Source organism: Haloarcula sp. CGMCC 1.2071, from assembly GCF_037078445.1.
Lineage (GTDB): Archaea > Halobacteriota > Halobacteria > Halobacteriales > Haloarculaceae > Haloarcula > Haloarcula amylolytica.
The window spans coordinates 1-56,215 of sequence record NZ_JAYMGY010000008.1 but is presented as its reverse complement, the minus strand read 5'-3'; the positions used below and the strand labels follow the sequence as shown (position 1 = coordinate 56,215).

General features: G+C 64.1%; 56 protein-coding genes (1 of these 56 cut by a window edge). 24 read left to right on the top strand and 32 right to left on the bottom strand.

Going from position 1 to position 56,215, the window contains the following annotated elements:
- Positions 1–52 carry the end of a DNA starvation/stationary phase protection protein DpsA gene (dpsA, locus tag VI234_RS14665; RefSeq protein ID WP_008309164.1) on the top strand. It extends 482 nt beyond the left edge of the window, so the window shows 52 of its 534 coding nt (coding positions 483–534); its start codon lies beyond the left edge, outside the window; its stop codon occupies positions 50–52.
- 140 nt (positions 53–192) lie between these two features.
- Here dpsA and VI234_RS14660 read toward each other — a convergent pair whose 3' ends face one another.
- Complete coding sequence (locus VI234_RS14660) at positions 193–342, bottom strand: hypothetical protein (RefSeq protein ID WP_008309163.1); 150 nt, start codon at positions 340–342, stop codon at positions 193–195.
- Between the two features lie 148 nt (positions 343–490).
- Between VI234_RS14660 and VI234_RS14655 the strand changes: the two genes are divergently transcribed.
- Complete coding sequence (locus VI234_RS14655; RefSeq protein ID WP_336330432.1) at positions 491–1,075, top strand: DUF7547 family protein; 585 nt, start codon at positions 491–493, stop codon at positions 1,073–1,075.
- Positions 1,076–1,154: 79 nt separating this feature from the next.
- Positions 1,155–1,634: an HTH domain-containing protein gene (locus tag VI234_RS14650; RefSeq protein ID WP_336330431.1), complete on the top strand. Its 480-nt coding sequence runs from the start codon at positions 1,155–1,157 to the stop codon at positions 1,632–1,634.
- Between the two features lie 197 nt (positions 1,635–1,831).
- On the opposite strand, the gene VI234_RS14645 is transcribed toward VI234_RS14650, so the two are convergent.
- The 4 genes from VI234_RS14645 to VI234_RS14630 form a co-directional block, all read right to left on the bottom strand.
- Positions 1,832–2,212: a Zn-ribbon domain-containing OB-fold protein gene (locus VI234_RS14645; protein WP_336330430.1), complete on the bottom strand. Its 381-nt coding sequence runs from the start codon at positions 2,210–2,212 to the stop codon at positions 1,832–1,834.
- Positions 2,209–3,360 (bottom strand): thiolase C-terminal domain-containing protein, encoded by a 1,152-nt coding sequence (locus VI234_RS14640; protein ID WP_008309159.1) that lies wholly within the window; start codon positions 3,358–3,360, stop codon positions 2,209–2,211. The genes VI234_RS14645 and VI234_RS14640 overlap by 4 nt, the downstream gene beginning before the upstream one ends.
- Before the next feature lie 64 nt (positions 3,361–3,424).
- The gene (locus VI234_RS14635; RefSeq protein WP_336330429.1) at positions 3,425–4,252 is read right to left on the bottom strand and encodes a DUF7551 domain-containing protein; all 828 of its coding nucleotides are present in this window, start codon (positions 4,250–4,252) and stop codon (positions 3,425–3,427) included.
- 6 nt (positions 4,253–4,258) lie between these two features.
- A complete protein-coding gene (locus tag VI234_RS14630) occupies positions 4,259–5,413 on the bottom strand; it encodes an ABC transporter substrate-binding protein (protein ID WP_336330428.1) in 1,155 nt (384 codons plus the stop codon).
- Between the two features lie 143 nt (positions 5,414–5,556).
- On the opposite strand from VI234_RS14630, the gene VI234_RS14625 reads away from it, so the two are divergent.
- Positions 5,557–5,742 (top strand): DUF7836 family putative zinc-binding protein, encoded by a 186-nt coding sequence (locus VI234_RS14625; protein WP_008309156.1) that lies wholly within the window; start codon positions 5,557–5,559, stop codon positions 5,740–5,742.
- Here the strand turns inward: VI234_RS14625 and VI234_RS14620 are convergent.
- Genes VI234_RS14620 through VI234_RS14610 form a run of 3 tightly spaced genes read right to left on the bottom strand, consistent with a single transcriptional unit; the run spans position 5,739 to position 8,377 of the window.
- Positions 5,739–6,050, bottom strand: coding sequence for a hypothetical protein (locus VI234_RS14620; protein WP_336330427.1), 312 nt, complete (start codon positions 6,048–6,050; stop codon positions 5,739–5,741). The genes VI234_RS14625 and VI234_RS14620 overlap by 4 nt on opposite strands.
- Position 6,051: 1 nt before the next feature.
- The gene (locus VI234_RS14615) at positions 6,052–7,632 is read right to left on the bottom strand and encodes an acyl-CoA carboxylase subunit beta (RefSeq protein ID WP_336330426.1); all 1,581 of its coding nucleotides are present in this window, start codon (positions 7,630–7,632) and stop codon (positions 6,052–6,054) included.
- A gap of 1 nt (position 7,633) precedes the next feature.
- A complete protein-coding gene (locus VI234_RS14610) occupies positions 7,634–8,377 on the bottom strand; it encodes a beta-ketoacyl-ACP reductase (RefSeq protein ID WP_336330425.1) in 744 nt (247 codons plus the stop codon).
- 218 nt (positions 8,378–8,595) lie between these two features.
- Between VI234_RS14610 and VI234_RS14605 the strand changes: the two genes are divergently transcribed.
- From VI234_RS14605 to VI234_RS14580, 6 genes are read left to right on the top strand one after another with little or no spacing between them, the layout of a single operon-like run.
- Entirely contained in the window at positions 8,596–9,759 is a 1,164-nt protein-coding gene (locus VI234_RS14605; RefSeq protein ID WP_336330424.1) for an alpha-1 4-glucan-protein synthase, read from the top strand.
- A gap of 37 nt (positions 9,760–9,796) precedes the next feature.
- Positions 9,797–10,999 carry an extracellular solute-binding protein gene (locus VI234_RS14600; protein ID WP_049942885.1) on the top strand — a complete coding sequence of 401 codons (1,203 nt, stop codon included), beginning with the start codon at positions 9,797–9,799 and terminating at the stop codon, positions 10,997–10,999.
- Position 11,000: 1 nt separating this feature from the next.
- Entirely contained in the window at positions 11,001–12,623 is a 1,623-nt protein-coding gene (locus tag VI234_RS14595) for an ABC transporter permease (protein WP_008309145.1), read from the top strand.
- Positions 12,623–13,753: an ABC transporter ATP-binding protein gene (locus VI234_RS14590; protein ID WP_008309144.1), complete on the top strand. Its 1,131-nt coding sequence runs from the start codon at positions 12,623–12,625 to the stop codon at positions 13,751–13,753. Before VI234_RS14595 ends, VI234_RS14590 begins: the two co-directional genes overlap by 1 nt.
- Complete coding sequence (locus VI234_RS14585; protein ID WP_008309142.1) at positions 13,750–15,756, top strand: ArnT family glycosyltransferase; 2,007 nt, start codon at positions 13,750–13,752, stop codon at positions 15,754–15,756. The genes VI234_RS14590 and VI234_RS14585 overlap by 4 nt, the downstream gene beginning before the upstream one ends.
- Before the next feature lie 9 nt (positions 15,757–15,765).
- On the top strand, positions 15,766–16,350 hold the full coding sequence (locus VI234_RS14580; RefSeq protein WP_336330423.1) for a gluconate 2-dehydrogenase subunit 3 family protein: 585 nt from the start codon (positions 15,766–15,768) through the stop codon (positions 16,348–16,350).
- Between the two features lie 32 nt (positions 16,351–16,382).
- Here the strand turns inward: VI234_RS14580 and VI234_RS14575 are convergent, their stop codons facing one another.
- The 13 genes from VI234_RS14575 to VI234_RS14515 form a co-directional block, all read right to left on the bottom strand.
- Positions 16,383–17,096, bottom strand: coding sequence for a dolichyl-phosphate hexose transferase (locus tag VI234_RS14575; RefSeq protein WP_336330422.1), 714 nt, complete (start codon positions 17,094–17,096; stop codon positions 16,383–16,385).
- 49 nt (positions 17,097–17,145) lie between these two features.
- Positions 17,146–17,922: a helix-turn-helix transcriptional regulator gene (locus VI234_RS14570; protein ID WP_336330421.1), complete on the bottom strand. Its 777-nt coding sequence runs from the start codon at positions 17,920–17,922 to the stop codon at positions 17,146–17,148.
- Between the two features lie 427 nt (positions 17,923–18,349).
- A complete protein-coding gene (trmB, locus tag VI234_RS14565; RefSeq protein WP_008309133.1) occupies positions 18,350–19,402 on the bottom strand; it encodes an HTH-type sugar sensing transcriptional regulator TrmB in 1,053 nt (350 codons plus the stop codon).
- A 179-nt stretch (positions 19,403–19,581) separates the two neighbouring features.
- The gene (locus tag VI234_RS14560; protein ID WP_336330420.1) at positions 19,582–20,958 is read right to left on the bottom strand and encodes an ABC transporter substrate-binding protein; all 1,377 of its coding nucleotides are present in this window, start codon (positions 20,956–20,958) and stop codon (positions 19,582–19,584) included.
- 275 nt (positions 20,959–21,233) lie between these two features.
- Positions 21,234–22,298, bottom strand: a complete 1,065-nt coding sequence (locus VI234_RS14555) for a glucose 1-dehydrogenase (protein ID WP_008309129.1) — start codon at positions 22,296–22,298, stop codon at positions 21,234–21,236.
- A 40-nt stretch (positions 22,299–22,338) separates the two neighbouring features.
- Positions 22,339–23,415, bottom strand: a complete 1,077-nt coding sequence (locus VI234_RS14550; protein ID WP_336330419.1) for a Gfo/Idh/MocA family protein — start codon at positions 23,413–23,415, stop codon at positions 22,339–22,341.
- 29 nt (positions 23,416–23,444) lie between these two features.
- Positions 23,445–23,648 (bottom strand): hypothetical protein, encoded by a 204-nt coding sequence (locus tag VI234_RS14545; protein WP_049942883.1) that lies wholly within the window; start codon positions 23,646–23,648, stop codon positions 23,445–23,447.
- Between the two features lies 1 nt (position 23,649).
- Positions 23,650–24,846, bottom strand: a complete 1,197-nt coding sequence (locus VI234_RS14540; protein ID WP_008309126.1) for an ABC transporter ATP-binding protein — start codon at positions 24,844–24,846, stop codon at positions 23,650–23,652.
- 4 nt (positions 24,847–24,850) lie between these two features.
- Complete coding sequence (locus tag VI234_RS14535) at positions 24,851–25,852, bottom strand: carbohydrate ABC transporter permease (RefSeq protein WP_008309125.1); 1,002 nt, start codon at positions 25,850–25,852, stop codon at positions 24,851–24,853.
- Position 25,853: 1 nt separating this feature from the next.
- Positions 25,854–26,834: a carbohydrate ABC transporter permease gene (locus VI234_RS14530; protein WP_008309124.1), complete on the bottom strand. Its 981-nt coding sequence runs from the start codon at positions 26,832–26,834 to the stop codon at positions 25,854–25,856.
- A gap of 78 nt (positions 26,835–26,912) precedes the next feature.
- Entirely contained in the window at positions 26,913–28,436 is a 1,524-nt protein-coding gene (locus VI234_RS14525) for an extracellular solute-binding protein (protein WP_336330418.1), read from the bottom strand.
- A 231-nt stretch (positions 28,437–28,667) separates the two neighbouring features.
- The gene (locus VI234_RS14520) at positions 28,668–29,744 is read right to left on the bottom strand and encodes a TrmB family transcriptional regulator (RefSeq protein ID WP_008309120.1); all 1,077 of its coding nucleotides are present in this window, start codon (positions 29,742–29,744) and stop codon (positions 28,668–28,670) included.
- 61 nt (positions 29,745–29,805) lie between these two features.
- Positions 29,806–30,795, bottom strand: coding sequence for an aldo/keto reductase (locus VI234_RS14515; RefSeq protein WP_336330417.1), 990 nt, complete (start codon positions 30,793–30,795; stop codon positions 29,806–29,808).
- A 59-nt stretch (positions 30,796–30,854) separates the two neighbouring features.
- Between VI234_RS14515 and VI234_RS14510 the strand changes: the two genes are divergently transcribed.
- From VI234_RS14510 to VI234_RS14490, 5 genes are all read left to right on the top strand, one after another.
- Positions 30,855–31,730, top strand: a complete 876-nt coding sequence (locus VI234_RS14510) for a hypothetical protein (RefSeq protein ID WP_336330416.1) — start codon at positions 30,855–30,857, stop codon at positions 31,728–31,730.
- 334 nt (positions 31,731–32,064) lie between these two features.
- Entirely contained in the window at positions 32,065–32,703 is a 639-nt protein-coding gene (gfcR, locus tag VI234_RS14505) for a transcriptional regulator GfcR (protein ID WP_008309114.1), read from the top strand.
- 115 nt (positions 32,704–32,818) lie between these two features.
- Entirely contained in the window at positions 32,819–33,016 is a 198-nt protein-coding gene (locus VI234_RS14500) for a DUF5800 family protein (RefSeq protein ID WP_008309112.1), read from the top strand.
- 156 nt (positions 33,017–33,172) lie between these two features.
- Positions 33,173–34,339, top strand: a complete 1,167-nt coding sequence (locus tag VI234_RS14495; protein WP_336330415.1) for a thiolase domain-containing protein — start codon at positions 33,173–33,175, stop codon at positions 34,337–34,339.
- Positions 34,336–34,722 (top strand): Zn-ribbon domain-containing OB-fold protein, encoded by a 387-nt coding sequence (locus VI234_RS14490; RefSeq protein ID WP_008309108.1) that lies wholly within the window; start codon positions 34,336–34,338, stop codon positions 34,720–34,722. The genes VI234_RS14495 and VI234_RS14490 overlap by 4 nt, the downstream gene beginning before the upstream one ends.
- 3 nt (positions 34,723–34,725) lie before the next feature.
- Here the strand turns inward: VI234_RS14490 and VI234_RS14485 are convergent, their stop codons facing one another.
- The 3 genes from VI234_RS14485 to VI234_RS14475 form a co-directional block, all read right to left on the bottom strand.
- On the bottom strand, positions 34,726–35,667 hold the full coding sequence (locus VI234_RS14485) for an alpha/beta fold hydrolase (RefSeq protein WP_336330414.1): 942 nt from the start codon (positions 35,665–35,667) through the stop codon (positions 34,726–34,728).
- A 107-nt stretch (positions 35,668–35,774) separates the two neighbouring features.
- Positions 35,775–36,833 carry a methylmalonyl Co-A mutase-associated GTPase MeaB gene (gene meaB / locus VI234_RS14480; protein ID WP_336330413.1) on the bottom strand — a complete coding sequence of 353 codons (1,059 nt, stop codon included), beginning with the start codon at positions 36,831–36,833 and terminating at the stop codon, positions 35,775–35,777.
- Positions 36,830–37,252: a cobalamin B12-binding domain-containing protein gene (locus VI234_RS14475; protein WP_004592670.1), complete on the bottom strand. Its 423-nt coding sequence runs from the start codon at positions 37,250–37,252 to the stop codon at positions 36,830–36,832. The genes meaB and VI234_RS14475 overlap by 4 nt, the downstream gene beginning before the upstream one ends.
- Before the next feature lie 178 nt (positions 37,253–37,430).
- On the opposite strand from VI234_RS14475, the gene VI234_RS14470 reads away from it, so the two are divergent.
- From VI234_RS14470 to VI234_RS14455, 4 genes are read left to right on the top strand one after another with little or no spacing between them, the layout of a single operon-like run.
- Positions 37,431–38,105 (top strand): glycosyltransferase family 2 protein, encoded by a 675-nt coding sequence (locus VI234_RS14470; protein WP_008309102.1) that lies wholly within the window; start codon positions 37,431–37,433, stop codon positions 38,103–38,105.
- Positions 38,106–38,107: 2 nt separating this feature from the next.
- Entirely contained in the window at positions 38,108–38,494 is a 387-nt protein-coding gene (locus VI234_RS14465) for a DUF2304 domain-containing protein (RefSeq protein ID WP_008309101.1), read from the top strand.
- Positions 38,487–39,344 (top strand): polysaccharide deacetylase family protein, encoded by an 858-nt coding sequence (locus VI234_RS14460; protein ID WP_336330412.1) that lies wholly within the window; start codon positions 38,487–38,489, stop codon positions 39,342–39,344. Before VI234_RS14465 ends, VI234_RS14460 begins: the two co-directional genes overlap by 8 nt.
- Complete coding sequence (locus tag VI234_RS14455; protein ID WP_008309098.1) at positions 39,341–40,363, top strand: lysylphosphatidylglycerol synthase transmembrane domain-containing protein; 1,023 nt, start codon at positions 39,341–39,343, stop codon at positions 40,361–40,363. Before VI234_RS14460 ends, VI234_RS14455 begins: the two co-directional genes overlap by 4 nt.
- 36 nt (positions 40,364–40,399) lie before the next feature.
- On the opposite strand, the gene VI234_RS14450 is transcribed toward VI234_RS14455, so the two are convergent.
- From VI234_RS14450 to VI234_RS14440, 3 genes are all read right to left on the bottom strand, one after another.
- A complete protein-coding gene (locus VI234_RS14450; RefSeq protein ID WP_336330411.1) occupies positions 40,400–42,187 on the bottom strand; it encodes an ArnT family glycosyltransferase in 1,788 nt (595 codons plus the stop codon).
- A gap of 42 nt (positions 42,188–42,229) precedes the next feature.
- Positions 42,230–42,916: a glycosyltransferase gene (locus VI234_RS14445; protein ID WP_336330410.1), complete on the bottom strand. Its 687-nt coding sequence runs from the start codon at positions 42,914–42,916 to the stop codon at positions 42,230–42,232.
- A gap of 69 nt (positions 42,917–42,985) precedes the next feature.
- Positions 42,986–44,335: an MFS transporter gene (locus VI234_RS14440; protein ID WP_336330409.1), complete on the bottom strand. Its 1,350-nt coding sequence runs from the start codon at positions 44,333–44,335 to the stop codon at positions 42,986–42,988.
- Positions 44,336–44,409: 74 nt separating this feature from the next.
- Here VI234_RS14440 and VI234_RS14435 point away from each other — a divergent pair, with 74 nt between their 5' ends.
- The gene (locus tag VI234_RS14435; RefSeq protein WP_004518043.1) at positions 44,410–44,637 is read left to right on the top strand and encodes a ribbon-helix-helix domain-containing protein; all 228 of its coding nucleotides are present in this window, start codon (positions 44,410–44,412) and stop codon (positions 44,635–44,637) included.
- On the opposite strand, the gene VI234_RS14430 is transcribed toward VI234_RS14435, so the two are convergent.
- A complete protein-coding gene (locus VI234_RS14430; protein WP_008309086.1) occupies positions 44,634–44,969 on the bottom strand; it encodes a hypothetical protein in 336 nt (111 codons plus the stop codon). The genes VI234_RS14435 and VI234_RS14430 overlap by 4 nt on opposite strands.
- Before the next feature lie 40 nt (positions 44,970–45,009).
- The gene (locus tag VI234_RS14425) at positions 45,010–45,555 is read right to left on the bottom strand and encodes a hypothetical protein (RefSeq protein ID WP_336330408.1); all 546 of its coding nucleotides are present in this window, start codon (positions 45,553–45,555) and stop codon (positions 45,010–45,012) included.
- 163 nt (positions 45,556–45,718) lie between these two features.
- On the opposite strand from VI234_RS14425, the gene VI234_RS14420 reads away from it, so the two are divergent.
- On the top strand, positions 45,719–46,108 hold the full coding sequence (locus VI234_RS14420; RefSeq protein WP_336330407.1) for a DUF2237 family protein: 390 nt from the start codon (positions 45,719–45,721) through the stop codon (positions 46,106–46,108).
- 69 nt (positions 46,109–46,177) lie between these two features.
- The gene (locus VI234_RS14415) at positions 46,178–48,970 is read left to right on the top strand and encodes an AAA domain-containing protein (protein ID WP_336330406.1); all 2,793 of its coding nucleotides are present in this window, start codon (positions 46,178–46,180) and stop codon (positions 48,968–48,970) included.
- Here VI234_RS14415 and VI234_RS14410 read toward each other — a convergent pair whose 3' ends face one another.
- Together VI234_RS14410 and VI234_RS14405 are read right to left on the bottom strand one after the other, a co-directional pair.
- Positions 48,971–50,656: a PH domain-containing protein gene (locus VI234_RS14410; protein WP_336330405.1), complete on the bottom strand. Its 1,686-nt coding sequence runs from the start codon at positions 50,654–50,656 to the stop codon at positions 48,971–48,973. It abuts the gene before it with no gap.
- On the bottom strand, positions 50,653–51,114 hold the full coding sequence (locus tag VI234_RS14405; protein ID WP_008309078.1) for a PH domain-containing protein: 462 nt from the start codon (positions 51,112–51,114) through the stop codon (positions 50,653–50,655). Before VI234_RS14405 ends, VI234_RS14410 begins: the two co-directional genes overlap by 4 nt.
- A 149-nt stretch (positions 51,115–51,263) precedes the next feature.
- Between VI234_RS14405 and VI234_RS14400 the strand changes: the two genes are divergently transcribed.
- Positions 51,264–52,331: a hypothetical protein gene (locus VI234_RS14400; RefSeq protein WP_008309077.1), complete on the top strand. Its 1,068-nt coding sequence runs from the start codon at positions 51,264–51,266 to the stop codon at positions 52,329–52,331.
- 22 nt (positions 52,332–52,353) lie between these two features.
- On the opposite strand, the gene VI234_RS14395 is transcribed toward VI234_RS14400, so the two are convergent.
- A complete protein-coding gene (locus VI234_RS14395; protein ID WP_336330404.1) occupies positions 52,354–55,104 on the bottom strand; it encodes an ATP-dependent helicase in 2,751 nt (916 codons plus the stop codon).
- A 97-nt stretch (positions 55,105–55,201) separates the two neighbouring features.
- Between VI234_RS14395 and VI234_RS14390 the strand changes: the two genes are divergently transcribed.
- A complete protein-coding gene (locus tag VI234_RS14390; RefSeq protein ID WP_008309075.1) occupies positions 55,202–56,074 on the top strand; it encodes a dihydrodipicolinate synthase family protein in 873 nt (290 codons plus the stop codon).
- The last annotated feature ends 141 nt before the right edge of the window (positions 56,075–56,215 follow it).

Below are 56,215 nucleotides of genomic sequence, written 5' to 3'. Positions count from 1 at the left end.
CGCCCACCACATCGAGCACTACCTCGAAGACGACACGCTCGTCTTGGACTAACGTCGGCCCACCGCCTTCTCCCGAATTTTCTGGTACTGGTAGCGTCGCTACCCAGTTCATATCGTGGAGAGACCCGCCTGTGAAGAAAGTAACTCAGGAGTCAGAGGAAAGAGAAACGCGGCGCGGGGCGGACGAACGGACTACCGTCGGAGCTCGACGGTGACGTCGGTCGAAATCCAGCCGTCTCGGTTCCCGTCTTCGGTAAACACGGTTCTGTCAGCACCGCTGTCCAGTGCTGCTACGTCCGGGCGGTCCTCGGAGGCCTCGACATCGTCCGTCTGTGATGGCATTACCTGAGTTAGGCACCCCTAAAGCTAAAAGGATTTTGGTTGGCCTAATCATCTGTGGATGCCAGCCCCCACACCGGGGGCAGAGACGACACGAAACCGGCCGGCCACGCGGCGCGGCCTTTAGTACCCGAGGCGACAAGAGAGAGGTATGAGTTCGGACGACGACCTTTCCGCCCTGATTACGGACCTCGTTACGACGCTACAGGAACTAGAGACGGGGGTCGAGCCCACGACCGACAGCGGCCTGCCGCGGCCACCGACACCGAGCGAACTCCTCCGGTTCACCAGCGACGTGACCATTCCTGCGGTTATTCTCGTGTTGAAGACCAACATCGAGGCGCTGAAGATACTCCGTCGAGCCCTCCGGATGGCCGAGGGCCGGCCGACATCGACCGGGTCCGCCTCGGATGAGGTGCGACAGCGTGCGAGTGATCTGAGTCGGGCCACGCTCTCTCGCCTCGACGGTGCGTTGACCGACCTCCAGCAGGCTGTCGAAGGGACACCGGAAGATGAAGAGGCCCGCGAGCTTATTCAGGAAGCCCAACAGTTGCGTGGCCAGATCCAGGATAGATTAGCCGATGAACCAGGGGTGAGCGAGGAGGTCGACTCCGACCAGGTTACTGACGTCCCAGTGGACGTAGACGCCGAACTACGGTCGATAAAGGACGATATCGAAGGTCCAGACAGGGACGACACCGGTACCGAAGACGGAGAGGGGAGCGACGAGGAGTAAAGAGCTTCAGCGCGGTGTGATACTTTCATCTCCACAAATATAATGATTTATTATGTCACAGAGCTAGGTACGAATACCGATGTCCAGCTCTACTGCTCCGGGCGGTCGTCGGGCGACCCTGTTCGTCCGGTCTGACCTCCCAGCGCCGTCACAGAAACGCTGTACCGCTATCGAACGTGAGCTACAGGAGCTGGTGTGCCGTGGCGTACTCGACGACGTCGACACAGTCGAGTGGGAGAAGCGCGTGCCGCTGCAGGGCTCCGGTAATGGAACTGAACGGGACCTGTACAACGAGTTTGCGGACTGGGCCCGCGAGGCTGGTGTCTGCCTCGCGCCGTTTTTCGACACCCGGCTCTGTTACAGTTCGACGACGGGCGAGAAGCGCCGCGAACTCGTCATGCCGGCCGTCTGCCTCGCAGTCTACGAGAGCGGTGACCTCGTGCAGGTTGCCCCCTTCGCCGACAGAGGCCGAACTGAGTCCGTCGAAGAATGTATCGCTGAGCTGGCCGAGACGGGGGCCCTTCCCGACACCTATTCGACAACGGTCTCGACCGTATAGCGCACTCACGTTCTGTTCACGGCTTCTACGTCGTCTCCGGCGGCGACGGGTACAGCATACTCAGCGACGCAACTGTCCTCGTCTCGTCGAACGAGGGTGCACTCCTCTCCGATCTCGTCATCAACACTATCGAGGAACAGGGGACGATCTCGCCGACGACAGAGGGTCGGATTATCCGACAGGGCGAGGAGAGCTGATCAGACCGGGTCCCAGCGGTAACCGTCCCAGTCCTGGCTCTCGGGGACTTTGATACCCGCGTCGGGGTCGCGGAGTTCCTCGACGTAGACGGGTTCGACCGTGTCACCTGTTTCGACCTCGTCCGTGGTCACCTGCCCGAGCGCGCGGACGAACTCATCGCTCGCATCGGAGACGTCCGTTATGTCGAACTCGACGATAGCCAGCGTGTTGGGCTCGCGGACGCCCGGCGGCGTCGCTGTCGAATGAGTCCAGGTGACGACTTCGGCGGTCCGGTCCGCGAGGTCGAACGTCTCGTCCTGTGGTTCGCCACACTCCGGACACAGCGGATGGGTGGGGTACGAGACGTGACCGTTCGCGCACATGCCTGCTTCCAGCGTCATTCTGCGGCCTCCATGATGGTGGTGATGACACAGTTGCCGAACCCGCCGACGTTACACGCCAGTGCGGTGTCGGCCTCGACCTGTCGCGGCCCGGCCTCGCCGACGAGCTGTTCGTAGATTTCGACGCCCTGTGCGACACCGCTTGCCCCCAGCGGATGGCCCTTCGACTTGAGCCCGCCGGAAGTGTTGATGGGCAGTTCGCCGTCCTTCGCGGTGGCCCCGTCCATTGCCATCTCCCAGGCTGTCCCTTGCTCGGCGACACCGATACCCTCTAGCTGGAGGAACTCCAGAATCGTGAACATGTCGTGCAGTTCGGCCACGTCGAGGTCCTCGGGGCTGAGGCCGGCCATCTCGTAGGCCTCCTTGCTCGACTCGACGACCCCGCCCATGACCGTCGGGTCGTCCCGCTCGTGGACGACGTGCGTGTCCGTTGCCCCGCCGATACCGGAGACGAGGGCGTACTCGTCGGTGATCTCTTTGGCCCGTTCCTCTGTCGTGAACATGAGCGCGGCGCTGCCGTCCGTGATCGGACAGAAGTCGTACAGCCGCAACGGGTCCGCGATGATGGGCGACTCCAGCGCTTTCTCCATCGTGATCTCCGTCTGGAACTGCGCCTTGGGGTTGTCCACGCCGTTTCGATGGTTCTTGACCGCGACCCGGGCGAGCGACTCCCGAGGGGCGTCGAACCGCTCCAGATAGTGCCGGGCGGTCATCCCGGCAAAGGACGGGAGCGTCACGCCGTGCTTGTACTCGTCGGGGTGGGTGATCGAGGCGATGATGTCGGTCGCCTGGCCCGTCGTCTTGTGGGTCATCTTCTCCCCGCCGACTAACAGCGTCATCTCACTGGCCCCGCTGGCGACGGACTGCCAGGCTTCGTAGATGCCTGCTCCGCCCGAGGAGGAGGTCTGGTCGACCCGTTCGCTGTAGGCCGGAAGCACCCCCAGGTCGTGGGCCAGCAGGTTCATGATTCCCGTCTGCCCTTCGAACTCGCCGCTAGCCATGTTCGAGACGTACAGGTGCTCTACGTCATCGGGCGCGACGCCGGCGTCCGTGAGACACTCCTCGCCCGCCTGCGAGAGCAATTCGCGGATCCAGGCGTCACGTTGCCCGAATTTCGTCATTGACGCGCCGATTACTGCGACTCCCATACCTGTGCCGTCACAGGGGTCTCGTGTATGTATTACGGTCCGACCTATAGAACGAATGGAATGTTCATGCAGTCGTCGTGACGACCGAGAGCCCTTCGGCGGGTCGGTCACCAGCCAGTGAAACGAGCAGCCGCCAGCCGTCCGTAGTTCGCTCCGCTTCGGCCATCTGTGGCGTGATACTCGTCCGTCGCAGCAGTTCGACGGCAATCGGCAACACTGGGCAGCGGAGGTCCGACAGCGTCGGGCGATAGTTCTGTAATGTAATATATCTGGAACAGCGGCCGGGACCGACCGCGGCGGGTTCGATTGCTGTCTCGTCGACCAGCCCCGCTGTTTCGAGGTCGGCGACGGCGTCCCGGACCGGCTCAGGCCCGCTTGGCTTCCTCGGTAACTGGCCGGCGGCTTCGCGGAGGGTGTCCGCCTGTACTTCCGGGTCGAGATTGTCGGCGATCGCCGTGGCCATGCTTTCGAGCATCGCCAGACAGAGGCGCTCGCGGTTCTCCGTCTCCTCGGCCGCTTCGAGGTAGCTGTCGATGACTGCCTGCTCGACGGAGCGATGACGGCCCGACAGTACCTCGAACAGCGACCCGGCGACCGTGTGACAGTACTCCGGGAGCGACGACGGGCCAGTCCTGACGGCGTCGGTCCCCCACGGCGCTTCACAGACGATGAGGCCGTGGACGGTGACGCGGGGGTCATAGCGCCGGAGGGCACTCCGGTAGGCGGTCGCGACGCTGGCCGCTTCGGCGGCCGTCTCGCGGTCCGGGAACTGCATTCCCGACACCGGGAACGGCGGCGTGCCTGTCCGGGCGCTGACGACGCGATACGGCCCAACAGCCACGCTGAGATCCGAGAGCCTGTCACGGATGTCCGCGAGTGTTCGTCCGACCATGGTGCCCTACAGCTCTCCGGCGACGATATCGGCGACGCGCTGACGGTCGAACAGGTTCCGGTCCACGTCGTGCACCTGCGACGCGGCCCGTTCCGTGAGGACCAGATTCGTTATCGGCCCCTGATACAACGGCCCCCCGCGATACACGTCCCCGTTCTGTACCGCCGTCAGCTCGCTCCCGGCCGAATCCGATTCGAGGAAACTGACGACCGTGTCCTCGAACTCCGAGCGCGTTTTGTTCTCCTGTCCACGCAGGAGCAGGTGCTCCGGATCGATGTCGAGCAGGGTCTCGAAGTCGACCTTGCTGCGGTCGGCGTGGAAGTCCCTGACATCGGTCTTCGCGAAGGCGTCGCGTACCCCGAGGTCTCGCCACTGTTTGAAGCTGGTCCCGTCCTCGATGAGGTACGGTGAGAAGCTGGTGGGCTCGTCGCTGCCGGCCCACATGATGGCTACCTCCGGCCGGTCTGATTCCGAGTCCGGCAGGATGTCTTCCAGGCTCGTCTGGAACTCTTCGTGGAGAGTCCGGAACGCCTCGAACCGGTCGGTCCGCTGGAACGCCTGGGACAGTTTCTCGAAGGCTTCGTACAGTGTGTAGTAGGTGTAGTCGTGCCACTCGTAGCCGGTCGAGAAGATGCTGTTCCCGAAGAAAGGACCGACCTGGGTTTCGATTTCGTCGATATCCGACTGTTCCCAGGACCCGCGGCTCTGCAGGAAGTTCGGGTCCATGACGTGGATGTCGGCGTCTATTTCGTAGAACTGCTCTTTCCCGACACCGCTGTCCCCCCACAGCTTCTGGATCGAACTCCCGTCGACGCTGACGCCCGGGATCTCGTCGTAGAGCTGGGTGTGGTACCGGGATGGGAGCCAGACGCCCTCTGGTGCGTCGAGGCCGAGCGCAATCCCCATGTCGGCCCAGCTCCCGTTGTTCGCGACCCAGCCCTCCGGAACTGCCTCGAACGTGACCTCGCCCACCGGTTCCATCGTGACGGAGTAGCCCGACTCCGTCGGTTCCGTGGTCGCTGTCGCGGTCGTCGTACCGGAATCCGTCGCGTCATCAGTCGCGCCGTCACCACCGCTCCCGGCCTCGGACTGACCCGAACAGCCGGCGACGGCACCTGCCAGCCCGACACCGGTCGCAACGATGTACTCTCGTCGGTTCATATCTTTTTAGGCTTGCCTAAACGGTTTAAATCTTCCCATGTTTAGGCAGCCCAAAAGCGGCATGAATCGACAAACAGCACCACAGCCCCCGACAGTGAGAATCCACACAAAGTATATCCGTGTGTGCTAACCACACACGAAATATGCAGGAGGCCTGGCTCCAACTACAATGTCCGGCGTGTTCAGTTGCCTGGGAAGAGCAAGTGTCCGACCTCCCGGCCCCTGAAACACAGTTCGTCTGTGACGACTGCGGGGCCGAACGGGCGCTGTCGGAGTTCATGCGGACCACCCGCGACCTCGAAGTGCTGCAGGAGTTTACGGACTCTTAGTACCGCGCCCGCGCCGCCGCCTTCCACTCCTCGCCTCGCTTGACGTTGTCCGGAGGGTGGCGCTTGCCCACGCTCGCCAGCCGTCCGGCCAGCGTCCACTCGTCGACGTACTCGACCGTCTGCCGCTGTGCTGTCGCCACAGCGGCCCGCTGACGGTCGGTCAAATGGGCACTGATTGCGGCAGTGATAGCGGCTGCCTCGGCCTGTGATGCGTCCGCTGGTATCGACAGCGACAGGTCTTCCGGGCCCTCGCTGTCGGTGGTCAGCACCGGCTCCGCGTCCGACTGGGGGGTGTTGCGAGTCGCCATATTACAGCGGGATGTTGCCGTGGTCTTTCGGCGGTGTATCCTCGCGCTTGCGCTGCAGGAGGTCGAGGTCCTGAATGAGGCGCTTGCGCGTCTCTTTCGGTTCGATGACGTCGTCGAGGTAGCCCCGTTTCGCCGGCCCGTACGGATTGGCGAACTCGTCGCGGAACTCGTCCATCAGTTCCTGGCGCTTGGCGTCCGGGTCGTCGGCGTCTGCGATTTCGTTCCGGTAGAGGATGTTGACCGCGCCCCGGGGACCCAGGACCGCCATCTCCGACCCCGGCCAGGCGTAATTCACGTCGCTGCCGAGGAACTTCGAGGACATGACGATGTACGCTCCGCCGTAGGCCTTCCGCACGACGACCGACAGCAGCGGCACCGTCGCCTCGGCGTAGGCGTAGATCAGCTTCGCGCCCCGCCGGATGATGCCGTTGTGCTCCTGATCCGTGCCGGGCATGAACCCGGGTACGTCGACGAGCGTGAGGATGGGGATATTGAACGAATCGCAAAAGCGGACGAACCGGGCCGCTTTCTCCGCCGCGTCGATGTCAAGCGTCCCCGCGCTCACGCGTGGCTGGTTGGCGACGACGCCGACCGACTGGCCGTCCATCCGAGAAAAGCCCACGACGACGTTGCGCGCCCAGTTGCCGTGGACCTCGAAGAAGGAGTCCTCGTCAACGATGGCATCGATGACTTTCGTCATATCGTAGGGCTTTCGCGGGGCCGACGGCACGATGTCGGTCACACCGGGGATCTCCCGGTCGGGGTCGTCCCACGGCTTCACCCGCGGCGGGTCCTCCATGTTGTTCGATGGCAGGTACGACAGGAGGCGACGGATGTTTTCGAGGGCTTCCTCCTCTGATGGGTACGAGAAGTGAGCGACGCCGGACTTGGTAGAGTGAGAGCCAGCACCGCCGAGTTCCTCTTTCGACACCTGTTCGCCGGTCACCGTCTCGATGACGTCCGGCCCGGTGATGAACATATGGCTGGTGTCCTGCACCATGAAGGTGAAGTCAGTCAGCGCTGGGCTGTAGGTGGCTCCGCCGGCACACGGCCCCATGATGGCCGAAATCTGTGGGATGAGCCCGCTAGCCTTGGTGTTGCGCTCGAAAATCTTGGCGAAGCCGACCAGCGAGTCGACGCCTTCCTGAATGCGTGCGCCGCCGGAGTCGTTGAGTCCGATGACCGGGACGCCGTTCTCGATTGCCCGGTCCATCACCTTACAGATCTTATCCGCGACGACCTCGCCGACCGAGCCACCGAGGACCGTGAAGTCGTGGGCGAACAGGAACACCTTCCGACCGTCGACCTCGCCGTAGCCGGTGACGACCGCGTCGCCAGCGAATCGCTTCTCCTCCATGCCGAAGTTCGTCGACCGGTGCTCGACGAACGGATCGACCTCATTGAACGTGCCGTCGTCGACGAGGAAGTCGATGCGTTCGCGGGCGGTCATCTTGCCCTTCTCGTGCTGGGATTCGATACGAGCTTCACCGCCGCCGAGTTCGGCTTCGGCCCGTTTCTGTCGCAACTCCTCGACCGCGTCGTCGGGCGCGGTCTCGTCTTCTGGTTCTTCCTGCTGACTCATGCTACCACTCCATCCCGCCGTTGACACCAAGTACCTGTCCAGTCATATAACTCGAGTCCTCGCTTGCGACGAACCTGACGATGCCGGCGATGTCTTCGACGCGTGCGAACCGGTCGAGCGGGATCTCCCGCAGAATCTTCTCCTGAACGCGTTCGGGCACCTCCTCTAACATATCGGTCTTGACAAAGCCCGGTGCGACGCAGTTCGCGGTCGAGCCCGTGTGTGCCAGTTCGAGCGCTAGGGTCCGCGTAAAGCCGAACAGTCCGGACTTCGTCGTCGCGTAGTTGGCCTGTCCGATGTTGCCCTGCTGGCCGACGACACTAGAGATATTTATCAGTCGGCCGTGCTCCGCGTCGCGGATGTCGTCGTAGAACGCCTTCGTCCCGTTGAACACGCCGCCCAGGTTGACGTCGATAACCGTCTCCCAGTCTTCACGGGTCATGTTCTCGAATTTCTTGTCGATAGTGATACCGGCGTTGTTGACGAGCACGTCCGTGGGACCGAACTTGTCGGCCACCTTCTCACGCATCGCCCGGACTTCATCGAGTTTCGCCACGTCGGCCTGCGCCGCGATAGCGTTACCACCGTTTTCGCGGATATCCTCGACGACGGCACGGGCTTCCGCGTCCGAGGACCGGTAATTTACGACGACGTTGGCCCCGTGAGCACCGAGGTCTTTGGCGATTCCGCGGCCGATACCGCGCGAGGACCCGGTGACGACACAGGTCTGATTATCCAGGTTCATTTGTGGTTGATGGGAGCCCTGTTGCTTCGTACGCTCATCACCTAATCTGGCAAAGCACAGCCAGATAATAGTTCTCCTAATACAACATTAAACGTCAGATTTAGAATATAATGGTGTTCCGGTTTCGGGATACATGATGTCTGGAAAACAGATTCACGAGGGCAGCAAAGTGAGAACGCCAAATCTTTTAGGATGGCCTAAAGAGGTAGGGCCAGTACATGACAGCCGACATCTGCGTGATGGTGCCGACGATTCGAAACCACGAATGCATGCGTTCGTACTTCCAGAACGCCCGGGACCACGGGTTCGATCTGGACCGACTGTTCGTCGTGCTCATCACCGAGGACTTCTGTGACACCGACGCGATGGAACAGATGCTCGACCAAGAAGGCGTCGACGGGGCCGTCTACGACGGGACCGCCCGCGAGGCGTGGTTCGAGACCCACGGCGCGAGCGAGTATTCGCACCTTATCCCAGAAGCGAGCCACGCCCAGACGTCGTTTGGCCTCCTCTACATGTGGGCCAACGACTACGAGTACGGCGTGTTCATCGACGACGACACGCTGCCACACGAAGACGCGGACTTCTTCGGCACCCACATGTCGAACCTGGCCTTCGAGGGCGAGATCGAGACGGTCAGTTCCGACGAGCAGTGGGTCAACGTCCTCTACCAGAACGAGGACGAACACGGTCTCTACCCGCGTGGCTACCCCTACGCCGCGATGGACGAGACGGTTTCAACGGAAGCGACGCAGGTCGACGATGTGGTTGCCTCCCAAGGCCTCTGGACAAACGTACCGGATCTCGACGCCGTTCGTATCCTGATGGACGGCGACCTCCAGGGACAGGCCCAGACCCGGACGAGCGAGGCGGACTTCGGCGATGACTTCGTCGCCGCCGAGGGCCAGTACCTCACCGTCTGCTCGATGAACCTCGCGTTCCGCCGGGAAGTGATTCCGGCGTTCTACCAGCTCCCGATGGACGACAACGAGTGGGACGTGGGCCGCTTCGACGACATCTGGTCGGGCGTGTTCCTCAAGCGGGCCTGTGACGTGCTCGGCAAGCAGATCTACAACGGCGACCCCCTCTGTGAGCACAACAAAGCGCCCCGCTCGACGTTCTCGGACCTGACCAACGAGGTCCACGGGCTCGAACTCAACGAGCACGTCTGGGAGATCGTTGACGAGGCCGGCGCGGACGCCGACTCCTATGCCGAAGTGTTCGACGCGATCGCCACGGCGATGGCCGACGGCGATTTCAGCGACTGGGAAAACGGTGCCTTCCTTAACTACTGCGGCGAATTCATGCTCGACTGGCTGGAATGTCTCGACGAACTGGACGCCGCCGCGACGGAACAGGTCCCCGCAACCGCCGACGACTAGAAAGGCCTAAGTTGTTTAGGCAACCCTAAATCAAACAATGAGTGATTCTAACGACACGGCAGGACGTAACGTGACGCAGTCTCGACGGCGCTTCCTCGCTCTCGGCGGCGCGACTGCCGCAACAGCGCTTGCCGGCTGTTCCGGTATTCTCGGTGGTGGCGATGGCGGTGAGGGTGGAAGCGACGGTGGAACTGATACCGGCGTCGGGCAGATTTCCCTTTCGGACTTCCGTGGGTCCGGCCCACTGGTGGAACAGCGGGACGCTCCCGGCGGCACCTCCATCGAGGAGTTGCCGGACCTCAGCGGCGAACTGACGCTGTATCTCGGCGGTGGCGAGGGCGGGCTGTATCTCGACCTCATCAATCTGCTCGAACAGCTCTATCCGGATTTCTCGGCGAACCACCGGCTCGAAGCCTCCAGCGACCTCGCGAACACGATTATCGAGGAAAACGAGGCCGGCGCGAGTCCCGCCGACGTGTTCATGTCCATCGACGCCGGGTCCCTCGGCGCGGTGGCAAACGCCGGGGCGACCGCGAGTCTCCCCGAAGAGGCCCTTTCGACGGTTCCCGAGGCCTACCAGGACAGCGAGGGGCGCTGGGTGGGCATCGCCGGGCGTGCCCGGGCGATCCCGTACAACACGAACCAGATCTCCGAATCCGACATCCCATCGACGGTCCAGGAGTTCCCCGAAACAGCTGCGCTGGAAAACAGCATGGGCTGGGCGCCGAGCTACGGCGCGTTCCAGTCCTTTGTCACCGCGATGCGGCTCATCCGCGGCGACGACGAGACGATGTCGTGGCTCCAGGCGATGCAGGACCACGGTATCACTACCTACGACGACGAGTTCCGCGTTTCCAACGCCTGCGCCGACGGTGAACTCACCGCCGGCTTCGCCAACCACTACTACACGCTTCGGGTCCAGTCCGCCCGCGACGACTCGCCCATCGGCCTCGCGTTCACCGAGGGCGACGCCGGCGCGCTCGTCAACGTCTCGGGGCTGGAAATCATCGACGGAACCGACAACGCTGACCTGGCGTCGAACTTCGTCCGGCACGTTCTCTCGGCGGAGGCCCAGGAGTTCTTCGCCACCCGAACGTTCGCGTATCCGATGATTCCGGGCGTCGCACCGGTCGGCGACCTGCCGCGCATCGACGAGCTGAATCCGCCGGACATCGATCTGACCGAACTGGCCGACGTGGCCGGAACCGTGGACTTACTTCGGGACGCCGGCGTCCTCTAATATGGGCACAAAAGACCGGTACGAGCGGCTTCGGGAGCAGGCGACGACGTCGGAACGAGACTCGTCGCCGCACACGCTGCTCGCAGTGGTCTCGCTGGCGATCTCGCTGTTGTTACTGGCACCGCTGGTATGGATTTTTCTCAGGGCAGGTGAAATCGAGTTCGCGCGTGCGGTCGAATTGCTGACAAGCGATACGACCGTCTCGGTGACGCTGAACACGCTGGCGCTGGTGACTGGCGTCACTTTCGCGTCGATTCTCATCGGCGTCCCGCTGGCGATTCTCACCGCCCAGACCGATCTGCCGTTCAAGCGATTCTGGACGATCACGTCCGCGTTGCCACTGGTCGTTCCGAGCTACATCGGGGCCTTCGCGTTCGTCTCGGCCTTTGGCCCCCGGGGCGTCCTCGCGGACCTGCTCTCGCCGCTCGGTATCGAGCAAATACCGACGATATACGGCCTGCACGGCGCAATACTCGTCCTGACACTGTTTACCTACCCGTACGTATTCTTGACTACGCGCGCGTCGCTGCTGTCGTTCGACGGGACCGTCGTCGAGGCCGCCCGGACGCTGAATCACACTCGTTGGGAGGCGTTCCGCCGCGTCACGCTACCACAGATCGCACCAGGCATCGCCGCCGGCGCGCTGCTGGTGGCACTGTACGCGCTTTCTGACTTCGGAACGCCGGCGATTATGCAGTACGACGTGTTCACGCGGATGATCTACAACGAGTTCGGCGCGCGCCGACTGGACTACGCCTCCGTGCTCTCGATGCTGTTGCTCGTGATGGCGCTCGGCATCCTCGCCGTCGAATCCCGGCTCAGCGCGGGCCGGGACGGCGCCTACGTCAGCAGCGGCTCGCGCCGGCCCGGTCTCATCAGGCTCGGATACTGGAAGGGACCGGCACTGCTGTTTTGCGGCGCCATCGCGTCCCTGTGTCTGGTGCTTCCCATCGGCATCCTGCTCCAGTGGCTCCTCCGCTCCGGCACGGGCTACAGCGGCGGTGGCTTCGCGTTCGAGGCGTCCTATGCCTGGAACTCGGTCGGTCTGGCCGCCGCCGCGGCCGCTATCTGTGTCGTGGCGGCGCTCCCGATTGCGTACCTCGCCGCGCGGGGCACGTCGGGTATTTCGTCACTTCCCGAGCGGGCCACGTACGTCGGCTACGCGGTCCCCGGTGTCGTTCTCGGCCTCGCGCTGGTGTACCTTGGGCTCCGGTACGTCCCCTTCCTGTACCAGAGCGTCATCCTGCTAGTGTTCGCCTATGTGATTCGGTTCCTCCCGCAGGCCGTCGGGACGACCGAATCCTCGATTCTTCAGGTCGACCCGCAGTACATCGAGGCGGCGCGGTCACTGGGCTACCACCCGCTCTCGGCGTTCCGGAAGGTCGTCTTGCCGCTCGTCGCGCCGGGTATCGCCGCCGGGGCCGCACTGGTGTTCCTGACGACCATGAAGGAATTGCCGGCAACGCTGATGTTACGCCCGACGGGCTTCGAAACCTTCGTCACGTACATCTGGCTCGTCCAGGGTGCCGGCTACTACGGACAGGCGGCGGTCCCGGCCCTCGTGCTCGTTGGCCTTTCCGGACTCTCCATGCTGGTCATTCTTCGACGGGAGGACACAAGCTAATGTCTCGACAAACACGCACACAGCAAACATCGGACTTCGACGACGTGGACGCAGCGGTAGCGAACCCGAACCGGACCGTCCTGGAACTGGACGACGTTTCCAAGGACTACGGTCACGAAGTCGCCGTCGAGAACCTCTCGCTCGACGTGAAAGACGGCGAACTACTGACGCTTCTGGGCCCCTCTGGCTGCGGCAAGACGACGACCCTCCGGATGATTGCCGGGCTGGAACGCCCCTCTGACGGCCAGATCTCCATCGCCGACGAAGTCATCGCCGACGGCACTTCGTTCCGGAAGCCCGAGGAGCGCAACGTCGGTATCGTCTTCCAGGACTACGCCCTGTTCCCGCATCTCACCGTCGCCGAGAACATCGCGTTCGGCCTGACCGAGATGGCGGAAGACGCTGTCGGAGAGCGGGTCGACGAACTGCTCGAACTGGTCGACCTGTCGGACCATCACGACAAGATGCCCAGCCAGCTTTCCGGCGGGCAACAACAGCGCGTCGCGCTCGCGCGCTCGCTGGCCCCGGAACCGGACGTCCTCCTGCTCGACGAGCCGTTCTCGAACCTGGACGTGCGCCTGCGCGTCGAGATGCGCGAGGAGGTCCGCAAGATCCTCAAGCGGGCCGGCGTCACCGCCATCTCTGTGACCCACGACCAGGAGGAGGCGCTGTCGATCAGCGACCGCGTCGCCATCATGAACGACGGGACCATCGCTCAGATCGGCGACCCCGCTGAAGTGTTCGAGAACCCCGAAAGTCGCTTCGTCGCGAGCTTCCTCGGCCAGGCGAGTTTCCTCTCGGCCCGGGTCACCAGCGACGTCATCGAGACCGGGCTCGGTTCGTTCGACGTGGAACTGCTGAACGGGCCGGTCGAGGCGTACAACGGCGCGATGGTGGACGTACTCGTCCGGCCCGACGACCTGCAGGCGATGCCAACAAACGAGTCCAAGGCCGACGGCTACGTCGTCCATCGCCAGTACAACGGCCCCTCGTTCGTCTACCGGGTCGAACTCCACAGCGGCGACGTCGTCCACTGTATGCACAACCACGTCGAGACGTTTGAGCCAGGCCAGCCCGTCGAGGTCGACCTGGTCGCTGACCACGATCTGGCCTGGTACCCGACGGAATGACGCGACTGCGCCGGCCGGGGGTACAGGCGGGGCTGGTGGCGCTGCTGGGCGGGGTCGCCGTTTTCACGCTCGCCCACGTCGTTTTCCCGCACCACACCACCAACCACGACGAGGGCGTCTACCTCCAGCAAGCCGCCATGTTGCTGGAGGGGCAACTGTTCATCTACCCGCCGGTCGAGGAATCGTTCCGGCCGTGGTTCTTCGTGGCCGACGGCGAGCGGTTGTATCCGAAGTACGCGCCGGTTCCGGCGGCGATGTTCGCCGTCGGGAAACTGCTCGGCGGGTACCGCGTCGCGCTGGGTCTGATCTCGACTGGTGTCCTAGCGCTGACCTACCACACCGTCCGCGAGGCCTTCGACGCTCGAACCGGCGTGGTCGCGACCGTCCTCATGCTCGGGTCGCCGCTGTTTCTCATCGACGCCTCGGTGTTCCTCTCGTACGTACCGACGACGCTCTGGAACCTCGGCTTCGCCGCGGCGTATCTCCACGCCGACCGGACCGGGAGCCGAAAGACAGCGGTGTGTGCCGGGCTCTCCATTGGCATCGCCTTTTTCGCGCGGCCGTACACGGCCGTGCTGTTTGCGACGCCGTTCATCGCGCACGCGCTGTGGTCGCTCCGGACGCGCGACCCGGCGCGGTTCACGCGACTGTCGCTGACTGCCGTCGGCGGGCTCACCGGCGTCGCCGCGACGCTTGCCTACAACCGCGTCGTCACCGGCTCCGCGCTGTTGTTCCCCTATGAGGTGTTCGCTCCACAGGACGGACTGGGCTTCGGCTACCGTGAGATTCTGGGCTACTCTCGGGAGTTTACGCCGGCGATGTCGCTGGACGCGAACGCCGAACTCCTCTGGAAACTCCTCACGCAGTGGGTCGTCGCCGGCCCGCTGGGGACGCTCGCTGCGGCTGTCGGTCTCGGGGCTGCCGTGCGCCGCGGGATAGACGGTCGACAGGCGGCGCTTGCCGGCGTCCTCCTGACGGTCTCCCTCGGCAACGGCTACTTCTGGGGCACCGTGAACATGCTCGGAGACCTTTCGGACCCGACGGACGGCCTGGTCGCCTTCCTGGGCCCGTTCTACCACGTCGACATGCTCGTCCCGCTGACGGCTTTCGGTGCCGTCGGCGTCGTTGCGGTTGCCCGGTGGACGCAGCGGCTGGTCACGGCGCGGGTCAGCGCCGACCGGGTCCGTCCGGTCCTGCTTGCGGTCGCGCTCTGCGGCGCAGCGCTGGGCGGCGGCGCGGCCGTCGCGACGGCGTCCGAGCCGGTTTCGGACAACTACGCGGTGACCCAGCAGTTAGAGCAGGCCTACGAGCCGTTTTCGGAGCGTGATCTCGACAACAGCCTCGTCCTGCTTCCCACACCCTATGGCGACTGGCTCAATCACCCGTTCCAGTCGGTTCGCAACGACCCCGGCTTCGACGGCGACACTGTCTACGCGATGCAACACCGCCAGTTCGAGGTGCTCGACGCCTATCCCGAGCGGGACTACTACCGCTACGTGTTCCGCGGGGAGTGGGTCCCGTATCTGGGGCTGCCCGTCGAACCGCGACTCCAGCCGGTGTCTGTGGCGGAGGGGGAGACGGTCCAAACGGACGTGTCAGCGTCGGTTCCGGAGCAGGCCGCGCTGGTCTCGATCCGGCTCACGAGCGAAGGCGAGAACGACTACGCGACGGTTACCGGAACGGACCGGCTGGATCTGCAGCTCTCGACCGACCGGAACCGGACGCAGCTCACCGGCGACGGAATCGACGACCAGGTCAGCGTCCCGACGCCGGAAGACGGGACGGTGACGCTGATTATGTTCGTCGACTACGGCACCGGCGCAGGGTTCGAGTACCGCGCGGAACTCCCGGTCGAGCAGACCGACGAACGCGTCCGGGCGCTGACGCCGCGGCTCGAAGTCTGTCGGGACCAGCGCCGCTGCGGCGGCGAAGCGGCCTACGTCCCGGGCACGCATCGCGATGGCATCAGCATGAACGCGACCACGAAAAGCGCGAATACGTGATACTCACCGATGACTGACTACGAACTCACCAGACGCGACGCACTGAAAGCACTCGGCGCGGCGGGTGTCACCGTCGGCGGCGGCGCGGCGGCGCTCGCCTGGGACAGGTCGAGCAGCGACGATGCTGCCGAGTCAGCCGAGGCCGACGCCGCCAGTTCCGAATCGGGCTTCGGGGACCACGAGCGCGAGACGTACCGCGCCGTCGCCGCTATCGTCTATCCGAGCGAGGTGACGGGCGTCGCTGGATTCGTCGACAGCTACGTCGCCGGACGGGTCGAGGCAGACCCCGAGCGAGCCGAGGACATGGCGGCAGCAGTCGCGGATCTGGACGCGTACACCCGAGAGTGGGAAGACAGCAACTTCGTGGCGGTCGATGCTGCGACGCAAGAAGATACGCTTCGGGGAATGGGGGTCAAGGCCTCTGATCCGGACCCACATGGCGACCCGAGGCACCGCGTCCGCTACTACCTCGTCAACGACCTCCTGTTCGCGCTGTACAGTTCGCCGACCGGCGGTAAGCTCGTCGGCATCGAGAATCCACAGGGCCACCCCGGCGGAACGGGTAGCTATCAGCAGCCACCGAACGACCGATAAGCCGGGTCCCGTCGTCGACTGCTTCGGCGGTGTTACCGGAACCGTTCTTCGAGCGCAACCCGGACGATAGATTTCGCGATGGCGGCCCCGCCGGAGAACGGGTCGAGTTTCGTCTCGCCTTTCCGCTCGTCGTACGCGATGGGGCGCTCACGCACGTCGTAGCCACGCATCAGCGGCCGCATGAGCAGTTCGGCTGAGAGCCCGGTGTTCTCTGTCCAGACGATCTTCTGGAGGACCTCGCGGCGGTACGCGCGCATTCCAGTCGTCGTGTCGTGGACGCGCTTGCCCATGAGCACGCTCGCGAGTAACGCGAACAGTTCGTTCCCCAGTTTGTTCATCGCCGGCATCTGTTCGGCCCCGTAGTACAGTCGGTCACCGCTGACGACGTCGGCCCCGTCGTTTATCTCCGCGAGGAAATCGGGCAGACGCTCCATCGGATACGTATCGTCGCAGTCCGTCGTGACGACGACCGGGCGGTCCGGTGTCAGCACGGCTTTGCGGACTGCCACGCCGTACCCCTGCGGTTCCTGTTCGATAACTGTAGCACCGTGCTCGCGGGCGATCTCCGGTGTCCGGTCGCTGGACCCGTCGACACAGACGACTTCGGCGCGCCCGTCAGTCACTGCAGCGATGTCGTCGAGCACGGTGCCGATTGCTTCTTCCTCGTTGTACGTGCCCATAACGACCGCGAGGTCGTCGAAGGTGTAGCCGGCCGGTTCGTCAGTCCGTGAACCCTGAATAGCCATTGCTCATCCGTCAGTACCCACGGTTCTTGAATGTTTAGGTTTGCCAAAATCAGCGGTCGGTGAGATACGTTTTTATCGGGGTTGCAACCGCCCAGAGGTGCGCAAACAGGTCCCGTGCCCACGAAATAGCGCTGTCCGTTTCGGAGACGATTTTCGCCGACGGCCAGGCTCCGTCGAGTTCTGGGAGCGTCAAGATCATCCAGTCGTCGGCGACGGCGAGTGCGTACGGGACCTCCGTGACACGAACGGTCGTCTCCTCGTATCGATTCATATCGAGCGAGACGGACTCCTTGCCGAGCATCTCGTCGATGACAGCACAGCTTACCACCAGTCTCGAGTCGGGGCTATCTGGCATCGCCTCCTCGTACTCCGGGTGGTAGACGGGCGAGACCACGTCGCAGTTCTGGACGCTCTCGACGCGGGTGACGACTTCGCGGACCGGGCGGTTGATATCGGTCTGCGTGCCACGGATGACGGTGTATTCGTCGAGTTCCGGGAGGCGACACCGGAACGGCTGTGGCAGAACTGATGTATCGTGGGACTCCCAGTACTGCGGGGCCACGGCGAAGAGTTCCTCGAGGCGTTGCTGGCGGTGAATCGTATCCGCGACGAGGCGGCCGGTGCCGGTGAGTCGCCAGCCGTCATCCATCGAGGTGACCAGACCGCGGCCTTCGAGGTTCGAGAGCGCATCGTATATCGCGGACTCGCTCGCAGTGACCGCTGACAGCAGTTCGTTGGTGGCCTTGGCTCCGGGACACAGCGAGCCGATGATGTCCGTCCGGACGGACGACGTTCGGACGTACTGAATAACTGATTCTACGCCCATACTGTCCCCATATACTGTAGCTCATATTTTTCGTACATATCAGTTTCCATTTGTAATGGAATACTCTCCGGAAGCTGTACTATTCTCCCGGACATTGGATATTATTGCAGTCAATGTGTCCATCTTTTTTACCGCTCGTGATACAGACACTGTTGCTGTCCACGTACGACCACGTCCCCGCTGAACGCGATGGAGCACGTTGGTCTTGTGGAATTGCCACGTTCGGGCCCGGCGATATCGTGCCTCTGACATACTTCGCCAGCCCGAAGGGTCATGCAATCACCGTGGGTTGCCCGCCCACGGTGCTCATTGTCTCCGCTGTCGTCTCGTCCAGCCGCATCTGTTTACTTCGGACTCCGTCCGTCGGTTCCGTATCGACCGTCAGTAGTCAGGCGGTCACCGTGAGAAACAGCTACAGCCGACAGTGTCAGTTCTCGGGCGGTTCGTCCATCCCGATCCGGATCTCGTACGCCTCGATGTCCTCGAACGCAGCGACCTGTCCACCGACCTCGACCGGCCCCTCGGCCGTCTCAACGACCAGCGTCGCGACCTCGCGGTTCGAACTGAACGACGCCTGATCCACTTTGCCCTCGACGACCCGGTGGTCGCCCGTTTCCACGTCCCGCCCCTCGATAGTCGCGTAGAACTCCCCGTCCAATGTCACCAAGTCAGAGATACAGCGTCTGATCGTCCCGTAGCGGCGCGGGAACGGCAGCCCATCCCCGTCGCTGGCAATCGTTTCGGCCGTCGTCCATAGCACCGTGTTGAGGAACCCGGACACCAGAAACCCGAGTTCCGACCGATTGAAGATAACGCCGTACCGGTCCGTGTCACCGCGGACGCTCTCACGGGTGGCGTACATCGAGTAGTTTCCGTCGGCGACGGCGACGACCGGGGTCGTGATACCGCGGCGGGCCTTCACAGTGGTCGCGATGGATTCGTAATCGAACCGTGCCGGGTCGGGGGCGTCCACGCCCGGCGAGATGAGAATTTCGATGGCGATGCCGGACTGCTTCCGGCTTGCGAGTCTGTCTTCGAACCGCTCTAACAGGGCCGGCGTCAACGACAGCGTCAGTTCGTACTCGGCCGTCTCGATGATGTCTTCGAGGTACCGGAGTATCGTCGGCCGGGATTTGACGAGGGAGACGGCTTCCGGCTCCCGAGCGGGCGCGGTGTAACGCGAAGACAGGTCGTCAACGAGGTCATCGAGTGAGTCCTGAATCCCCTCGAAGGCTTCCCGAGGATCGATAGCCAGGACCTTCATCGGCCGGGACTCCTTGAGTTCGACGAGCCCGACGTCGCTGAGGCTCCGGACCGTATCGTACACCCGCGGCTGTGGAATGTCCGTGTTCTCCGAGATCTCCGACGCTGTCAGCTCACCGTGTTGCAACACGGCCAGGTAGGCTGAAATCTCGTACTCGCCGAGATTGAACCGCGCAATTACCTGTTCGAGCGATGCTTCCAAGTCGTCACTAGACATAGTGGAGCGTTTGCGAGTCGAGTACTAAGAACTTCGGCACTCTATTCAGCAGCCAGTTTCAGAACCAGTCATGTGACTCTGTGCTACTGTTGGTTGTCCCGTCACAGCGGCTGCCTACTCCTGTGACTCCGATCGTTCGAGTCGCCACGGCGAAAAAACTGCGTGCTGTCGCTGCGTTACTAGTAGGCGCTGGAAATCTGGGAGACGACGTCCGCGGGCGCAGCACCGGAGTTCAGCGATGAGATAGCGGATTCGAGCGAGGACTTGACTGCCGGCGGTGCGGCCAGACCGTGCGCGACGGACGGCGGCTGGGCCTCGCTGTTCTGGAAGTCCTCTATCTGGTCCTTGGAGAAGTCGTTGAACGGGTCGGTGTTGACGTCGGTCCGCGGCGGAATCGACCCCTTCTTCGGGTTGAAGATCTCCTGTGCCTCCGTCGTCCCGACGAACTGGCACCACAGCGTGGTCGCTTCCGGGGACGGGTTGTTGACCGGATACGGGAACGAGTCCATGTTGAGGGCGTAGTAGCCGTCGGTTCCCGGGAATGTCACATGGTCCCACTCCTCGCCGTACGTCAGGTCGTTCGTGATGTACGTTCCGGCCGCCCAGTCACCCTGGTGGAGGAACGCCGCTTCGCCGTTGATGACCTGATTGTTGGCCTCGGTCCAGGAAATCGAACCGGCGTCGCTCGGGATGTAGTCGAGATAGGACTGCGTGGTCTCGACTGCCGACTCGAGCGCGTCGCTGTTGGCGTCGACCTCACCGTCGACGAAGATAGCGCTGTAGGTGTCGGCGTCCGTTTCGCCGAGGAGAACAGTCGCGAACATCTGGAAGCTGGACCACGGCGACCCGGTCTGGTGTGCCATTCCGGTGTAGCCGGCATCGTTGACCGTCGCCATCGCGTCGACGAGGTCAGACGGCGTTTCGAGGGAGGCCGGGTCGACCCCGGCGTCCTCGACGACCTCGACGTTGTAGAAGAGGTTGTTGATCCGGTGGATGTTGAGCGGCACCGTCACGTAGTTCCCGGCGGGCTGGGCCGCGTCCTTGACGCCCTGAAGGTAGGCGTCCTCCATGCTGTTCTCTGACCACACGGAGTCGCCGATGTCCTTCAGCAGGTTCGCATCGGTGAAGGGGAGCAGATTGTTTCCGGGCCAGGCTTGCCACGTACTCGGGTGGTTGCCGTTCTGCACCCGTGTCCGGATGTTCGCCTGCAGGTTCTCACCCGCACCGCCGGCGATGAGGTTCTCGTCGAACGGGACGTCCGGGTGTTGCTCCTTGAACGCATCCATTACGGACTGAATTGCTTCCAGTCCGTCGCCCTCACCCCACCAGTGGGCCACTTCAAGTGTGCTGTACTGTGTCCCGCTGTCAGTACTGCCGCCGTCGCTGCTGCCGTCACCACTGCTGCCGTCACTACCGTCACCGCTGCTGCCATCGCCGCTGCTGCCGTCACCGCCGTCACTCCCACCGCAGCCAGCCAGCGAGGCCGCACCTGCTGCACCAGCAATCCGAAGAGCGTTACGCCGCGTCAACCGTCTGTTTGAATTGTCATCAGCCATGGTTGCACCAATACCTCATAATTCCTTATTGAAGATTCGCACTTAATACTTCTGTATAGCGAAAATCAGCATTTGACATTCGATCCGATTCCGGTATATCATCTATATTCCCCGATTTTTCGGGTTTGAGTGGAGAAAGAAATTAATCGAATGCGAGTAAATACCTCACAATCTTACATCTACTATCTTACATATGCCCGACAGATACCCGTCTAGAGGGAGGATATTCAGACCAAACTGGCGTCAAAAAGCTCGGGCGCGGTCCCGCCCGAGGGTTACAGCGAATCGAACTCGACGACTGCTTTTATCTGGTCGTCCCCATCCTCGAAGGCCGCCTCGACGTGTTCCGGGTCGGTGACCGTCGTGACCAGGTCATCGAGTAGCCACTCCGGAAGCTCCTGTAAGGTCTCGACGGCGTCCTCGAAGTGCGAGACGTGTGAGTTGACCGTGCCGATGAGACACTTGTTGTGCAGGACGATCTCGTTGTGTAGCGAGCCACCGTCGACTTCGAACTCCCACGGCTCCGGGATGCCGAGCAACACGCCGACCCCGTTCTGGTCAAGCGCCTTGACCGTCTGGAACGCGTGCGGGGCGAACCCGGTTGCCTCGTAGATGTAGTCCATCGCCTCGTAGGCCTCCGGGAGTTCGTCCACCGGCGTTTCGCGGGAATCGACGTACGTGCTCCCGATCTCGTCGATGATATCGACCGTCGGGTCGGGTCGGTCACGCCGACCGACACAGTACGTCCGGTCGTACTCCTGGTCGAGCATCCACAGCGTCAACAGCCCGAGCGAGCCGTTGCCCAGCACGCAGGCGGATTCCGGTCGCCAGTCGAACGGTTCCCGCGTCGCGTACGCGTGCTCGTTGGCCTTCTCGGTGATCGAGAGCGGCTCGACGAGGAAGCCGTGCTCCGCGACTGACTCGGGGACCGGGACAAGGAAATCCGCCGGCGAGGTGAAGTACTCGGCCATGAAGCCGTGGTCGCCGACGATGCCGCGTTCCGTGTACTCGCCGTCAGGGGCCATATCAGGCTCGCCCCGGCGGAAGTAGTCGTTCGTCTCACCGTTCGGTTTCCGTCGGACGGTCGGCGCGACGACCTGCCCCGCCTCGAGCCCCGTGCCATTGGGCTCTTCGACGACGCCGACCGCCTCGTGTCCGAGAACCATGTGGTCCGCCCCGTCGGGGAACCCGCCGTGGGACCCGTTCAGGACTTCGTGGTCTGTGCCGTCAACACCAACGCGGAGCGTCCGGACGAGTGCCTCGCCCGGGTCAGGCGACGGTCGCTCCCGCTCTAAGAGCTGTGGGCCGTCGTCGTCCCGCGTAACACCAATCACTTTCATGCCAGGCAGAGAGTGAGAACACTGGGGATTAAGTCTTTCTTCAGGGTTCTGCCTCACCGACACTGACGGCCGTGCCAGTCTCGCTGGAGCGGTAGATTCCGTCCATCACACGCTGGACGCGAAGCGCCTGTTCAACGGTGTTCGTCGACGGCGGCGTCCCGTCTCTGACTGCGGAGACGAACCGCGCCTGTTCCCGTCGCTGTGGGTCCGACCGTTGCGTCTCGATATCGGTCGTCCGGTGGTGCATCCGGCCGGTGTCGGCGGTTTCGAACAGCGTCAGCGACTGGTCTGCGAGGTCGAGTTTCGCGCCCGCCCCGGTCCCGCGGACGTAGTACTCCTGGCTGTCCGGCCGGTTCGTCGCCCACGCGACCTCCAGAGAGATCGTCGTCCCGTCCCCACAGCGAATGAAGGCACTCGCGGAATCGTCGACGCTGAACTCGGCTGCACCGTGGTCCTCGCCCCACATCTCGACGTACGCGTACTCCTCGTCGACGCCGAACTGAGCGCGGGTGTCGCCCGACACCTCGACGACCTCCGGGTGGTCGGCGACGTGCAGCGCCAGGTCGATAGCGTGCGCGCCGATATCGATGAGCGACCCGCCACCAGCCACGTCGCTGCGCGTGAACCACGACCCCCGGCCGGGGACGCCGCGACGCCTGATGTAGTTCGCTTCGATATGAGACACCTCGCCCATATCGCCCGCGTCGCGGTAGCCCACAAGCGTCTGAACTGGATCGGCGAACCGCTTGTGGAAGCCGACCATGCAGAACCCGTCGGCCGCTTCGGCGGCCGCGGCGATCCGCTCGGCGCTTTCGAGCGTGTGGGCCAGCGGCTTCTCGACGAGCACGTCGAGCCCTGCCTCAAGGGCTGTGACGACGTACTGTTCGTGAAACTTGTTCGGCGTCGTCACCAGCACGGCATCCACCATCTCGAACATCGCCGCGGCTTCCTCGTACACCGCCGCGTCGTACGTCTCAGCGAACCGGCGGCGCGCATCGGCGTCGACGTCGACGCCCGCCGCTATCGAGACCGGCTGGTCGAGTTGTCGGAGGTTGGTACAGTGGATGTCCGCGATGTTCCCCAGTCCGATGATGCCTATCCGAACGGTCTCAGTCATGTGTCTCGAAAGCTGCACCCGGTGTCGGGTTAATACAACTGCTTTTCACGCTCTTCGCGTTCCTCTTCCTGTTCCTGCTTTGCCTTCTCACGGCGTCGACCGCGCCGATACTGGATGATGCCGGGGACGATTTTGTTCTTCAGGTCCAGAATGAACGACACGATCCCGTATGACCAGAAGAAAAACAGCACGAGCATCCCGCTCCAGTACAGCATCGCGAGGTGGCTACTCATTTCAGTCGTCTGACTCTACTTCGCTACTGGATGCAGTGCCTTCGGCCTCGTACGGGATGAGGTCGTGGACGATCGCGTCGCCGGTGGCCGAGTCGAACAGGTGGACGTTCCGCCGGTCGATGACGACCCCGATCTCATCGTCTTCTTCGAGGTCCGAGTCAGGGTCGATGCTCATCAGCAACTGGTCGTTCGTCGCCAGTTCCTGAGACATCGACGTTTCGCCGTCGCCCAGCAGCAGGTAGGCGAATATCTCGTCGCCCATCGGTTCGAGAATGTCGGTCGTCGCCGTAATCATTCCCGACGGGTCGGGGACCTCTGACTTGAGTTCGCCCGGGTAGATGTCCTCCGGGCGGATGCCGAGTGTCACGCTGTCACCCACTCCGATGCCCTCGATTGACGACGGATTGAATTCGAGGGAGAAGTTCGGCGTCTCAAGTGAGGTCTCGGTGACTGTCCCCTCGACGAAGTTCATCGACGGCGAGCCGATGAACCCGGCGACGAAGAGGTTGTCCGGCTCGTTGTAACAGGTCAGCGGCGGGTCGATCTGCTGGAGCTGTCCCGAATCGAGGACGGCGATGCGGTCGGACAGTGTCATCGCCTCCTCCTGGTCGTGAGTCACGTAGATGATGGTCGTGTCCAGTTCCTTGTGCAGGCGCTGAAGCTCCGTCCGCATATGGACCTTGAGCTTCGCGTCGAGGTTCGCCAGCGGCTCGTCCATCAGGAACACGTCGGGCTCGCGCACGATAGCGCGGGCGATAGCGACGCGCTGGCGCTGTCCACCGGACATCTCCTCGGGCATCCGGTTGAGCATCCCCTCTAGCTGGACGATATCCGCGGCCCGCTCGACCCGGCGGTCGATCTCGTCTTGCGGGTAGTCCCGGAGCCGTAGGCCGAAGGAGATGTTGTCGTACACGTCCATGTGCGGGAACAGCGCGATGTTCTGGAACACCATCGCGATGCCGCGGTCCTTCGGCGGGAGGTTCGTCACCTCGCGGTCGCCGATGTATATCTCACCCTCGGTCGGGATGGTGAGCCCGGCGATGGTCTCCATCGTCGTCGACTTCCCGCAGCCGGACGGGCCGACGAAACAGATGAACTCGCCGTGGTCGATGTCGAGGTTCATGTCGTCGACCGCGGTGACCACGTCACCCTGGTCGTCGTAGCGCTTCGTTACGTGTTCGAGTCGTACTCTTGCCATTGTGTTACTCCTTGAGTGCGCCTGAGGTCAGTCCGCTGACGATGCGTTCCTGTGCGACAATCACGAGGATGACGACGGGGAGGACCCCGACGATACTCGCGGCCGCCATGAGGTTGAACTGCGTGGTGTACTGGGTCTGGTAGCTGAGAATCCCGCCGACGATAGGCGACCACTTGGCCGCCTCCGGCGAGGTCGCCATGATCGAGCTGAAGAAGTACTCGTTGTAGACGGCGATGAACGTCAGCACGGCCGCCGTCGCCACGCCCGGCGCAGACAGCGGCATGATGACCCGGAACAGCGCGCCCAGTCGCGTCGTTCCTTCGACCCGTGCGGCGTCCTCCAGCCCGTCGGGAATCTGGCCGTAGAACGTCGTCAGGATGAAGATAGACAGCGGCATGAACAGCGCACTGAACGGCAGCACCATCGATCCCGGGGTGTTCAGCATCCGTGGCGGGGTAAACAGCGGGATGGACGTGAACGGCACTGTAATCGGGGCGTTGCCGGCGAACGCCTGAAACAGCGGGATGACGAACGCGGCCGGCGGGAAGTAGCTGATCGCCAGAATACCGAGCATCAGCAGTGCGCGGCCGGGGAACCGAAGTCGGCCGAACACGTAGCCGGCGAGGCTGGCGACGAACAGCACGATGACCGTCGTCGTGACCGCCAGCGCGAAGCTGTTCAGCATGTACAGGTGGAACGGCACCTGTTCGAAGACGGTGACGAACGCGCCCGGGTTGAAGCCCTTCGGAACCGGTAGCGGGAACGTCCCGCTGACGCCGAAGAGGTTTACTGTCGGGAGGAAACTGCCCGAGAGCAGGTTCCCTTCGGGGGTCACCGCCAGCACGATGAGCCAGTAGAATGGGAACAGCGTCGTCACCAGGAAAAACACCATCGCCGCGTAGAACAGCGCCCGGTACACTTTTTCCGGGTCCTGGATGGCGCTCTGGGTCCAGCGCTGTAGCGGTCCGTCGCTCGACTGCTCCTGGGTGTCGGTTGGCGTCGCCATGTTAGATCGCGTCCTCCCCTTGCCAGACGATGAGTCCCATTACGACCGTCCCGATGATGGCGGCCGTCACGAACGCGATGGCTGCGGACGTCCCCTCACGGGTGGTGAACGTCGCGACGACCATACACGACAGCGACGGCACGACGGTACAGCTCGACACCGTGTCGATGATCCCGTACACCCGCATCGCCTGCACGGACCGGAACAGCACGGCGACGCCGATAGTCGGTAGAATGAGCGGGAACGTGATGAGCTTGAACTGCTGCCACTTCGTCGCGCCGGCGACCTTCGCCACGTCGTACAGGCCCCGGTCGATGCTCTGCAGCCCTGCCAGAATGAGCAGGGCCATGAACGCCGACGTCTTCCAGATGTCGGCGACGATGATGATAAACGTCGCACTTGCCGTGTCGTTGAGCGTGTTCGTCGGCGCGAGCAGTCCGAGGTCAGCAAGCGGTGGCGTCAGGAACCCGACGTTCGAGTTGAACATCAGGAAGAAGATCATCCCCTGAATGACGATTGGGACGGCCCACGGGATGATGATAGCCGCGCGAATCCACCGCCGACCGTAGAAGTCTTGGTCGAGGATGAGCGCCTGTCCGAGGCCGATGAGCGTCTCGAACAGTACACTCACGACGGCGAAGATTATCGTGACGACCAGTGCGCTGTTCAGCAGTGCACTCATGCCAAGCCCTTCGGGAAGGAACGTCGTTCCGCCGGGCAGGTACCGGTTCTTCTCGCCGGTGAACAGCTCGACGTAGTTCCCAGCGCCGACGAAAGTCGTGCTCGAAAAGTCCGCCGAGAGCGCGAACAGCGACAGCTCGAAGGTCCGCAACAGCGGGTACAGCGCGACGATACCCAGAAGTACGAACACGGGAACCAACAACAGATACGCGTACTGCGTGTCGCTGAGGTTCTCCATCCAGCGCATCACGCTGACGAGTGCCCCCGAACGTCTGGATTCACGGCCGGTTTCTGTGCTCATTCGGTTACCTCCGTCCGTCGTTTGAATGTGTCATGGTAAATAATCACAGGGGTAGTTTTGTAACGGTTGCCCGTGGCTTCAGGTCTGCTCGGTCTCTTCCAGTGCGGACTCTAGCGTCGCCATCGCGTCGGCCGAAGAGGCCTCCTGACCGACTGCGCGGTTCGTTTGCTGTGCGATCTTGCTTGACTGGTCGCTCCAGACAGCCGTCACCGGGCGCGGCATCGTGTTGTTACCAGCGACCTGCAGCGTGTCCATGTACCGGCCAACGACGGGCACGTTCTGGGCCTCGCTGGAGTTGAACAGTTCGGGCCGCGGCGGCAGCCAGCCCTGGACGGACAGCAGCGTGAGCTGGAAGTCCGGCTCCATGGCGGCGCGAATGACCTGTGTCACGGCGTCTAAGTCCTCGCTGTTGGGGTTGACCGTCATGTGCCAGCCACCGAGGGCGGCCGTGGTACCGCCCGTACCGGGCTGTGCGGCCTCGCCCTCGGGAACGGCGTACGGAATCGGCATCGCGCCGAGGTTCTCGCCGAGCGCCGGGTCCTCGGTCTCCTCCGGGTTGCGGCCGCCGAGCGCCAGCGAGTAGGGCCAGTTCCGGTGGAAGACGGCGTTGCCGTTGACGAACGGCGCGCGAGCGTCTTCCTCCTTCCAGCCGAGGATTTCGGTCGGGGTGAAGCCGCCGCCGTACCCCTCGAACTGCCCGTCGAACTCCTCGTCGTGGACGAACTTCCGCATCATGTTGAGGGAGTTGATGACCTCTTCGTTGTTGACCGTGATCGGCCGCTCGCCGATCGGCCCGAAGAGGTTGTCGCGGCCGCCGAAGTACGCGCCGCCCCACGAGGACATGACCTCGTTGAACGTACAGCAGGAGGTACCCTCGTAGATGTCCCACTGGGTGGTAAACCCGTACTCGACATCGGCGTTGTCGTAGGTGTCCGCGGCGATGTTCGACCACTCTTCCCACGTCATCGGCTCGGTCGCCCAGTTGTTCTCTTCGGGGCTGTAGCCGGCTTCTTCGACGAGGTCCTTGCGGTACTGCATCGTCGGGAAGTCCGGGAACACCGGGACGCCGAACAGGTCACCTGTGCTTGGATTCCGGGCCGTGTCCGTGAACGCCGAGAAGTAGTTGTCCGACACGTCCGAGAGGAGTTCCTCCGGCAGCGTCTGCGAGAGGTTCTGGAGCTGACCCCGCTGGATGAAGATGTTCGTCCAGCCGTTGTCCATCAGGAACATGTCCGGGTTCGTCTCGCCGGCCGAGAGCAGTCGGTTGTAGTTCGACCGGGCCGCACCGGTGTCCTGGTCACGCGGGACGAACTCTATCTCGATGTTGTCCGACAGGCCGTTGTCGTGCAGTGCCTGCTTGATTGCGTCGCCGTTGTTCTGGACGGCCACCGGGTCGAAACCCCACTGGACCGTCGTCGTCTCGCCGCTGCTACCGTCGTCAGTCGAGCCACCGTCACTCCCGTCGCCGCCATCGCCACCACCAACGAAGTCAGCACAGCCTGCCAGTCCACCGACAACACCTGCTGCTCCGGCGGCACGGACGAACCGTCGCCGGGAGACGCCTGTCGAGTTCCGCTCGCCGCTTGTGCCATTGTCCGACATATCTATTCTGAGCTATCCCGGACACACCTTAAAGGTTGTCCATAATTAACCACAGGTGTTGTTAATTGTCGGCCTCGGCCCCCAGTCGTGATATATTATTGACTGTTGAATACCGTATAAATCTTTCAGTATATATACGTGCGGATAGGTCAAACAGCTGTTTGCCACACAGCGGAGCTCAAACGCGCAAACTGAGGGAGAGTTTACCGGCCCTGCGAAAACAGCGGCTCGTTACTCGTAATGGACGTTCGTAATCGTGACCTCGGTCGCTTCGATTTCCTCGATGACGGCCCCCCAGCCACCGACTTCGTACGTCCCGTCGTCGGTGACCAGCGTCGCACTGATTCGACCGGCCAGTTGTGCCAGTGGGACGGGGTCCTTGCGACCGATACTACTCCCGGTGTAGTCGATGTCGGTGACGCGCCCTGTCAGCTCGACCGACTCTTTCGTTTCCGTGTCGTACCCCTGGATGACAGCCTCGATAGTCGCGTCCTCGTTCAACAGCGGTTCGATATCCCGGACCGCGTGACGGAGGTCGACGTACGTCGTCGGCGTTTCCGGCGTCCGTTCGGTGTACAGCGTGTCCCAGATTTCCCAGAGACAGGTCAGGAAGAACCAGTGGAAGATGTAGGTGTGGGTGCGGTCCTTGACGAGGACGCCGTACTCGTTGACTGAGTCGTGATGGGGCGCAAAACACGTCCAGGTCCGGTCGACCAGCACGAAAAACGGGGCTGGAATCTCACGGTTTCGAGCCTCCGTACAGGTCCCTTCGATGTCGGAAAGCGGCGGTACTTCCTCGCCAGGACCCGTACAGATGCTGAGTTTGATGTTCACGCCGCGGTCGTGGGCGGCAATGAGTTCCTCACGAACCGCGTAGAACTGCTCCGGATCGACGCCGACCTGAATCTGGTTTTCGGCCGTTTCGATGAGCTCCCGGGCTCGGCTGACGACCGTTTCGAACCGCTTGACGATACTGACCTCGTGGTCGGATATCTCGGGCTGGTTCCAGCGTTCCTCGATCGTCTCTGCCGCGTCGAGGTACTTGCTCGACCGGGACCGCAGATCTTCGAGGACCACATCGGGGTTGCGGGCGCGGGCGGTCAAGCTATCCTGCTGGAACGTCTCGATATACCCCTTCGTCTCCAGGTCCCGGAGCACGTCGTAGATCCGCGGGTCCGGAACGTCACAGGAGTCAGCGATGTCGGTCGCCGATGCGGTCCCCAGCCCCAGCAACGCCACGTAGGCCTCCGCCTGATACGGGGAGAGACCGGCATCTTCGAGGACATCGGTTAGTTCGCTGTCGTCCATGTGTGTACAGGGAAACTGAGTACGCAGTTAACGTGCATGGTTATCTATCGAGGTCCACAGGTCAGTCCTTGCCCTCGACCGGCCACTGTGGCTGTTTCGGGCCCTCGATTCGGGCGCACTCCTCCTCGGTCAGGTCGACGTCGAGTGATCCGACGTTCTCCTCCAGATGGTCCATCGTCCGCGGCCCGATAATCGGCGCGTCGACGACCTCCTGATGGCAGAGCCACGCCAGGCTGATCTGGGCCGGTGTCGCGCCCTTCGCGTCGGCAATCGCCCGCACCTCGTCGAGGACCGCCCAGTTCTCGTCGCTGAATCGGTTTGCCGTGTACTCGTCCGTGCTTGCTCGGCCCTCGGAGAGGTCCTCGTCGCGTTCGTACTTCCCGGCGAGGAAGCCACCGGCCAGCGGCGACCACGGGATGACGCCGACCCCCTCCGTCTCACACACCGGCAGGAGGTTCGCCTCCTCGTGGCGGTCGACGGCGTTGTACTCCGGTTGCATCGAGACGAAGCGCTCGTACCCCTCGATGTCAGCCGTGTACAGCGCCTTCTGGAACCGCCAGTTGGCCATCGTGCTCGCGCCAATATAGCGGACCAGCCCCTCGTCGACGAGATACGTCAGCGCGTCCAGCGTCTCCTCGATGGGCGTGTCGTCGTCCCACCGGTGGATCTGATAGAGGTCGAGATAGTCGACACCGAGGCGGTCCAGCGTCGCGTGACACTGGTCGATGATGTGTTTCTTCGAGAGCCCGCCCCCGTTCGGCCCGTCGTGCATATCGAAGTACACCTTCGAAGCAAGCACCAGTTCGCCGCGGCGGGCGGAGTCGACGGCGTCGCCCAGAATCCGCTCGCTCTCGCCGTTCGAGTAGGCGTTGGCCGTATCGAAGAAGTTGATACCCAGATCGAGCGCCCGTTCGAGTATCCGGCGGCTCTCGGCCTCGTCGTTTAGCATCCAGGGCTCCGCGCTCCCGAAGTTCATCGTTCCGAGACAGAGTTCGGACACGTCGAGCCCTGTCGACCCGAGCGTGGTGTATGTCACCGGCGAATCACTCATGACACTTCGTACCACAGCTGTTGTTAAAGAATTTTGGGACTGCATACCGTTGTCCGAACATGAGCCGGGAGTCCGCACCGCAGGAAACAGATCCGATGGACCCATTCAGAACCCTCAGCGACGAGTCGTACACCGGAGAGAACAGATGCTGGCCGTGTACTGTCCTGAATCTGGGGCTCGTTGGAATCAGTGTCATGTTCCTTCGCGCACGCAACCGCCCGCGGGCGAGCCTGCTGGTCGCCGTTGTCGGCGTCGCAGTAGTCTACCTTCGGGGGTATCTGGTTCCGTACACGCCCGAATTTGCCCCGCGGCTGGTGGCGGCGTCACCGGTCCCGGACGAGTGGTTCCACGGGGGCCGACCACACGGAGACACATCCCGGGAAGACCCGACTCGCCGGGAAAGCGAATCACTGGCCGACGGCGTGGAGATGGACGGGGAAACCGTCCTCCGGGAGCTATCGGCGGCCGGCATTATCGAAGTCGAAGGGGAGCGGCTGTTTCTCGCGACGGCCATCGACACGGCATGGCACGAGCGAATGGACGAACTGGCCGACCACTCGCTCGATTCGCTTTCGACGGCGTTGCAGGCGTCGCTCCCGCGAGTCGACTACACAGAACCGTACGCCGACGACGCGGAGTGGGTCGCACTTGGCTCCGACCACAAGCAGCTCCTTCCCCGCCCGGTCGTCGTCGCCGAGCTCGCGGCGTACGATGTTCTCGGCGAGCGTCTCGACGACGAGCGGCTCAGAGTCGCTGGCGCGGAAGCCTTCCGGATGTTTCTCGACAGGTGTCCGGTCTGTGACGCCGAACTGGTCGAGTCGTCGTCGGTGTCGTGCTGTGGCGGCCATCTGGGTCCCCATCAGAACCCCGACGAGACGCTCGTCTGTCCGACCTGCGAGCAGCGACTCTACACCTTTGAACTGAGCGACAACTGAACCGGGTTACACGGAACGGCCGAATCGGTGTCTGGTCCGGGATTCGAGTCGCTAGCCGGGTTCTGTTCGGAGAGACGATGGACGGGAACGGCGGGAGAGTCCCGCCTGACCGCTGGTGCGTGCGGTCCCGCGGACAACCATGCTCCGTGAGACGGTTGACGTCGGCCGGGTCGGAATGGTGGGGAGCATTGGTGACCCAACGGTGGTCCCACCTGATCCCGGACGGCAGGGGGAGTGAAACCCAGCCGATGGAAATATACAACTGGTGTTGTAAATAAATTTTCGGTAAGTGAAGAACACTGCCTATTAAATCCTCGCACACGGAGATGGTGGTATGAAGAATATCGACGACCTCGTCGACAGCGCGTCCGACCTGGCACAGCGTGGCCTCTCTAAGGGCGAGATCGCTGACGAGCTCAACGTCTCCCGCGAGACGGCGAGTTGGCTTGTCGAACGCAGCGGCACCGGCACGGAACCGGAAACGAGCGACGACGGCGGTCCCCACGATATCCACGTCGACTGGTCCGCCGTCGGGCGGGACAGCAACCGGCTATACCACGCGGGGGCGGCGATGGCGGACCTGCTCTCGAAGAAAGGCGACGACGTGGACCTCACCATCGGCATCGAGAAGGCCGGCGCACCGCTTGCGACGACCGTTGCACGGGAGCTGGAAACCGACCTCGGGACGTACGCCCCGACCAAACACCAGTGGGACGACGACGAGAGCGAGACAACCGACGGTTCGTTCTCCCGGAACTTCGCGCAGATCCGGGACCGCGACTGCTACGTCGTCGACGACACCATCACCAGCGGCAAGACGATGGGCGAAACCATCGACGCGATCCACGAACAGGGCGGCAACCCCGTGGCCTGCGTCGTGCTGGCTGACAAGCGCGGCGTCGGCGACATCCGCGGCGTCCCGGTGTACTCCCTGCTGCAGGTCATCCGAGTCGGCAGCGACGGCGACTCGTAACAATCCTGACGGACTGACCGGAGCGCGTGTTACGTCGAGCGGCCGTCGAAGCACCTGAATCAGTGTGGCCGCGCGAGAGACTATCCTTTTATTCGTGCCGTGCGTAATTCGCGGCATGACTGTACTGTCGTTCGACGAACAGGGCGTAGACGTCGTCTACGAGGGGACGGAGTTCCGCCTCGAAAAGGCCCTCATCGAGGACGCCATCCAGAAGTCGTATCCCGACGTGACCGATCACGAAGTGCTGCAGATGGTCGAGCCGGAACCCGCGCTGTCGGGAGAACCCCAGCGTATCGCCGAGATCGTGAACTGAAGCGGAGATAGTTCCTTTCTGGGCGATAGACCCCTCGTGGGAGATAACCTCGATAAAGAACCCATACCCCGTTTTTAGGCGTTTATGGCCCCGAATATGCGCTAATTAAGCATCCGAGCAGTAGGCATTTAAGCCGTCAGCGCACACTGGGAGATAATGTCAGACCCACGTATCGCCGGGGCCAGCGTGACACATTTCGGGAAACACCCCGAGCGAACCGGCCGAGACCTGTTCGCCGAGGCCGGACTCGAAGCGCTATCGCAATCCGGAATCGACCCAGCGGACGCTGAAGCCCTCTATTACGGCAACTTCATGGGAGAGCTCGCGGAACACCAGGGCCATCAGGGCCCGCTTATGGCCGAGGCCATTGGCCTGGACGTTCCGGCGACCCGCGTCGAAGCGGCCTGTGCATCTGCCGGCACGGCCGTTCGTGAAGCCGTCAAGACGATCCGGAACGGCGAAGCGGAGGTCGTCGTCGTCGGCGGCGCGGAACGGATGACCAATATCGGGACGGCGGCGGCGACGGACGCGCTCGCTATCGCCGCCGACGACCTCTACGAGGTCCGCGCCGGGATGACCTTCCCCGGGGCGTACGCGCTGATGGCCCGGTCGTACTTCGACCAGTACGGCGGCTCCCACGAGGACCTCGCTCACGTCGCCGTCAAGAACCACGAGCACGCGCTGGTCAACGAGCACGCCCAGATTCAGCAGGAAATCACGGTCGAGGACGCGATGGAGGCCCCGACGATTGCTGACCCGCTGGGGCTCTATGACTCCTGTCCGATTACCGACGGGGCCGCGGCCGCCGTCCTGACGACGGAGTCCTATGCCGAGGAACACGACCTGGACGCCCCAGTCGCCATCACGGGGACCGGGCAGGGTGGCGACAATCTCGCGCTACAGGACCGCCCGCACCTGGCACAGACGCCCGCCGCCGACAAGGCCGCCGAAGAGGCCTATGGGGACGCCGGCGTCGGTCCAGACGACGTCGACTTCGCCGAAGTCCACGACTGTTTCACTATCGCGGAAGTGCTGGCAATCGAATCGCTGGGCTTCTACGAGCGCGGTGAGGGCATCGCCGCGGCGCGCAACGGGGAGACGACCCGTGACGGCGACCTCCCGATAAATCTCTCGGGCGGGCTGAAAGCCAAGGGCCACCCGGTCGGCGCGACCGGTGTCGCCCAACTGGCGACCGTTGCCTGGCTCCTCGACGGGTCGCACCCGCGGGCCGACGCCGTCCCGGACAGCACCGTCGGCGTCGCGCACAACGCGGGCGGCACAGTGGCGTCTACGACCGTCCACGTCATGGAGGTGCAAGAATGACTGAATCCGCACGAGACGGCGAGTACGACGACTGGCTCGACAGCATCGAATCGGACGACGGCTACTACCTCGAATGTTCGAACGGCCACGGCTGGCTGCCGCCCCGACGGGTGTGCCCGCGCTGTCACGACCAGGAACTCTCGGCGGTCGATCTGCCAGAATCCGGCGAAATCGCGAGCCACACGACGATTACCGTCCCGACGCCGCAGTTCGAGGACGACGCGCCCTACGTCACCGCCATCGCCGACTTCGGACCGGTTTCGGTCACGGGACTCGTCCGCGACGTGGACCCGGACGACGTTGCCATCGGCGACGTGGTCGGGATCGACGTCGGCGAGCGCGTGACGACCGGCGACAGAGCCGTCGTGTTCCGGCCGCGCTAACACTCAGTTCTCGACCGTTACCGAAGTCACTCTGTCGCGGACCACGTCGACGAACTCACCGGGGTGTTCGACGTGGGGCAGGAGCAGCGAGTCACCGAACACGACGAGCATCGCGTCCGCCTGTTCGGCCAGGTCGCGACCCTTCGACAGCGGCGTGATGTCGGCGTCCTCACCCCACACCAGCGTCACGGGCACGTCGAGGCTGGCCAGTGTTTCACCGAGGTCGTCCTCCGGGTCGAGGAAGCCGGAGACGAACGACGCCGGCGCGAACCGCGCGCCGGGCTGGTGGCCGCTCTGCCACTCGTAGTCGACGACGTCCTCGGTGAGATTGTCCATGTCGTAGTAGCCGTGGTCGGCGTGGAAGTGCCGGATGGAGGGTTTCGAGACGGTAAGGTTGTAGATGGCCTCGCCGATGACCGGCGCGCGGAGCAGCGAGCGGAGTCCGACGTTGCGACTCCCCATCGAACTGTCTGTCGGGCAGATGAGGATGAGTTCCTTGACGTCGACTTCCTGTGCCGCGCTGGCGGCGTAGGCCCCGGTCAGCGACGACGCGACGACGGTCGCGTCCGTGGTGGTGTCCTCAATGAAATCTCGTACGAACGCCGTGTACAGCGAGGCCGAGTACAGCAACGGCGGCCGGTCGGTGTGCCCGAATCCCGGCAGGTCCGGGGCGATGACGTGGTAGTCCTCGGCCAGCGTGTCGAACACCGTGTGGAACTCGTGATTGCTGGCAGCGGCGTTGATGCCGTGGCACAACACGAGGTCCGGGTCCGACGGGTCCCCGGCTTCAGTGTACGCGATATCGAACCCGCGCCAGCGGTACGTCCCCTGTTCCCCGTCGAGCATCGGTTCGAACGCGCCGGCCCGCGACTGCAGTACGCGGTTGGCAGCGGCTGTCGCGCCGACCGCACCAACGACCGCCCCGAGCGCCTTGCGGAGTCTCATACTGATATCTTGGGGCCCGGAGTGTGTTATACATGCTGGAAGAACGTCAGATAACTGTCGCTATCGGCCCGGGCAAACATGGTTCCGCAAACGCGACAGTTCCGAAGTTAGCTCTCGTCGCGGCGCTCGTCGAGACACGCACGGAGCGGCGCGAGGACCTCGTCGACGACGGTGTACGGGTCGGTGTCGCGCTCGATGACGGCATCGACGTAGTGCTCGATACCGCCGCGGCGGTCGAGTTCGTCGACCAGTAGTTCGTTGGCGTCCTCCCGAAGGAGGGTTCGAATCTCGGCGGCGAAGCGCTCCCGCGCCTGCCCCTCTCGGCGGCCGGTTCGGTCCAGATATTCCCCGTGGTTGGCCAGCGCGTCCAGGAAGTCCTCGACGCCGTCGCCCCGATTCGCAACCGTCTCAACGATGGGTGGATTCCACGTCTCCGACTCGTCTTCCTCCTCATCGAGGTCGTCGTCGGACGCGTCGCCGTGTTCGGGGGCGAGTTCGGTCGGGCCGTGATGGCCGGAGTTCGGCCGTCCGCTCCGCCCCTGCAGCATCTCCCGGAGTTGCTGGACCGTCCGGTCGGCTCCGTCGAGGTCGGCCTTGTTGACCACGAACACGTCGCCGATTTCGAGGATACCGGCTTTGAGCATCTGTACGTCGTCGCCGCTCCCCGGCGGGACCAGTACGGCGACGGTGTCGGCGGTGCGGACGATGTCGACCTCGTTCTGGCCAGCGCCGACCGTCTCGACGATGATCTTGTCCTTGCCGAACGCGTCAAGCGCGGTCACGGCGTCGGTCGTCGCCGTCGACAGCCCGCCCAGCGAGCCCCGGGCAGACATCGACCGGAAGAACATGTCCATATCGCCCGCGTTCGAGGCCATCCGTATCCGGTCGCCGAGCACTGCGCCACCGGAGAACGGCGAGGACGGGTCGATAGCGATGACGCCGACGGTCTGGCCCTGCTCGCGGTAGGTCGCCGCCACCTTGTCGACCAGCGTGGACTTGCCCGCACCGGGGCTGCCCGTGACGCCGATAACGTCGGCTGTTCCGGTGTGCTGGTGAAGGTCGGAGATGATCTCCCGATACCCCGGCGAGCGGTTCTCTATCTGTGTGATGACTCTGGCGAGGGCGCTGTGCTTGCCCGCGAGCAGGTCAGCGACGAGGTCGCTCATCGCTCGGGCGCGTTCTCGTGGATGTAGTCGATCATCTCCTCCATCGACGCGCCCGGGCCGAAGATCTCGTCGACGCCCTGCCCGCGGAGTTCCTCCTGGTCGTCGTCCGGAACGATGCCGCCGACGAGGATGAGGCGGTCGTCGAACGCGTCGTACTCCTTCAGCCCGTCGAGAATCTTCGGGACGAGCGTGTTGTGCGCCCCGGAGAGGATGGAGATACCGACGACGTCCACGTCCTCCTGTACGGCGGCCTGCACGACTTCGTCGGGTGCTCGGTGTAGCCCCGAGTAGATCACTTCGAAGCCGGCGTCACGGAGCGCCCGCGCGATGACGTGTGCGCCCCGGTCGTGCCCGTCGAGTCCGACTTTCGCCACCAGACACCTGATGGTCCGTTCCGTCTGCTCCTGCTCGACACTCATGCCAGTACGTACCGCGCGGTGTGTTTTCATTCTTGCCCTATTCATCATGACTTATGTCGATTACGAGCCCCCTCGGGGAATGAACTATGCTGCCGGGTCGAGTGCGGGCTCACAGACCAGAATAGGACCATTCCATAGAACGACAATTCTAAGTTCGCTGCTAGCGGCGTTTCCACCAGTGCGAACAGTCGCCGTCATCCCCGCGTACAACGAGTCGTCCACCATCGGGTCGGTGATCGACGGAACGAGCCGCTACGTCGACGAGGTGGTCGTCGTCGACGACGGGTCGTCGGACGACACCGCGGCCATCGCTCGCGAGCACGGCGCACACGTCGTCACACACGTCTTTAACACCGGCGTCGGCGGAGCCGTCAGGACGGGCTACCAGTACGCGATCCGCCACGACTACGACTTCGTCGTGCAGGTCGACGCCGACGGGCAACACGACCCGGAGAAGATTCCGACCCTGCTTGACCACGCCGCGGACGCGGACATGGTCATCGGCAGCCGCTATCTGAACGAGAGCATCGACGACTACCCGCTCATCAGGCGGCTGGGAATCACCTTCTTCACGACCGTCGTACGGAAGCTCGGCGGCATCGACATCACCGATGTGACGAGCGGCTTCCGCGTCTACCGCGTGTCGGCGCTACAGGACATCCTCCACCGCTCGGACAACCACTGGGCGGTCGAACAGACGCTCGATGCAGCCCAGCGCGGCCACCGAATCGAAGAGGTATCGATAGAGATGCCGATCCGGGACGAGGGCGAGTCGCAGTTCAGCCTCGACACGCTCGTGCTCTACCCGCTACGCATGACTGACACGGTGTTTCGCGTCCTCCTCTTTCGCTAATCATGGTCTTTGGATTCGACTACTCACTGGTCAACCTCCTGTCGCTGGTCGTCGGGCTGGCCTTCCTCGCGAACGGGTACATCATCGTCAGAAGCGAACGCGAATCGCTAGAGCTGTTCGTGATGTCGCTGTTGCTCGGCGCGGGGCTCATCGTCGTCGCCATCGTCCCCAACGTGTTCGAGGTCGTGGCGCGGCTGCTGGGGCTGGAACTGAAAGCCCGAGCTATCCTCGTCATCTCGAACCTGACGCTGTTCGTGGCAGTGACGTACCTGCTCAACCGCATCGGACATATGTACGACCGGCTGTCGCGGCTGAACGAGGAGCTGAGCCTCCTCCGGAGCGAACTGGAGGAACACCAGCTACAGACCGAGGACAAGCAGGATGAGTAATCGCGCGGTGCTGTCGATAGATTTCGAACTGTTCACCCAGACACCGGCCTACCGGAGCGCGTCGGGGACGACTGACCGCGACGGCGTCGGCCTCGACGGCGGCCGGTTTTTCAGGGAGATGCTCGCGGAGTACGACGCGACTGCGACCGCGTTCGTGGTGTCGTCAGTCGCCCAGTCCCACCCCGACGCCGTGCAGGCGCTCGCTGACACGGGTCTGGAAATCGCCTCGCACACGCACACCCACCAGTTGCTTTCGGACCTCGACAGCGACGGGAGACGAGCGGAACTGAGCCAGTCGAAGGACGTGCTGGAGCAGGTCACCAACGAGCAGGTCTCCGGGTTCCGTGCGCCCGCCTTCGACATCACTGACGACCACTTCGACCTGCTTGCCGACACCGGGTACACGTACGACTCGAGCGTCGTCTCGAGCCGGTCGATTCCGGGGTGGTACGGCGGCGAGTACGACGTCCACGAGCCGGTTCCAGCGACGGCGGTCCGTCCGAACGCGCCGGACACCATTACGGAGTTCCCGGCGAGCGTCATGCCCGGCCTGCAGTTGCCCCTCACCGGGACCTGGCTCCGGTTTTTCGGCCCGCGGTACACGGTTCTGGGCATGAAGCTGCTGGCCCGCCGGGGCATCACGCCGATGCTGTACGTCCACCCGTGGGAACTGGTGGACCTGCCGGCTGTCGAGGGAGTGCCGACGCGGGTGTACGTCAGGACCGGCGACTGGATGCGACGGGCCGTCGAGCGGATATTGCAGCAGGACTTCGAGTTCACGACCGCGCGGGCGGTGCTGGCGGATGGCGAAACGGTCGCGACACGGCTACACAGGGGCGAGACGCCGTGACGAGCCGGGCTCGTGATCTGGGGATCACGGTCGCCCAGTACGGTCTCGCCGTCGTTGCGCTGGCGTGGCTGCTCACCCAGTTCGACATCGCCAGCGCGGTCGACCTGCTCGCCGGTGTCGATAGCGAGACGGTCCTCGCTATCCTTGCTATCAGCGTCCTCGGCATCTGTGGCCGGGTCTACTCGTGGTACGCGGTGATCACCCCGCTCGCACCGGTTCAATTCCGGACAGCCGCCGGGACGACGCTCATCGTGAACTTCGTCAATCAGTTGCTCCCCTCGCGGCTCTCGGGACGGCTGGCCGCGCCGTTCGTCCTCCGGAGCCAGACCGGAATGGCCTACAGCGACGCCGCCGCGGCGTCGGCGCTTCACACAAGCATCTTCGCGATCTACTACGGTGTCGCGGCGACTGCAGGCCTTATTTTGGCGATTCCACTGCTCCGGCTCGAACTAATTTTGCTATTGGCGCTTGCGACAAGTCTCTACTTCGCGGCCGGCCTCGCGATACTGTTTGGCGGCCTCAATCTCTCCTATCTGGATCGGCTCATCGGCTGGCTGTCGGGAGTCGCGGTCCGGGTTCCACGCGTCGGTGAGGGACTCGCGGCGCGGCTCGACGGCCTGCTCGAATTTACTGACAGTTCGACCACGACGTTTCGGTCGCTCGCGAGCGAGCCGGCAGTGTGGCTCCGCTACGCGGTCGGCTGGGCCGTCGACCTCGTGCTCGCGCCCGGCGTCCGCGTCGGCCTGCTGCTGGGGAGTTTCGGCGTCGCGTTCGAACCGCTGGTCGCGTTGCCGCTGTATCTCCTGGTCGCATACACCGTGACACTCCTGCCGCTGACGCCCGGCGGCATCGGCATCACCGAGGCGACGGCGACGGCGGTGTTCGTCGCGCTGGGCATTCCGGCGGAGGTCATCATCCCCATCATCTTCGTCGACCGGTTCCTCAGTATTTACCTACCCTCGCTCGCGGGCTGGTATCCCTCCGTTCGACTCGATGTCACGTCATTGACGACGGAGTAGTCGGCGGAAAACGGAGCGGGAAGTCGAGAAAACGGCTCAGAACGGCGGATGCCGGCTCGTGTCGCACTCGCCGTCACGTTCCAGAATGAGAGTGTACTGGTTCGCCGCGAGTTCCTGCTCGTCGGCGAACTGGTCCGTGTGCGGGACGACGCCGAGTCGGAGCAGGTCGGTGAACGAGCCGGGGGTCGGTCGCTGTGGCACGAAGTTCGGCGGCCGTTCCCCGAACTCGGCGGCTATCCTGTAGTTGTACTCCTCGTTCAGGAGGGCCCGGAGGTAGGTCGCCTGTGCGTCGCCGTTCCGGTAGTAGGTGTCCTCCTTGAGATACAGCAGGTCCCGATATCCGACCTGAATGTATCGCGGACACGCCATCGCCTCCTCCGCCTCCGAGTCCTGGCCGGCGACGTGTCGGGCAGTCAGCGAGTGCGGGATGGCGGTGTCCTGAATGTGGACGCGGTACGTCTCCACCACGTCGCCCTCGTCGCTGTTGTCTTCGAGCCACGCCGTCGCCTCGTCCCGAGGCATCGACGCGAATTGGGCCGTCCCGATGCCGGCGTAGACGGCCGTCGTCACCAGTAAGACGGCCATCACCGGGCGGGCGAGACTGGTCGAGCGCTCGCGGAGTTGCACCAGTCGGCCCCCGACGAGTAAGGCGATGAGCGGGAACGTCGGCAGGAGGTGGTGCACGCGGAAATCGTGCCACTGGGAGAACATCGCGATGTAGGCCACCAGTCCCGTCAGAACGAGGACGGTGCCGTGGAAGGCGGAACCGCGGTCGCGCAACGCGGCGACGGTCGCCACGACGCTGGCCGCGGCCGCGGCAACCAGCGGCAAGCCGAGCGCGCTGAAGTAGCCACGGAGGAACCACCACCACATCGGGGCGTCGGGGCCCGTCGGGTGACTCATCCGCGAGGTCGAGCCGCCGAACACCCGCTCGATGAACGGTTCGGCCCCCGCCACGAGCGCGGTCGGGAACCCGAGTATGATCATGACGAACCCGAGCAGTGCGCCACCCAGCAAGAGTTTCGGCCGGTACAGCGTCTCCGTCAGCGTCGCGTCGGCGGCATGGGCACGCAACAAGAAGGCGACGCCGATGAGGAGGATGACCGGCGCGGCCGTCAGCTTGAACGCGATGGCGACGCCGCCGGCCGCGCTCGCCGCCAGAAACAGCGTCCCGTCGTCCGTCTGGACGTAGCGGACCAGCAGGTACAGCGCCAGCAGGACGAACGCGAGCGCCGGCATGTCCTCGCCGGCCTCCTTCGAGATGGTGAGGAAGCCGAAGGTCAGCGAGAGCACGACGGCCGACAGCCGGCCGGCGTTGCGGCCCTCGATTGCAACGCCGAGGCGGTACGTGAGGTAGACGGCACAGAGTGCGGCAACGACGTTGGTTAGTCGGATGAAGACCAGACTCCATGTCCATATCCACTCGGGCGTGGCGGCCCAGACTTCGTAGTGGCCGAACTCCCAGCTAGGGAAGGCAATCGTGGTGAATGCGCCCAGGTCGCCGGTGATGGCGGCGACGAGCACGACGGGGAGGATAGCCAGCGCATAGAGGTACAGCGTCGCGCCGAAGGGGGCCCGGCCCCACTCGACGCCGGCTTTGAGCCCCTCGAAACTCGGTTCTTCGAGGAGCGAGCCGTAGACGACCATCGCGTCGAGCAGACGGCTGTACTCGTCACGGGTCGCGAAGTTTGGGATGCGGTGCCAGAACCAGAACCCGACCATAACAGTCGACAGCAGGAGCACGTAGCGGAGATAGGGGTCGTCCCGGAAATCCGACCGTACCTGTTCGACAGCACGTCGGGACAGTGACCGCCAGCTACTCATCGTGTCACTGCTCCGGGGTGTGCGTTGAAAAGGCTACCCTTCTCAGAAGTAGTCGGCATCGAACTCCCGACGGAGGATGTAGTGGTTCGCGTACCCGCGGACGTACTTCGCAAACAGCGAGAGATATCCCTCGTCGGCCTCTCTGCGGGCCGACGTAGCGACACAGGAGTCGGCGTCGTAGACGATTCGGCCGTACTCTTTCATCCGCAAGGAGAGCTCCGTGTCCTCCATGAACGGGATGTCCTCGTCGAAGCCGCCCGCGGCCTCGAAGGCGTCGGCCCGGAAGCTACAGTTGAAGCCCGGTTGCTGGACGAAGCCCAGCGGCCACGAGACGCGATACCAGTAGTCCGACAGCAGTTTGAACAGCATGCGGTGTTTGAGGCTGTCTTCGAGCGGGCGTGCGGGGCCACCGACCCCCACCACCTCGTCGTCGGTGTAGTGCCTGAGATGCAGGCGGACCCAGTCCTCGGGGACGACTGTATCGGCGTCGGTAAACAGCAGAATCGGCGCTGTCGCGGCCGCCGCTCCGCGGTTTCGGGCAATTCCCGCCCCGCCCTCGTCGCACCGAACGACAGTATCGACGAAGGGCGTGTCACGGGCCACCTGTTCTGTGCCGTCGTCGCCGCCGACCACGACGACCAGTTCCACGGGCTGTGACTCGAAGGGAGCCAGACAGCGGGCCAGCGACTCCGCCTCGTTGTAGGCCGGGACGATGACTGCGGCGTCCATCTGAGAGGCAGGTACATCGCACAGACAGAAATAGCAAGCGATGCGACGGCCTGTCCCGGTCTCAGGCAGTCACGAACGCCGCGCGAGGGCGGTTCCCGCGAGGACGGCGACAAGGGCGATGCCGGCGAGCGTCCCGAACAGCGCCGTCGCGTTCGCAACGGCCAGAATCGACCCGGCCAGCCCGCCGCCGAGCGCGCCGACGCCGAACACGCCCAGATACGTGTAGCCGTACGAGAGTCCGCGCGTGCCGGCGGGCGTGTACTCCGCGACTGCGGCCTGATACATCGGCTGAACGACGAAGAGGGCGACGCCCAGAAGCGCACCAAGCACCGCTAACGGACCGAAGCCCATGGCAGACACCGGAACGAACAGCACTGCAAGGAGGGCAAGCACCAGGAACGAGCCGGCGATACCGTACTCGACGGGAATTCGGTCGCTCAGTTTCCCGCCGGCGTACTGGCCGAACACGCCGATGAGCAACAGGCCGGCGTAGAAGTAGTCCTGTGGCTTGAGCGTCTGGCCCGTTCCGGCCTCGATACCGAGCGCCGACAGGACGCCGGGCGGTAACAGCGTCTCTATCGGGATCGGTTCGAAGCCCGGCAGGTCCCGCAGGAGTTCCGGGAGGAAGGTGAGGACGCCGCGGTAGTACAGCCCCGAGCACATGACGACGACGAACACGAGCAGGAAGCTCCCTGTCAGCAGGTGCTTGCTCTCCGTGAGGAACTCCCCGAGCGAGTCGATACCGCTGCTGGCTTTCGACCCGCCGTCAGTTGCGGCCGTCACCGCCGCCGTCTCGTCGAAACTCGCTCGCGAGGCGTAGACGGCGGCGAGCAACGCGGGAACGCCAAGGACGAGCGCGACCGTCCGCCACTCGGCGACCAGCAGAAGAATTGCGGCGACGAGCGGGCCGAGGCCGATACCGAGGTTCCCGGCGACGCCGTGGTAGGCCAGCCCGGTTCCGCGCTGTTCGACGCCTTTGCTGATGAGCGAGAGCCCCGCTGGATGGTAGACGCTGGCCGAGAGGCCCCAGAGGACCAGCGCCAGCGCGATAACGACCATACTCGGGGCCAGTCCGAGCAGGATGTACGAGCCCCCCATACCGAGCAGACAGCCCGTGATGAGCCGGCGGGAGCCGATACGGTCGACGACGATACCGCCCGGGAGCGCGCCGGCCCCGAACAGGCCATAGCCCAGCGTTACGATGACGCCCACGGTCGCCGTCGTCACGTCGAACTGGGCGATGCCGAGGTTGATGAGGTCGAACTCGGTGAGCCAGATGACGACGAATATCGGGACCGCCATCTCGTAGGTGTGGACGAGTCCGTGTGCGAGCATGACCAGCGCGGTGATCGCTCGGTCGTTCGCGTTCACACTCTGGTTCGTGTCGGCCGCCGGCAAGTGTGTGACGGTTCCGCGCATCTGCGCGTGCGCCTTTTTCACCCCTCCCAAAACCAGGGGTGGGTTTTTATGTCCGAACAGTATAGGCGGCAAGTGTGAGCAAGATCAAGGTGTCACTTCCGGACCAGGTGGACTCGGACATCCAGCGACTCGTCGAACAGGGCGAGTTCCTCAACCGCGACCAGGCCGTCGAAGACCTCCTGAAGCGAGGGATTTCGGCCTACAACACTACGACGGAAGAGACCGAGACACTCGACGAAGAGATTTTCGACCAGACGGCATCCGAACAGCAGGACCCCGCGATGCAGGACGATTTCCTCTAGTCGCGGTTCTGTGAGAGTCGGCCGTCGTCCTCGGATGCCCGCTGTCCGGAGCCGTCGTTTTCCTGCCGACGTTGCTTCATTTTTGCGCCGGGTTTCGGACCCCTGTCGAACGACTCGTACGGCGTTTCCGCGATGCTCTCCGGGATGATGTACCACGCGAGCGCGCCGCCGGCAGCGGTTCCGCCGACGAAAATCCCGAGTACGGTCAGCAGTTCGGCACCGCCGTACATCGTCACCAGCCCCATCGAGACGCCGATCAGAAGTGCGAATCCGACCTGCGTGTATCTGAGAAAGCGTCGCCGGTCGGCGTCCGTCATCGAGGGGCCGACCATTAGCGCCCCCCGAAACCGGTGGCGCGCGTCGGTTCGGCCATCAGTAGAAGCCCCGCGCTACGTCTTCCTCGATGACGTCCTCGAACTCCGCGTCGAGTAGTTCCTCCGCTTCCTCGAACGTCTCCGTGAGTTCGGTCATCTGGTCGGGCCGGTCGTGGTGGTCGAACTCCATCGGGCCGTAGGCCGGGGAGTCCATCGCGTCCATCATGTCCTCAAGCAGCGCTTGCGGCGACGTGGGTGCGTCCGCGTGGGTTTCGAGTACCGTTTCGAGGTTCTTGGCCTTCTCCTTGGCGTCGTCCTCGTCTGCCGGTCCCTGCTGGACGCCGAAGATGCCCGACCCGTCGTTCGGAAACAGCAGGTCGATGTCGTCGTCGATACGGCGGGCCACCTGGGACCCGACGCCCTGTACCTCGAAGGGGTTCTTCGCGTAGGTCTTGAGCTGGTAGACACCGGCGTCGGGGTGACCGAAGTAGATGTCCTCGCCGATACCGTTCGCGCGGTCGCCCCCGACGGCACGCCAGTCCCCCGGATTGGCATTGCTCTCCATCACGTCTTCGAGAATGTCCTGCCAGTCACGAACGCGCATTGTCAGTTTCCCGTTCGGCCTGGGCCAGAATGAACCCATCGGTCCTGACTGCCACAGATGCCGGACGATGGCTACCGAGAACGGCGACGAAGCAGCGGCGCGAAAGTCGGTGAACGAGCCCCGCAGGCGAACGGCTTTACCCTGCGGAACAGCCAGACGTAGTATGGAAAGCGAACGCAACGTCCTCGGCGGGGAGCTGGCCCGCTGCTCGATGGACCCGGAGACGGGGTTCATGCGCGACGGCTACTGTTATCCGCTCCAGCGCGACCCGGGTCGACACGAGATCTGTGCCGTGATGACGGCGGAGTTTCTGGAGTACAGCAAGGCCCAGGGCAACGACCTCGTGACGCCGCGGCCGGAGCTGAATTTTCCGGGTCTGGACCCCGGCGACCGCTGGTGTGTCTGTGTCCCGCGCTGGATAGAGGCCCACGAGGCCGGGCGTGCCCCGCCGGTGAACCTCGACGCGACGAGCGAGGACGTGCTCGAGGACGTGTCGCTGGAGACGCTACAGGAGTACGCTGCTGACTCAGATGTCGATGCGACCGGCGAGTGACCTGCGGCGCGAACGACTTTTGAGGGTCCGCCCCCTCGCTTGGGCCGTGCAACAGGGGAGGGCCAACCCGTGAGCGCGGACCGCGTTCGCGGCGTCGTCGTCGACATCGAGGAGCCGAAGACGGTGAACACCCAGTACGGCGAAAGCGACCTCTGTGAGGTGACGATTCGGCCCGAGCGCGGGGCCGGCGAGCCGACGACGGTGACGCTCTGGGGGAAGTGGACCGAGAACGCCGCGGTCATCGAGACGGGGATGGAGATCGCCGTCTACAACCCCGACGAGCGGGAGTACCGGGGCGAGCAGCAGTACTCCGTCGGCGGCGACGCCACCCTCGTCGTCCAGCCGGACTTCCTCGTCGACGTGACCGACATCCGGGCGTGGGTGCAGTGCCCGCGGATGTACTACCTCCGGAAGCTCGACGGCGCGGAGCACGCCTATCCGCTGGTGAAAGGGACCGTCGTCCACGAGGTGTTCGGCGACCTGCTCCGTGGTCGGGACCTCGACACCGCTATCGAGGAACAGGTCGACGCCGCGGGGCTAGACATCGGCCTGCTCGGCCGGGAGGCCGACGAGGTGGCCGGCGACGTGCGCGACCACGCGTCGGCCATTCAGGGGTGGCTCCAGCAGGGGACGCTTACAGAAACCGATGAATGGCGCTCCGAGATGACGCTCATCTCTGAGCGATTCGGCATGAAAGGGCGGGCCGACGCGGTCCGACGCGGGATGCCCGTCGAACTCAAGACTGGCAAAAACACCAAGCGGGAGCCACGGTTCCAGGACAAGATTCAGGCGACAGCCTACGCGCTGATGCTTGGGGAGCGCGCGGCCGGTGCGGGCAGCGCTGTCGACGCCGCGCCGGACACGGGCACGCTCCTCTACACCAAGAACGCCGCCGTCGACCGAAACGAGGAGAGCGGCGACCTCTCGCCGGCCAAGGAGTTCTCCATCGGGAGCGGCCTGCTGAACTACGTCGTCCGGACCCGCAACGCGATTGCGGCGCTGGAGTACGACTCGGGCGTGCCGACAGGCTACGAGGCCAACGCGAAATGCGAGTACTGCTTCGAGCAGGACACCTGCATGGCCGTCTCCGGCCGACTCGATCAGGAATCCAAGGCCGGAACGGTCGGCCGAGCGGTGCCGGAGGAGGAACTGGACTACTTCGAGCGGTTCTACACGGCAATCGAGGCCGAGCGCCGTGCTGTCCACCGGGAGTACGCGAAGCTCTGGGAGCAGACGCCCGAGGAGCGGGCCGACAACGACCGGGCGCTCATCGACCTAGAACCGACCGGTCGCCGGGAACTCGACGGCGGCCGCTGGGAACTCCGGGCGACCGGGACGGGAGCCGTCTCGAAGATCCGCGAAGGCAATCTCGTGCTCGCCAGCGACGGCGACCCGGTGACCGGCAACGCCGAACTGGCCCGCGTCGAGCGACTGGGCAACGAGGCACCACGCGCTTCGGATAGCGGGAACGGCACCGCCGTGAACGAGGAGATCGTCGTCACGGCCGACGAGCCGCTGGACCTCCGCCGGCTGGACGTGTATCCCTCCGAACTGACGACCGACCGGCTCCAGAACGCGCTCCACGACGCCGTCCTCCTCCAGTCGCCCGAGCAGAAGGACGTGCTGTTCGGCCGGCGAGAGCCGGAGTTCGATCCGGTCGCGGAGACCTTCATCGACAACAACGCCGCCCAGAACGAGGCCGTCCAGCTAGCCGTCGGCGCTGAGGACTTCGCGCTCGTCCACGGGCCGCCGGGGACCGGAAAAACGTACACGCTGGCGCGGATGGTTCGTGCCTTAGTCGAGGGAGCGGGGCAGCGCCCCGCCGAACAGGCGAGCGGGGAGCAGGGCGACCCGCGAGACCGAGGCGACCGCGTCCTGCTCTCGGCGTTCACCAACCGCGCCGTCGACAATCTGCTGGAGGCGCTGGAGGACCAGGGCTACACCGACATCGTCCGCGTCGGGACGAAGAGCGGCGTCCGCGAAGATATGCAGAAATACCGACTGGAGACCAGCGGCGACCCCGGCGAATGTGCGAGTCGGCTCCAGAGCGCGCAGGTCGTCGCGGCGACCACGGCCACCTGCGGCGGGAGCACGCTCCAGACCCAGGAGTTCGACGTCGCGGTCGTCGACGAGGCCGGCCAGCTGACCGAACCGGGGACGCTCGCGGCGACGACGCTCGCCGACCGATTCGTGCTCGTCGGCGACCACCAGCAGCTCCCGCCGGTGGTCCAGTCCGAGGACGAGACGCTGACGACATCGCTGTTCGAGCGGCTCATCGACGCCCACCCGGACGCTGGCGTGATGCTCGACCGCCAGTACCGGATGGCCCAGCACATCCAGGCCTTCGCCTCGCGGGAGTTCTACGACGGTCAGTTGCGGCCGGCGACCGGCGAGGTGGCCGCCCAGCGACTCGACGACCTCGACGGCGTCTCGACGGCAAGTTTGCCCGAGTGGCTCCGGGACCGCGTGGCCTTCGTCGACCCGGACGGAAGCCAGGTCGGCAACACCAACCCCGACGAGGCCGACCGGATCGCCGACATCGTCGCGTCGTATCGGTCCGCGGGGGTTCCGGCCGACGACATCGGTGTCATCGCGCCGTACCGCGCCCAGGTCGCGGAGATTTCGAAACGGCTCCCGGACGTGACCGTCGACACGGTCGACCGGTTCCAGGGGTCGAGCAAGGAGGTCATCGTCATCTCTTTCGTCGCCACCGGGACGCTCGACAGCCCCATTTTCGAGGATTACCGGCGCATCAACGTCGCACTCACGCGAGCGAAGAAGGCGCTCGTTCTCGTCGGCGACGGCGACGCGCTGGCGACCGACGAGGTGTACGGCCGGATGGTCGAGTGGGCGCGGGGCTGACTACGCGTCCGCGTCGCCGGCCCTATCGCCCGTCCGCAGCCCTGCAACGTGTGCGGTGAGGCGCTCCCGAAGCGTGTCTCTGAGTTCTTTTGCGGTGTCTTCGTCGATGTCGTACACCCGAGCGACGCCGCCGAGAAGGCTCGACGAACTCGCCGTGTCGGCCCCCACAGTCGCCAGGTCGCGGCGCCGCTGGAACGGCGACCGCGTGACGAACACCGTCTGGAGCCGGTAGTACGGGACGATGCGTGTCGTTCGTCGCCAGAACCCGCTTCGGGTCGCCAGCACGGACTCGCCAAGGTCGTACCCACGGTGTCGCCAGCGGAGGTGAGCTGCCGGCGCAACTGTGAGGAAGAGGAGTGCGGCGACCCACCAGTAGCCAGTCTCCAGCAGCAGTGTGTCGAGGGCGTAGGCGACTGCGGTGAGGCCGGCCGCGGCCAGCGAAAAGCGGGCGAGATACCGTCGACGGGCGCGTTTCGGCGACCGGTCGAAGTCGAGGTCGCCGAAGGGCTCGATATCGCGGGCCAGTTCGTACACTTCTTCGCGGGGCGCGAGCGGGACGGCGACGCCCTGCGTGGACTGCTGGTTCCCGCCGCTGTAGCCGGCCGTCTCGACGGCCAGCGTCGCGTAGCCGAACCGCCGCATCAGGACGTTCTCGCGGATGGTAACCGTCTGGACCTTCTCCAGCGGGATGTTGCCGCTGTAACGCCGCAACAGTCCACGCTCGTACCGGAGGTCGTCGTCGGCCTGCGTGAGCTGGAAGCCGTAGTATTCGATGACCGTCAGCGCCACGCTGACGACCAGTGCGAGCAGGAGGAACTGGACGACGGAGAGCGCAGCAAAGACCGCGAGCCGCGTGGTTTCCGGTGAGCCGGTCAGCCAGCGAACTACCGGCCCGCTCAGCGATGCGCCGGCAAGGGTCGCATTGAACCGCAGAACCGCCCAGACGACGTCCATCCCAAGCGGGAGTGACGCCAGCGTCAGGACCGGCGCGGCCGGCCGAACGGAGACGAGCGCGTACGTCAGGAGTTCGCGCTGGGTGAACGCGAACAGCAGCGACCCGTCCGGCTGGTCGCGTTCCGCCGTGTCCGATTCGGAAACCGGTTCCCCGAGGTCATTCCTCGCCTGAGTGTCGCCAGCGTGTGTCGGTTTGGGGCCGGTCACGCCGGGCAGATCGGCGTGGGCCGACCGGCCAGGTGTCGCAGCTTCGGACACCGCGTCGGCGGTGGCTGTCTCTGCCTGGGCGGCCTGGTCCCGGTCGTGGGTCCGCACGTAGTTCCGCAGGCGTTTGACCTCGGCCTCGTCGACTGCGTCCAGCGTAGCCTCCGTCGCGCTGCCACCGGCCGTCTCGAAGCGGACGATTGCGAGTCCGAGCAGGCGGTTGAGGATGTTCTGCTCGACGTCTAAGTTCTGGACGCGGCCCAGCGGAATCTGGCGGGACTGCCTGGCGAAGACGCCGGATTCGACAGTAAGCGTGTCGCCGTCGAGTTCGTACTGAAAACGGAAATAGCGCGCCAGCGCGTAGCCGCTAAACGTCAGCGCGCCGAGCAGGCCGAGTAACGGAACCGCGAACGCTGGCAGTCCGAACATTCCGGTTCCCAGTGACCCGCCAAAAAAGCCGAAGAAGCCGCCTTGCAGCGCTGCTCGGGCGACTCGCAGGACGGCACTTCGGGGGTGGAGCCGGTTCATACCGCGTCCGTGGCCTCGCTCTCGTTCGCGAGGTCACGGAGCTGCTCGCGCAGTTCGGTGGCTCGTTCGGGCCGCAGTCCGGGAATCGTGATGTCCGCGCCGCGGGTCCCGGCAGTGTAGACGACGACGCTCGCCAGCCCGATGGCGCGCTCTACCGGGCCGCGAGTGGTGTCGACGTGCTGGACACGAACGTACGGGACCGACGTGTCGGTCCGGGTCACGACACCGCGGAGGAGAAAGAGTGCGTCGTCCTGCAGGTCAAAGCGCCAGATTCGGTGGGCAGCGATTGCGTGGACGATACCCAGCACCACGAGCACGACCCAGCCGCCGACGACCACCGTCTGTGGCAGTGAGACCGCGAACCGGTCGACGAGATAGGCGATAACACCGAGTACCGACGCCTGGATGACTGTCGACAGAACCCACAGCAGTCTCACCCGCGGGTGGAGCGACTCCATGTCTCACCCGTGGGGCCGGCCGCGGATTAACGGTTTGGCTCAGGGGCGAAATTGGAAGAATTTTGACCGAGACACTGGGTCGAGTAGGGCCTGAATTGTCCGAAACTTCCAAAAATCTCCTTGTATAGTCCCGACGCCGGACAAAGCGTATGTCACGAACCCGACGGACGTTTCTGACGACGCTCGCTGCTGCAGGTGTCACGCTCCCGCTCGCGGGCTGTACGGGAAGTGACGACGGCGGCGGCGCAAGCACCGAGGCAATGACCGAATCGATGACAGCGGAGGACGCGATGACCGAGGGCGATGGCGAGTCAATGGGAGCGGAAACTGACGCGATGGACGAGGAGATGACTGAATCGATGGACAGCGAGATGAGTCCGACCGACCCCAGCGAGGCGCCGCGGGCCAGCATTGACCGGTTCAGCGACAGCGCCGGGATGTTACACCGGCGCAGCCAGAACGACGCGCTGCCCGGCCCCGACGAACCGATCGACTTCGATTCGCTGTTTCTGACGCAAGGATATGGCCCAGGCGGGGACGGCATCGAGTACTACGACTTCGACGTGCAGTCGACCCAGCCAGCGCCCATCTACGCCCTCTTCTACGAGAACGGCGATCCCGTCGAGGGACAGTTGAACATCGTCGACGTAGTCCCTGGCGACGAGGGGTACAACGACTTCTGGCAGGTCCACATGGTGACTGTCCCCGACGACTACGAGGCCAACACGGTGACGAGCGTCGATGAGATTCAGGCTGCCGGCTTCGATATCTCGCCGACGAGCACAGTCAAGAACTGTCCAATCGTTCCCGACGGGTCAACGGCGTCGATGCGTCACAGCGCGGATGAAAGTCCCGCGTCGCCTGTTGAGGGCTGGTACGAGGGCGAAGTCGTCTCGTACTTCCTGTTCGAGGAAGCCAGCCTCTCGCTGCGTGACGGCTCCGTTCCGCTGTCCCCGATTTACGTGAGCTTCAACACGAACCCCGGCGAGGACGGTGGTGGCCCGGCCTCCGGATTCATGTCCGAGGAAGGCAACGACCAGACACACAACGTCACGGCGACGGTGCCCGGCGACGACGCATACTCGCCGCTGTGGTCGGTGAACATCTACGACAACGCCGATTTCGCCGCCGTTTCCGACCTCGACTCGGCCAGTTCGGCGACTGTCCTGAACGCCGGCGCAGCCACCGTCAACTGTCCGGTCGTCTCCGAAGAGTGAACGCGACCCGGACCCTCTTTCGTCAGTCGTCGGTCGCAACGACTCCGTCGTCGGCGTCTCCGTCCGCAATTTCGTTCAGCACTCGCTGGTGGAACTCCTGTAAGACGGCCGACTCGTCCTCGGCGAGCACCACGTCGCTGGCCATCAGCGTCGCGAGGCCGAAGGCGCGCGGCGACGGCGAATCGACGCGGGTCCGGACCACGTCCACGTCGCCATCCTGTATCGCACGCAGGACCGTCTCGATGCCGTCGACGTTGAGCTTGTCTTCCAGAATCTCGCGGTAGGTCTCCTCGACGACGGCGAAGTCCCCGAGGTCCTCGGCGAACCCCAGCAGCATCTCCGAGGACACCTGCTGTTCGCTGGCCGACTTCTCGTACCCCTTGTAGCGTTTGAGTATCATCAACGACCGTGTGGCGTTGATGCGGAAGTACCGCTGGAGGAGGTCGGTCCCGTCGAGGCTGGCCCGCAGGTCCTCGCGGGCCGTCTCCGGGTCCAGGTCGTTGACGATCCGCGCGATATCGACTTTGCGGTTCAGCGGCATCGAGAGCGTGAAGCCGTTGTCGGCGACGGCGACCTGGACGTTCGCGCTGGCCGCCCGAGCGATGTGATACGCCAGCAAGCGCGAGAAGCCGTCGTTGAACCGTCGGCCGTAGTTCGAGTGGACGTGGTAGTGACGCTCGTACTCGTCGTGGTCCAGCGTCTCCTCGATGACGAGTCGGTCGGTCGTAGCCACGCTGTCCGGTCCGGCGTACGCCACCTGCTCGCGGAACATCCGCGCGATGGCCCGGACGCTGTTCTCGTCGATGGGAAACTCCCGGAGCCAGTTGCGGACTTCGGACATTCCCCCGTCGGCCAGTCGGTCAAGCAGTTGTCCCTGAAAGTCGAGAATTTCGCGGCCGAGGTCATACGACAGCGGGAGGCGCTCGGAGAACCACGACGGGACGGTCGGGCGGGCGGCGGTCCGGTCGACGTACACCTTCGACCCGCGGCGGTAGCGGTACTCGAAGTTGTCCCCGCCCAGCACGAACACGTCACCTTTCTCCAGCGTGTCCAGATACGACTCGTCCAGTTGGCCGACCCAGCTATCGTCGCTGCGGGTCACCACGTCACAAGTAAAGGAATCCGGAATCGTCCCGATGTTGGTCATGTAGATGACCCGCGCGAGCCGGCCGCGCTTGCCGATGAGGCGCTCGCCCACGTCGTACGCGTCGTAGTGGTGCTCGCCGTCGGGCGCGTCGTTGGTGTCCCGCCAGATTTTGGCGTAGACGTTCTTGTCCTCCATCCCCGGGTAGTCGGCGGTCATGTACCGCATCAGCTGTTCCCAGTCCTCGTCGTCGTAGTCGCGGTACGGGTAGGCTCGCCGGAGGACGCTCTTGAACGTGGCCTCTGGTCGAACATCGTTGATTGCCATGCCGTAGATTTGCTGGGTCGCCACGTCCTGGGCGTTCTCGGGGATGAACACGCGGTCGACGAAGCCCCGCTCGGCTTTTTCCAGCATCACCGCACACTCCACGAGTTCGTCGCGGTCGAGTGCGATGACGCGGCCCTCGACAGTCTCGCCGAGCTGGTGGCCGGCGCGGCCGATGCGCTGGAGCAACGCGGCGACGGACTTGGGCGACCCCACCTGCACGACGAGGTCGATGTGAGGCATATCGATTCCCAGTTCGAGGCTGGTCGAGGTCGTCACCACATCGAGTGACCCCTCCTTCAGCGACTCCTCGATGTCGCGGCGCTTCTCCTTCGAGAGCGAGCCGTGATGACAGCCGGAGTTCGATTCGTCGTAGTCGTCGAACTTCTCGCGGAGATTGTGGAGGACCCGCTCGGCTCCCGAGCGTGTGTTCGTGAACACGAGCGTGTTCGTATGCGATTGGACGTGCTCGTGGAGCTGTTTGTAGAAGCGCTCGGTGACGATGTCGCGGGGCGTGTTGATGAGGTCGTCGGCCGGACAGGACAGCTCCATGTCGAAATCGCGGGCAAAGCGCGTGTCGACGATTTCGTAGTCCCGTGGGTCGCCGCCGGGCTCCTCGCGACCCACGAGGAACTCGGCGACGGTGTCCAGCGGCTCGACGGTGGCCGAGCAGCCGATGCGTGTCGGCGGTTCCTCGACCATCTCCTCTAAGCGCTCCAGGGACACCGAGAGGTGTGTCCCGCGCTTGTTCTCGGCGAGGCTGTGAATCTCGTCGACGATGACGTACTCGATGGTTTCGAGTTTCTGCTTGAACTTCGGGGAGTTCAGGAGGATAGCGAGGGTCTCCGGCGTCGTATTCAGGATGTGGGGTGTCGTCTCCAGCATCGCCTGGCGCTCGCTGTCGCTGGTGTCGCCGTGGCGAATCGCGTGCCTGATTTCGACGTCCTCGCCGCGCTCGTCGAGTTTGGCCGTGATGCCGTCCAGCGGCTGTCCGAGGTTCCGGTGGATGTCGTTGGCCAGCGACTTCAGCGGCGAGACATAGAGGCAGTAGACGGAGTTCTCAAGCTCGTCTTCGCGGGCCTTCCCGAACAGTTCGTTGATGATGCCGGTAAAGGATGCGAGGGTCTTGCCGCTCCCCGTCGGCGCACAGATGAGAGCGTTCTCGCGCTCGTGGATGAGCGGGATGGCCTCCTTCTGTGGCGGCGTGAAGAAGCCGCCGTTGCCGGGGACGAACTCCCCGAACTGCTCGACCCACCACTCCTGGACGACGGGCGCGAGGCGGGAAAACACCTCGGCGTCGTCGATGTCGACCGCCTCCGGGTCGAAGTCCGGGTCTGTCGCTGCGAGACGCTCGCGTCCTCCCATTGTCGGTTCTTACCGACCAGTAGGACCGCCGCGGCAAGTGGGTTCCGCCCTATCGACGGGGAAAACGTCTAAGCGACCGCCGTGTCTGACCTGGTGCATGGCCGAGTCCTTCGACGTGCTGACGCCGCTGGTGACGCCGTTCGACGCCGACGGTGACCTCGATGTCGCCGGGCTGGAATCGCTGGTCCGGCACGTCGCCGCGGCCGGCGTCGACGGCATCGTTCCCTGCGGGACGACCGGGGAGTTCGAGACGCTGTCGCCACAGGAGTACCGGACCGTCGTCCGAACCGCGACGGAGACAGCCTCCAACGATTGCCGCGTCATCGTCGGGACGGCCGCGACCGACGTCGAGACGGTGCACGACCGAATGCAGTTCGCCGCCGAGCAGGGTGCGGACAGTACGCTCGTCGTTCCGCCGTATTACGGCGGCCAGGCCAGCGGGGCGGGCAACGAGGCGTTCTTCGAAGCAGTTCTGGCCGACGCACCGCTGCCAGTCTACCTTTACAACATCCCCGAGGCCGTCGGACAGGAGCTGTCCGTCGAGACGGTCGCCGCGCTCGCCGAATCGGACACCGTTGCGGGACTCAAGGACTCCTCGGGCGACCTGCCGTACGTCACCGCGGTCCTCAATCGAACGCCGGAGGACTTCACCGTCTATCAGGGCCACGACGGCCTGTTCGTCCCGTCGCTCGTGCTGGGCGGCGACGGCGGCGTCAGCGCGCTCTCCCATCTACTGTCCAGCGAGCTAGAACGGGCGGGCACCGCCGTCGCCAACGGCGACGTGGCGGAAGCCAGAACGGTCCAGCGGGAGATCCTCTCACCACTCTCAGAAGCGTGTGCCGAGTTCGGCTTCGCACCCACTGTGAAGGCGCTGCTCGCCGACCGCGGCATCATCGCCCACGCGACGGTGCGGCCGCCCCGGGACTCGCTCTCTCCGGACGCAGTAGAGTCCGTAACCGGGATGCTGTAGTGGCAATCAGACCGCACTATACTCAGTCGATCACATCGGGTTAGAGTAAGCGTCTGCTTGGAGAGGATGTGCAGTCAACCCAAGCAGACAGCGAGATAGAGGAAGAGCACCTGCTTAATTTTGTCGTCAACAGTCTCGAAG

Excerpts from the sequence above, each read along its gene's own strand:
- VI234_RS14660 (WP_008309163.1), bottom strand. The coding sequence starts at position 342 with ATGCCATCACAGACGGACGATGTCGAGGCCTCCGAGGACCGCCCGGAC.
- VI234_RS14655 (WP_336330432.1), top strand. The coding sequence starts at position 491 with ATGAGTTCGGACGACGACCTTTCCGCCCTGATTACGGACCTCGTTACG.
- VI234_RS14650 (WP_336330431.1), top strand. The coding sequence starts at position 1,155 with ATGTCCAGCTCTACTGCTCCGGGCGGTCGTCGGGCGACCCTGTTCGTC.
- VI234_RS14645 (WP_336330430.1), bottom strand. The coding sequence starts at position 2,212 with ATGACGCTGGAAGCAGGCATGTGCGCGAACGGTCACGTCTCGTACCCC.
- VI234_RS14640 (WP_008309159.1), bottom strand. The coding sequence starts at position 3,360 with ATGGGAGTCGCAGTAATCGGCGCGTCAATGACGAAATTCGGGCAACGT.
- VI234_RS14635 (WP_336330429.1), bottom strand. The coding sequence starts at position 4,252 with ATGGTCGGACGAACACTCGCGGACATCCGTGACAGGCTCTCGGATCTC.
- VI234_RS14630 (WP_336330428.1), bottom strand. The coding sequence starts at position 5,413 with ATGAACCGACGAGAGTACATCGTTGCGACCGGTGTCGGGCTGGCAGGT.
- VI234_RS14625 (WP_008309156.1), top strand. The coding sequence starts at position 5,557 with ATGCAGGAGGCCTGGCTCCAACTACAATGTCCGGCGTGTTCAGTTGCC.
- VI234_RS14620 (WP_336330427.1), bottom strand. The coding sequence starts at position 6,050 with ATGGCGACTCGCAACACCCCCCAGTCGGACGCGGAGCCGGTGCTGACC.
- VI234_RS14615 (WP_336330426.1), bottom strand. The coding sequence starts at position 7,632 with ATGAGTCAGCAGGAAGAACCAGAAGACGAGACCGCGCCCGACGACGCG.
- VI234_RS14610 (WP_336330425.1), bottom strand. The coding sequence starts at position 8,377 with ATGAACCTGGATAATCAGACCTGTGTCGTCACCGGGTCCTCGCGCGGT.
- VI234_RS14605 (WP_336330424.1), top strand. The coding sequence starts at position 8,596 with ATGACAGCCGACATCTGCGTGATGGTGCCGACGATTCGAAACCACGAA.
- VI234_RS14600 (WP_049942885.1), top strand. The coding sequence starts at position 9,797 with ATGAGTGATTCTAACGACACGGCAGGACGTAACGTGACGCAGTCTCGA.
- VI234_RS14595 (WP_008309145.1), top strand. The coding sequence starts at position 11,001 with ATGGGCACAAAAGACCGGTACGAGCGGCTTCGGGAGCAGGCGACGACG.
- VI234_RS14590 (WP_008309144.1), top strand. The coding sequence starts at position 12,623 with ATGTCTCGACAAACACGCACACAGCAAACATCGGACTTCGACGACGTG.
- VI234_RS14585 (WP_008309142.1), top strand. The coding sequence starts at position 13,750 with ATGACGCGACTGCGCCGGCCGGGGGTACAGGCGGGGCTGGTGGCGCTG.
- VI234_RS14580 (WP_336330423.1), top strand. The coding sequence starts at position 15,766 with ATGACTGACTACGAACTCACCAGACGCGACGCACTGAAAGCACTCGGC.
- VI234_RS14575 (WP_336330422.1), bottom strand. The coding sequence starts at position 17,096 with ATGGCTATTCAGGGTTCACGGACTGACGAACCGGCCGGCTACACCTTC.
- VI234_RS14570 (WP_336330421.1), bottom strand. The coding sequence starts at position 17,922 with ATGGGCGTAGAATCAGTTATTCAGTACGTCCGAACGTCGTCCGTCCGG.
- trmB (WP_008309133.1), bottom strand. The coding sequence starts at position 19,402 with ATGTCTAGTGACGACTTGGAAGCATCGCTCGAACAGGTAATTGCGCGG.
- VI234_RS14560 (WP_336330420.1), bottom strand. The coding sequence starts at position 20,958 with ATGGCTGATGACAATTCAAACAGACGGTTGACGCGGCGTAACGCTCTT.
- VI234_RS14555 (WP_008309129.1), bottom strand. The coding sequence starts at position 22,298 with ATGAAAGTGATTGGTGTTACGCGGGACGACGACGGCCCACAGCTCTTA.
- VI234_RS14550 (WP_336330419.1), bottom strand. The coding sequence starts at position 23,415 with ATGACTGAGACCGTTCGGATAGGCATCATCGGACTGGGGAACATCGCG.
- VI234_RS14545 (WP_049942883.1), bottom strand. The coding sequence starts at position 23,648 with ATGAGTAGCCACCTCGCGATGCTGTACTGGAGCGGGATGCTCGTGCTG.
- VI234_RS14540 (WP_008309126.1), bottom strand. The coding sequence starts at position 24,846 with ATGGCAAGAGTACGACTCGAACACGTAACGAAGCGCTACGACGACCAG.
- VI234_RS14535 (WP_008309125.1), bottom strand. The coding sequence starts at position 25,852 with ATGGCGACGCCAACCGACACCCAGGAGCAGTCGAGCGACGGACCGCTA.
- VI234_RS14530 (WP_008309124.1), bottom strand. The coding sequence starts at position 26,834 with ATGAGCACAGAAACCGGCCGTGAATCCAGACGTTCGGGGGCACTCGTC.
- VI234_RS14525 (WP_336330418.1), bottom strand. The coding sequence starts at position 28,436 with ATGTCGGACAATGGCACAAGCGGCGAGCGGAACTCGACAGGCGTCTCC.
- VI234_RS14520 (WP_008309120.1), bottom strand. The coding sequence starts at position 29,744 with ATGGACGACAGCGAACTAACCGATGTCCTCGAAGATGCCGGTCTCTCC.
- VI234_RS14515 (WP_336330417.1), bottom strand. The coding sequence starts at position 30,795 with ATGAGTGATTCGCCGGTGACATACACCACGCTCGGGTCGACAGGGCTC.
- VI234_RS14510 (WP_336330416.1), top strand. The coding sequence starts at position 30,855 with ATGAGCCGGGAGTCCGCACCGCAGGAAACAGATCCGATGGACCCATTC.
- gfcR (WP_008309114.1), top strand. The coding sequence starts at position 32,065 with ATGAAGAATATCGACGACCTCGTCGACAGCGCGTCCGACCTGGCACAG.
- VI234_RS14500 (WP_008309112.1), top strand. The coding sequence starts at position 32,819 with ATGACTGTACTGTCGTTCGACGAACAGGGCGTAGACGTCGTCTACGAG.
- VI234_RS14495 (WP_336330415.1), top strand. The coding sequence starts at position 33,173 with ATGTCAGACCCACGTATCGCCGGGGCCAGCGTGACACATTTCGGGAAA.
- VI234_RS14490 (WP_008309108.1), top strand. The coding sequence starts at position 34,336 with ATGACTGAATCCGCACGAGACGGCGAGTACGACGACTGGCTCGACAGC.
- VI234_RS14485 (WP_336330414.1), bottom strand. The coding sequence starts at position 35,667 with ATGAGACTCCGCAAGGCGCTCGGGGCGGTCGTTGGTGCGGTCGGCGCG.
- meaB (WP_336330413.1), bottom strand. The coding sequence starts at position 36,833 with ATGAGCGACCTCGTCGCTGACCTGCTCGCGGGCAAGCACAGCGCCCTC.
- VI234_RS14475 (WP_004592670.1), bottom strand. The coding sequence starts at position 37,252 with ATGAGTGTCGAGCAGGAGCAGACGGAACGGACCATCAGGTGTCTGGTG.
- VI234_RS14465 (WP_008309101.1), top strand. The coding sequence starts at position 38,108 with ATGGTCTTTGGATTCGACTACTCACTGGTCAACCTCCTGTCGCTGGTC.
- VI234_RS14460 (WP_336330412.1), top strand. The coding sequence starts at position 38,487 with ATGAGTAATCGCGCGGTGCTGTCGATAGATTTCGAACTGTTCACCCAG.
- VI234_RS14450 (WP_336330411.1), bottom strand. The coding sequence starts at position 42,187 with ATGAGTAGCTGGCGGTCACTGTCCCGACGTGCTGTCGAACAGGTACGG.
- VI234_RS14445 (WP_336330410.1), bottom strand. The coding sequence starts at position 42,916 with ATGGACGCCGCAGTCATCGTCCCGGCCTACAACGAGGCGGAGTCGCTG.
- VI234_RS14440 (WP_336330409.1), bottom strand. The coding sequence starts at position 44,335 with ATGCGCGGAACCGTCACACACTTGCCGGCGGCCGACACGAACCAGAGT.
- VI234_RS14430 (WP_008309086.1), bottom strand. The coding sequence starts at position 44,969 with ATGGTCGGCCCCTCGATGACGGACGCCGACCGGCGACGCTTTCTCAGA.
- VI234_RS14425 (WP_336330408.1), bottom strand. The coding sequence starts at position 45,555 with ATGCGCGTTCGTGACTGGCAGGACATTCTCGAAGACGTGATGGAGAGC.
- VI234_RS14420 (WP_336330407.1), top strand. The coding sequence starts at position 45,719 with ATGGAAAGCGAACGCAACGTCCTCGGCGGGGAGCTGGCCCGCTGCTCG.
- VI234_RS14410 (WP_336330405.1), bottom strand. The coding sequence starts at position 50,656 with ATGAACCGGCTCCACCCCCGAAGTGCCGTCCTGCGAGTCGCCCGAGCA.
- VI234_RS14405 (WP_008309078.1), bottom strand. The coding sequence starts at position 51,114 with ATGGAGTCGCTCCACCCGCGGGTGAGACTGCTGTGGGTTCTGTCGACA.
- VI234_RS14400 (WP_008309077.1), top strand. The coding sequence starts at position 51,264 with ATGTCACGAACCCGACGGACGTTTCTGACGACGCTCGCTGCTGCAGGT.
- VI234_RS14395 (WP_336330404.1), bottom strand. The coding sequence starts at position 55,104 with ATGGGAGGACGCGAGCGTCTCGCAGCGACAGACCCGGACTTCGACCCG.
- VI234_RS14390 (WP_008309075.1), top strand. The coding sequence starts at position 55,202 with ATGGCCGAGTCCTTCGACGTGCTGACGCCGCTGGTGACGCCGTTCGAC.